Origin of the sequence: Nocardiopsis sediminis, assembly GCF_042650565.1 — a bacterium.
GTDB lineage: Bacteria > Actinomycetota > Actinomycetes > Streptosporangiales > Streptosporangiaceae > Nocardiopsis_B > Nocardiopsis_B sediminis.
This window is the reverse complement of the sequence record NZ_JBHSBH010000003.1, coordinates 566,473-622,300: the sequence shown is the minus strand read 5'-3', so window position 1 is coordinate 622,300 and position 55,828 is coordinate 566,473. Positions and strand designations below refer to the sequence as shown.

Here is a 55,828-nt window from a genome sequence, read left to right as displayed (position 1 = left end):
GCCTTGGTCTGGGCGGCGCCGCCGACACGCGACACCGACACGCCGACGCTGATGGCCGGGCGCTGACCCTGGTTGAACAGGTCGGCCTCCAAGAACACCTGGCCGTCGGTGATGGAGATGACGTTGGTCGGGATGTAGGCCGAGACGTCGCCCGCCTTGGTCTCGATGATCGGCAGGCCGGTCATCGAGCCCGCGCCCAGCTCGTCGGAGAGCTTCGCGCAGCGCTCCAGCAGCCGGGAGTGCAGGTAGAAGACGTCGCCCGGGTAGGCCTCGCGGCCCGGCGGGCGGCGCAGCAGCAGCGACACGGCGCGGTAGGCCTCGGCCTGCTTGGTGAGGTCGTCGAAGACGATCAGCACGTGCTTGCCCTGGTACATCCAGTGCTGGCCGAGGGCCGAACCGGTGTAGGGGGCGAGGTACTTGTAGCCCGCGGGGTCGGAGGCCGGGGCGGCGACGATGGTGGTGTACTCCATCGCGCCGGCCTCTTCGAGCGCCCCGCGCACGCTGGCGATCGTCGAGCCCTTCTGGCCGACCGCCACGTAGATGCAGCGCACCTGCTTGGTGGGGTCGCCGGACTCCCAGTTCGACTTCTGGTTGATGATGGTGTCGATGCAGATCGCGGTCTTGCCGGTCTGCCGGTCACCGATGATCAGCTGGCGCTGGCCGCGACCGATGGGGGTCATCGAGTCGATGGCCTTGATGCCGGTCTGCATCGGCTCGCCGACCGGCTGGCGCTGCATGACCGTGGGGGCCTGGAGCTCCAGCTCGCGGCGCTCGGTGGTCTCGATGTCGCCCTGGCCGTCGATGGGGCGGCCCATGGGGTCGACCACGCGGCCGAGGAAGTTGTCGCCGACCGGCACCGAGAGGACCTGGCCGGTGCGGCGCACCGTCTGGCCCTCTTCGATGCCGTTGAAGTCGCCCAGGACAACGGCGCCGATCTCGCCGATCTCCAGGTTCTGGGCCAGGCCCATGGTTCCGTCTTCGAATTCCAGCAGCTCGTTCGCCATCGCAGAGGGAAGGCCACCGACGCGGGCGATGCCGTCACCGGAGTAGGTGACGGTTCCGATCTCCTCGCGTGCGGCGGCTTCGGGCTCGTACGATTGGACGAAGCGCTCCAGCGCGTTCCGGATTTCCTCCGGCCGGATCGTCAGCTCCGCCATCTCACGTATGTCCTTGCTCTCGTATGGCGCCGCGTTGTCCGGGCGCCGTGCGTGCGTTGCGTTGGCCGAATTCGTCGCGTCAGCCGGCCAGCCGACGCCGGACCTCGGCGAGGCGCCCGGCGACGGTACCGTCGATGACCTCATCGCCCACGCGGATGGAGAGCCCACCCACGATCTCCGGGACGACTTCGATGTTGAGGTGGATGGGGCGTCCGTACACCCGGGCCAGCGTGGCCTGGAGCCGCGCCTGCCGGTCCTCGCTCAGCGGCACGGCGGTGCGCACCACGGCGATGTAGCGCTTGGCGCGCTCGGCGACGATCTGCCCGTAGTGGTCCAGGGCCTGTTCCAGGGTGCGGCCCCGGGGACGGGTGACCGCCTCGGTGATCAGCACGAGCGTGGCGGCGTCGGCCTTGCCCGAGAGCAGGTCCGCCACCAGGGCGCGCTTGTGCTCGGCCGCGACGCCCTCGGTGGTCAGCGCCGCGCGCAGGCCGTGCTCGGCGACGACGATCCGGCCGAACCGGAACAGCTCGTCCTCGATGTCGCCGAGCCGCTGCTCGTCCACCGCGGCGACCGTCGCGTAGACGGCCAGCCGCTCTGCGGCGTCGACGAGGTCGCGCGGTTTGGACCACGCGGCCCCGGCGATGTCGCCGGCCACCATGACGGTGGCCGGGGAGACCTTGGCCTCCAGCAGCGAGCCCACCAGGCCGGACTTGGCCTCGGCCGGGTTGGCGGGGTCGGCCAGCCAGCGGCGCAGGGAGTGCTCCCGTTGCAGGAGCGCGACGACCTCGAAGAGCTCGCCGCCCAGCGTCGCGGGGTCGGCGGACGCGAGGACCCCGTCGAACCGCTCGGTGGCCCCGGCCAGGGAGGTGCGGCTGATACCACGCATCAGCGCACCTCGGCCTGGGCCGGGTTGTCGGTCTGCTCCAGCTCCTCCAGGAACCGGTCGATGACGCGGTTCTGGGCGGCGCTGTCGCTCAGGGTCTCACCGACGATGCGGGTGGCGAGGTCCGTGGAGAGCACGCCGATCTCCGACCGCAGCTGCGCCAGGGCGTGCTGGCGGTCGGCCTCGATCTGCGCGTGGGCGGCCTCGATGATGCGCCGCCCCTCGGCCTGGGCCTCTTCGCGCGCCTCCGCGATGATGGCGGCGCGCTGCTCCCGGGCCTTCTCCAGCTCCTGGGCGTACTGGCGGTGCGCCTCTTCGAGCTTCTCGCGGTACTGCTGGCGGGTCTCCTCCGCCTCGGCCTCCGCCTTCTTCGCACGCTCGATGCCACCCTCGATCTGGTTGGCACGCTCGTCCAGCGCGGAGGTCAACCGCGGCCACATCTTGACGACGACGCCGAAGATGACGATGAACGCGATGAGGCCGAAGGTGAATTCATCCCAGTGAATGCGCAGGATGTTCTCCTGCTCGGCAGCCAAGATCACGGCTGGCATCCCTTCGTGCTCGATCTACTCTTCGCCGATCGGGGATCAGGCCTGGATGAACGCGAGCACGAAGCCGAGGATGGCGAGCGCCTCGATGACGGCCATGCCGAGGATCATCTGACCCTGGAGCACACCACGGGCCTCGGGCTGGCGGGCGATGGCCTGCACGCCGTTGCCGAAGATGAGTCCGACACCGATGCCGGGGCCGATGCAGGCGAGGCCGTAACCGACAGTGGCGAGGGTACCGATTCCGGTCATTGTGGAGATTCCTTTTCTTCTTCTTTGGAGAACACGCCGACGAGCATGGTGTGCCGTCGAACTGACGTGGGTGTACCGGGCTGGGGTCAGGGAGGGCGGCCCGTGCCTTAGTGGCCGCCCTCGATGGCCTCACCGATGTAGAAGGAGGCCAGTAGGACGAACACATAGGCCTGGAGGCCCATGATGAACAGCTCGAAAGCGGTGAACACGAGGAATCCGAACAGCGCCATGCCGGAGTAGCCGATCGACACCGCGCTGAGAATGCCCCCCGCGTCGGGGTTGAAGAGGTAGAACCCGGCGGCGGCGAACACGGCGAGCAGCATGTGGCCCGCGAACATGGTCGCGAAGAGTCGTACCGCGTGGGTGAGCGGACGGAAGACGAAGTTCGAGATGAACTCGATGGGGATCAGCACCGGCATGATCCACATGGGGGCGCCGCTGGGGACCAGCTTGGCCTTCAGGTGGCCGCCGAACCCGTGCTCGCGGATGCCGACGACGTTCCACAGCACGTAGACCAGGAGCGACAGCACCGCCGGGAAGGCGAGGTTGCTGGTGACCGGGAGCTGGAGCCCCGGGATGATGCCCATGACGTTCATGAACAGGATGAACGTGAACAGCGTGAGCATCAGCGGCATGTAGCGGTCGCCGGCCTTGCCCATGCCCGGGCGGACCATCTGGTCGCGCACGAAGCCGACGGTCAGCTCGGCGACGCTCTGCCAGCGCCCGGGCACGACCTTGGCGTTGCGCGAGGTGAAGAACCAGAAAGCGCTGACCAGCACCACCACAACGGCGAGCACCAGGGCGTACTTGGTGATGCCCGAGGTGTAGGGAAGGTCGTAGGTGAACCACGGGGTCGGGAAGAAGATCCCGGTGGTCGGAGCCTCGAACCCGCAGCCGGTGGGTTGGCTGCTGAAGATGTGGGGGTCCGAGCATTCGCCGGTCGTCCCGCTCGCGGCCAAAGCGCGCACGTCAGCACTCACGGCGAACCCTTTCGTCGTGACGCAACTCAATCCTCGATGTATAGGGCGGTCGCGCGCAGCATGGGGTGTGCGGCACGCCACCGGGCGTGTCGGTCAGAACCGGACGTACTGGGTGATGATCAGATAGATCGCGCCGACCAGCCCCAGGACCAGGCCGATGGGCAGGAACAGAGCCTCGAAGCCGAGAGCCCGGTCCGCCAACCAGCCCGCACCGCCCCAGACGGCCAAGCCTCCCAGCAGGTACGAGACGACGGTCATTCCATCGGCGCTCGGCTTCTCGCCGCTTTCGGCCGGACGACCGTTCATCTCGCTCCGGAAGATAGCAGTAGGTGAACAGTGCACGCACACCACCCCGTGGCCGCCCGGTCACGGTTGGGCCTCGGCATGCTCACCGGCTCCCGCCCCCTCGGCGGACCCGGGGTCCGCGGGGCTCTCGGGGGTCTCGACCGGTTCGACGTAGAGGCGCCGCACCTTGATGCTGGCGACGGAGTGCCCGGTGAGCCAGACCACCACGCACACCCCGGCCGTCACGGCGAACGCGTTGAGGTCGAACACCTCCGCGCCGCCGAAAAGGAGCAGAACGATCGCGAGCGCGACCGCTTTGATGGTGTACGTGGCGAGGGCGGCCATCAGGACCAGCTGGGGCTGCCTCTTGGCCACAACGGCGATGATGACCGCCGAGATCGCGAAGAAGGCGAGGATCAGCACGGTGCCGACGAGCGCCCCCACAAGCCCGTGCACGCCCGCCACGAAGTAGGCGATGACCATGGCGATCACGCCCGCGGCGGCGGTGGGAATCGCGGCGCCCGCCAGAATCCGGGCGTCGTGTTCCTGCATGAAGGAGCTCCGTGGCTGTTCAGTGGGGTGCTTGCTCGTGAAAGCTATCACAAGGATTTCGGCCCCCGACCCGGGGTGGCCTTTACGCACACCTTACCTGGGCCCGGGATGTCCCGAACACGGAAATCTCCCGCTATGTGTGATGTCGGCTACGGCATGGCGCCGCCGAAAGCCGCAGGTCAGTGTCCTTTCAGGCCATGAGGCAACCGAAGAGCCGGGTAGCCGGATCCTCACCCCCCGGACGGGGTCGCGGGCGGATCTGTGACCTTTTCATCAGCGTCACGGAGCCGGACGGCCGTGCGCCGGCGCCGCAGCCGCGGAAGCGTGATCAGGCCGACCGCGCACATCGCGACCAGAACGGTCACGGCCAGCACCATGAACGGGGAGTTGAACACCGAGAGCGACACCGACGCGAACGCGATGATCGCCGCCCACAGGTACATCAGCAGCACGGCCCGCGCATGGGAGTGGCCCAGTTCGAGCAGCCGGTGGTGCAGGTGCTTCTTGTCCGGCGCGAACGGCGACTTCCCCGCCAGCGTCCGGCGCACGACGGCCAGCACCAGGTCGGCCAGCGGCAGCGCCAGCACCAGCAGCGGCAGCAGGACCGGCAGGAACAGCGCCAGCCCGTGCACGCTGGTGCGGCCGTCGGGGTAGAACTGCCCGGTCACCGTGATGGTGATGGAGGTCAGCAGCAGCCCGAGGAGCATCGACCCGGTATCGCCCATGAACACGCGCGCGGGGTTGAAGTTGTGCAGCAGGAACCCGATGCACACCCCCGCCAGGATGATCGCGATCATCGCCGGGTAGGACTGGCGCTCGAACCCCTGGTCGACGGCTGCGACGTAGTAGTAGGCGAAGAACGCGAACGCCGAGATCGCCACGATCCCGGCCGCGAGGCCGTCGAGGCCGTCGGCGAAGTTCACGGCGTTGATGGTGACCACGATCAGCAGGATCGACACCACCGCGCCCAGCCACGGCCCCAGGGAGAGCTGGGTGCCCGGCAGCGGCAGCCAGAGCATCTGCACGCCCGAGGCCACCAGGATCCCGGCCGCGACGGTCTGGCCGGCGAGCTTGGGCACCGCGGCCATGCCCCACCGGTCGTCGACGATGCCGATGAGCGTGATCAGGCCGCCGGCCAGCAGCAGCCCCCGCCAGGTGTCGTAGACGAAGACCTCTTGCAGGTGGGGCAGCCGGTAGGAGATCAGCAGCGCCGCCGCGAACCCGCCGTAGATGGCGATACCGCCCAGCCGGGGGATCGGCTCGGTGTGCACGTCGCGATCGCGGACCGGTGGAACCGCGCCGAAGGTGATGGCGGCGCGCCGGACGAAGGGGGTCAGCAGATAGGTGACCGCCATGGCGATGACGAAGGTGAGCGCGTACTCACGCACGGAAAGTCCAGCAGCCTTTCATGGAGCCGACGCGTCGGCCGGACCCGGTGACGCGTGACCGTGGTCGGGTCTGCCAACGAACCTAGCACTCTTGGACGGCCGTTTCTCTCCGATCCTGCGCGCCGGAACCCCGTTCCGGCCGGGGCTCCGGGCGGCCCCGGCCCACGGGTGGCACGGGGCCGGGGTCAGGGGCGCCGGTCCTCGGTGCCCGGCTTCTGCGGGTCCGCGGTGTCTGCGGAGGGGACCTCGGTTCCCGGCGCGGACGACCCGTTGTCACTTCGGGCCTCGCCGGGTGCCGTTCCGGCCGCGCCGGGCGCCTGAGGGCCGTCGGCGGTGCCGGGTGCGGGACGGTCGTTGACGGCGCCCGTGTCCTCCGCGGCGGGCGGGGTCTCCGGGCTCTCGGGGGCCTCCTGGGCGGCGGCCTGGGTGTCCGGTGCGGCGGCCTCTTCGGCGGGGCCGTCCGGCTTGTCCTGCTCGGCGTTGCGGCCCTGCGGGCGGCGCCACGCCTTGGACTCGCCGATCACCGTGCCGCACACCGCGCGCAGCCGGTCGATCGGGATCGCCCCGCTGCGCAGCACGCGCGGCACCGCGTAGGTGAGGTCGACGATCGTGGAGGGCTCGGACTCGGCGCAGGCGCCGGCGTCGAGGTAGACGCCGACCCGGTCGCCGAGCTGCGCCTCGGCGTCCTCGGCGGTGCCGGCGGCCGGGCGCCCGGACAGGTTGGCGCTGCTGACCGCCATGGGGCCGACCTCCTTCAGCAGCTCCAGGGCGACGGGGTGCATGGGCATGCGCACCGCGACGGTCCCCTTGGTGTCGCCGAGGTCCCACGACAGGCTCTGGGTGGCCGTGCAGACGATCGTGAGGGGGCCGGGCCAGAACTCGTCGATGAGGTCCTGGCCGTGCGTGCCCAGGTCCTCGATGAGCGCGTGGGCGGCCCGCACGGAGCCCACCAAGACCGGCGGCGGCATGTCGCGCCCGCGGCCCTTGGCCTCGAGCAGCCCGGCGACGGCGGCCGGGCTGAAGGCGTCGGCGCCGATCCCGTAGACGGTGTCGGTGGGCAGCACCACCAGTTCGCCGCGGCGGACGGTGGATGCGGCATCGGCGATGCCCTCCGCGCGCGCCTTGTCGTCGGCGCAGTCGTAACTGCGGCTCACTGCGGTCACCTCTCTCGGTCGACGCCCGTCGGGCGCGGGCGTTGCATGTGCGGGGGCCCCGCTACGCGCCGTCGGACCGGCGCATCACCACGAAGCGGTCGCGGTGGGCGAGGTCCTTGCGGTTGCGGACGTCGCGCCAGCCCAGCTCCTCGGGGAACAGGCGCGGGATGTCGATGCCCTGGCCGTCGCCGTGTTCGAGCGCCATGGCGCCGCCGGGGCGCAGGAGCCGCCGGCCGACCGCTTCGAGCTCGCGGATCATGTCCAGGCCGTCGGGGCCGGACCACAGCGCGGGCGCGGGGTCGTAGTCGCGGACCTCGGGCGGGATCTGCGCGGCGTCGTCGGTGGGCACGTACGGCGGGTTGGTGATCAGCAGGTCGACGGCGCTGTCGAGCTCGGGCAGGGCCATGCGCATGTCGGCCAGGTGCGCGGTGATGCGGTCGCCGTGCCCGCTGGCGTCGATGTTGCGCTTGGCCCAGGCCAGCGCCCGGCCGTCGATCTCGACGGCGTGCACGCGGGAGCGGGGGACCTCCTGGGCGATGGAGATCGCGATGGCGCCGGAGCCGGTGCCGAGGTCGACCACGAGCGGGTCGGCGACGTCCATGGCCCGCAGGGTCTCGATGGCCCAGTCGACCATGATCTCGGTTTCGGGGCGCGGGACGAAGACACCGGGGCCGACCCGGAGTTCCAGGTACCGGAAGTAGGCCCGGCCGGTGATGTGCTGGAGCGGCTCGCGTGCGGCGCGGCGGGCGACGCACTCCCAGTACAGGGCGTCGAAGTCGGAGTCGGCGACCTCGTGCAGCCCTCCTCGACGAACGCCGTGCACGAACGCCGCGAGTTCCTCGGCGTCGGTGCGGGGCGACGGGACGCCCGCGTCGGCCAGCCTCAGCGTGGCGCGCGCGACCTCGTCGAGCAGGAAGTTCATGACTGGGCCTGCTCCAGCCTTTCCTTGGTGTCGGCGTCGATGAGGGACTGGAGTACACCGTCGAGGTCGCCGTCGAGGACCTGGTCGAGGTTGTACGCCTTGTAGCCGACGCGGTGGTCGGAGATCCGGTTCTCCGGGAAATTGTAGGTGCGGACCCGCTCGGAGCGGTCGACGGTGCGCACCTGGCTCTTGCGTTCGGCCGCGGCCTCGGCGTCGGCGCTGGCCTGGGCCTCGGCCAGCAGGCGGGCGCGCAGGATGCGCATGGCCTGCTCCTTGTTCTGGAGCTGGCTCTTCTCGTTCTGGCAGGAGACGACGATGCCGGAGGGCAGGTGGGTGATGCGCACCGCGGAGTCGGTGGTGTTGACGCTCTGGCCGCCGGGTCCGGAGGAGCGGAACACGTCGATGCGCAGGTCGTTGTCGTTGACCTCGATCTCGACGTCCTCGGCCTCGGGGACCACCAGCACGCCGGCGGCGGAGGTGTGGATGCGCCCCTGGGACTCGGTGACGGGCACGCGCTGCACGCGGTGCACGCCGCCCTCGAACTTCAGCCGGGGCCACACGCCCTGGCCGGGCTCGGGGGTGCCGCGGTTCTTGAACGCGATCGTGATGTCCTTGTAGCCGCCGAGGTCGGAGTGGGTGGAGTCGATGACCTCGGTCTTCCACCCCTGGGATTCGGCGTAGCGCAGGTACATGCGCACCAGGTCGCCGGCGAACAGCGCGGACTCCTCGCCGCCCTCGCCCGCTTTGACCTCGAGGATGACGTTCTTGTCGTCGGCGGGGTCGCGCGGCAGCAGCAGCTGGCGCAGGCGCTCGGTGAGGCGCTCCTTGTCGGCGGTGAGCCGGCGGGCCTCCTCGGCGAAGGAGGCGTCCTCCGCGGCGAGCTCGTCGGCGGCCTCGATGTCGCTCTCGACGGCGTTCAGCTCGCGGTAGGTGGCGATGATGGGGGTGAGCTGGGAATAGCGCTTCCCGAGGCTGCGCGCCCTCCCCTGGTCGGCGTGCACAGCGGGGTCGGCGAGCTGCTGTTCGAGCTCGTAGTACTCCCCGAGAAGGTCGTCCAGCTTCACGTCGTGCTCTTTCGTCGATGGCGTTGTCGCAATGGCCCTGCCCCGGGCCGGGGCGGCCGCCGGATCCACGAATGGCGGCGCCGGGCGCGTGCACCCGTGGTGGGCACACGCGCGCCGGCGCCGCCGGGCAGACGCGCTACTGGCGCTTGCCGAAGCGCTTCTCGAAGCGGGCGACCCGGCCGCCGGTGTCCATGATCTTCTGCTTGCCCGTGTAGAACGGGTGGCAGGCGGAGCAGATGTCCGCACGGATGACACCGCTCGCCTGGGTGCTGCGGGTGGTGAACGTGTTCCCGCAGGTGCACGTCACATTGGTGACGACGTACTCGGGGTGGATGTCGGCCTTCACGTGGATCTCCTCGCTGGTGGCGGTTGCCGGACGCAGGCGGCGGGCTGTACGGGGCGCAGTGGCACCCGGGAGCCCGGACGTGTGCGCGAACCGGTCCCGCGGCGGTCGATATACCAGTTTGCCAGACCTTCAACCCGGAACCGACCAGCGTCTATTCCCGCAGGCCGTTTCGGGGCCGGGCGCAACGGTCCCGGGTCAGCCGTCGGCGCCGCGCCCGGTGTCGGTGACGTCCTCGCTCGGGAAGTCGGTGGGGGTCGGGGCGGGCTCTTCGGGGGCGTCGGCCGCGGCCGGGCACATCGCGGTCTCGATCGCCGCCCACGCGGGCGGGTCGGGGTTGGCCTGGTAGCGCGCCTGGAAGAGGGTGAAGTGGCGGTCCTCGCTGTGCACGGTCCAGTTGCGGTAGCCGGGGATGTTGCCCGAGTGGGTCCACACCTCCACGCCGCAGCTGAGCGTGTAGGAGCGCGGGCCCAGGGCGAAGCCGTAGCCGTCGTCGCTGGTGGCCTGGACGGAGAGCATCTCGTCGAGCATGGGCGCCTCGAGGACCTCGCCGCCGAGCAGCGCCTGCCAGAAGCGGTTGATGTCGCTGACGGTCGAGACCACCTGGGCGGTGCCGTACCAGCGGGAGGGGTCGAACTCGGTGATGTCGCTGGGCTGGGCCTCGGCGCCGGCGTAGGGGCTCAGCGCGAGGTAGGCGTGCATGACCGGCTCGGGCATGGCGGAGCCGGCGGGGATGGAGGTTCCGGTCAGCTCCAGCGGCTCGATGATGCGCTCGGTGACGGCCTCGGCGTAGGGGCGGCCGGTGATCTCCTCGATCACCATGGCCGCCACCACGTAGTTGGTGTTGGAGTAGGCGACGTCGGTGCCCGGGGCGAAAACGGGGCCGTGGGTGTTGGCGACCGCGACCAGCTCCTCGGGACGCCAGATGCGGTCGGGGTCGTCGACCACGGCGGGCATGTCCCGGTTGTAGCTGAATAAGCCGCTGGTGTGGCTGAGGAGCATCCGCAGCGTGATCTCCTCGCCGCCATCGACCACGCCCGGCAGCAGGTCCTCCAGGGTGTCGTCGAGGTCCGCGCGCCCTTCGCCGACGAGCTGGAGCAGGGTGGCGGCGACAAAGGGCTTGGACAGGCTCGCGATGCGGAAGTGCGCGCCGGGGTCGACGGGCGCGCCCGTGGTGCGGTCGGCCACGCCGGCCACGCCGTTCCAGGTGTCGGAGCCGCCGGGGCCGGTGACGATCAGTTCGGCCACCGCCCCGCTGGAGCCCTCCTCGATCACCTCGTTCAGCGACCGCTGGAGCGTGACGCGTTCCACAGAGGTGATGCGCGGTGGCTCCTCTGTCGGAGTGGCCGCGATACTCACGGGCCGGGTGTCGCCGCCTGCGTCGTCGAGGCCCGATGACCTGGTGGCCTGCACCGCGACCAGGGTCGCGGTGGCGGCCACCGCGATCCCGGCGAGAGCGGCCCATCGCTTCTTTTCCATCGGCTCAGCATCGAAGCATGGAATGGCGGTTTTGGCGAATACGCCCGTGTTTTCTGATCTTGTGTCGGGGGAATACCAAGTGGTCCGTTCGCGGCCCCGGCGGCGCGCTCAGAAGCGCCCACGGCCGCCGGAACCCCGGTCCGTCCCGAGAACACGAAAGCGGCCCCTCCCGGTCGGGAGAGGCCGCTTCAGCGACCGCCTGGGGCGGCCGGCGCCGGGCGCCGTCCGCAGGGGGCGTCAGTGCTCGTTCGGGCCGACGGTGGTCTTCTGCACCTGGAGCAGGAACTCGGCGTTGCTCTTGGACTCCTTCATGCGGTCCAGGAGCAGCTCCAGCGCCTGCTGGGTGTCGAGGGCGTGCAGCACGCGGCGGAGCTTCCAGACGATGTTCAGCTCCTCGCCGGACATCAGGATCTCCTCCTTGCGGGTGCTGGAGGAGTCGACGTCGACGGCGGGGAAGATCCGCTTGTCGGCGAGGGACCGGTTGAGCTTCAGCTCCATGTTGCCGGTGCCCTTGAACTCCTCGAAGATGACCTCGTCCATCCGCGACCCGGTCTCGACCAGGGCCGTGGCCAGGATGGTCAGCGAACCGCCGTGCTCGATGTTGCGCGCCGCACCGAAGAACCGCTTCGGCGGGTAGAGCGCCGTGGAGTCGACACCACCGGAGAGGATGCGCCCGCTCGCCGGAGCGGCGAGGTTGTAGGCGCGGCCCAGCCGGGTGATGGAGTCGAGCAGCACCACGACGTCCAGGCCCATCTCGACCAGCCGCTTGGCGCGCTCGATGGCGAGCTCGGCGACCGTGGTGTGGTCCTCGGCGGGACGGTCGAAGGTCGAGTGGATGACCTCGCCCTTGACCGTGCGCTGCATGTCGGTGACCTCTTCGGGCCGCTCGTCGACGAGGACGACCATGAGGTGGCACTCGGGGTTGTTCTCGGTGATCGCGTTGGCGATCGACTGGAGCACCATCGTCTTGCCCGCCTTGGGCGGCGACACGATCAGCCCGCGCTGGCCCTTGCCGATGGGCGCGACCAGATCGATGATGCGGGTCGTCATGATGTTGGGCTCGGTCTCCAGGCGGAGCCGGTCCTGCGGGTAGAGCGGGACCAGCTTGTTGAACTCCGCGCGGTTGCGGGCCTGGTCGGGCGCCATGCCGTTGATGGTGTCGAGCCGGACGAGCGCGTTGAACTTCTCGCGGCGCTCGCCGTCGCGCGGCTGGCGCACGGCACCGGTGATGGCGTCGCCCTTGCGCAGGCCGTTCTTGCGGACCTGGGCCAGCGACACGTAGACGTCGTTGGCGCCCGGCAGGTAGCCGGTGGTGCGCACGAACGCGTAGTTGTCGAGGATGTCCAGGATTCCGGCGACGGGCAGCAGGACGTCGTCGTCGCTGATCACCGGCTCGGGGTCCTGGCGGTCGCGGCCGCGGCGGTCACGGCGGTCGCGCCGCCGCCCGCGGCGCCGGCCGCCGAAGTCGTCCTCGGTGGTCGCGGTGCCGCCCCGGCCCTGGCCGCCGCCCTGCTGGCCGCCGTCCTGGGACTGCTGCTCTGCGGGGGCGTCGTCGCGGTTGCCGCGGTTGCGTCGGTTGCGCTGCCGATCCCGGCCGGACTGGCCGCCCTGGGAGTCGGCGCCGCTCTTCTGGGGGGTGCTGGATGTCTTGGTCACGCTGCTCGCGGTGGTAGAGGTGTCGGGACCGTCCGACTGGCGGCCCTGGTCGGCGGGCTCGTCGCGCTTGGCGCGGGACGACCGGCGGCTGCGGGTGGCGGTCTTCTCGGACCGGTCCGCCTGTTCCGGCTCACCGACGCGCGCGCCCGGTTCGGACTGCGCCGCCGAGGTCTCGCCGGGGGCGAGGTCGGCGACCGCGCCCGTGCGTGGCGCGGAACGCCGTCCGGAGGCCGCTCCGTCGGTCGCATCGACCTTATCGGCTGCGGGCCTGCTGTCGGGGGTCTTCGCCGATTTCGCGGCCTGTGGCGCGGAAACGGGCCCGCCCTGCTTGGTCTCGATCGCGGCGATGATGTCGTTCTTGCGCATCCGCCCCGTGCCCGTGATACCGAGACTCGACGCCAGCCGCTGAAGCTCGGTGAGCTTGAGCGCCGACAACCCGGTACCGCCGGCCTGGCGCCGGGAGCGCGTCGGCGCGCTCTTGGCGGCAGGTGCCGCGGAGTCGCCGGATTCCGCACCGGGCGCGGTGGTGTTCTGCTGCGTGCTGACCGCCGCGTCCGTGTGGAGTTCGGTGGTGTCGCTCACTAAGGGTCCTTCCCAAGGAGCGGGCTAGGCCGTCATTGTGTGGTGAACGGCCGGCCCGGTGGTGCGAACCGGCGGGGGCCGGGTCGGGCTTGCCCCACGTGGATGTCGGGATCCGTCGAACGGGGCCCTTACCCAATCGCGGCGGGCTCTGGGTACAGCCAGACATTGGGGCGATGAGCTCGGTCGTGCTGCCCGTGGACCATTCTGTCGCTCTCGCCGGACGAGTGATCGACTTCGGTGGGGTAGGCAGAGCCACGGATGCGCCGCGAACTCGACACAGTGGCCACGCAATGCACTCGCGGATGAGAGACCACGCGCGCGGACGCGGAAGACACTGTGGCGGATGAGCACACGCCCCGCATCGGGGCATCTGGTGCTTCACCTAGCCTAACATCACCGGAGCCCACAGCTATTCCTCGACACAGGTTCATGAACGGGGAGAACTGACCCACACCCCTGCCGCATCGATTCTTAAGGGGTGTATGTGCCATGCAGTACCCGTTCGTTCCCGTATTGAATCAACCCTCGCCTCACAGATTTGCGTGACGTCACCCTGGTCGGTGGATTCCCCGCCGCTCACGGACGCCTCATCGGCGTGGCCGAGGACGAGCACGGTGGGGCCCGCGCCCGAGACGACGGCGGCAAGGCCGTCGCGCTCACGCAGTTCCCGGATCAACGCCGCGCCGGCGGGCATGGCCGGCGCGCGGTACCCCTCATGCAACCGGTCCTCGGTCGCCTCCAGCAACAGTTCGGGATGGCCGGAAACGGCCGCGACGAGCAGCGCCGCGCGACCGGCCGAAAATGCGGCGTCGGCGTGCGGGACCCGGTCGGGCAGCAGGCCGCGCGCCTTCTCCGTCGACAGCCGCTCCCCCGGCACGCACACGACCGGCCGCAGCGCCGGGGAGGTCGGCAGGCGCAGCGCGCCCCACCCGTCCCTGCCGCTCCAGGCGACGGTGAACCCGCCGTGGACGCAGGGGGCCACGTTGTCGGGGTGGCCCTCCAGGTCGGCGGCGATCCGGAACAGCCGGTCGCGGTCGACCGCATCGGCGCCGTGGATGAACGCCAGCGCGACCGCGGTACCGGCCACGATCGCCGACGCCGAGGAGCCCAGCCCGCGCCCGTGCGGGATGGCGTTGCGGCAGCGCAGGTCCACCCCGGGGAACTCCGCTCCCTCGGCCTCGTAGGCGTGGCGCATGGCCCGCACCACGAGGTGGGAGCCGTCGAGGGGCACCTCGCCCGCGCCCTCCCCTTCGACGGTGACGGTCACCTCTCCGTCCTCGCGCGGGCGGGCCTCGACCTCGTCGTGGAGGTCCAGCGCCAGGCCGAGGGCGTCGAAACCGGGCCCGAGGTTGGCGCTGGTGGCGGGCGTTCTCACGTGCACGCGCGTGGGGCGCGTCTGGGACATGCGGGGTCTCCGGGCGGGGTGGGGAAAAAGGGGTGGGGGCCTAGCCGAGGCCGAGGGCGGAGGCGGCCGCACCGGCGTCGACGGGGACGGTCGTGGCCGAGGACGCGCCGGCCAGCGCCCAGTCGGGGTCCTTGAGGCCGTTTCCGGTCACCGTGCACACCACGCGGCTGCCGCGTTCGATGTGCCCGGCGCCGACCGACTGGAGCAGCCCGGCGACGCTGGCCGCAGAGGCGAGTTCGACGAACACGCCCTCCTCGGCGGCGAGCATCCGGTAGGCGGCCAGGATCTGGCGGTCGGTCACGGCGTCGATGCGCCCGCCGGACTCGTCGCGCGCGTTCTCGGCGAAGGTCCAGGAGGCGGGGTTGCCGATGCGGATCGCGGTGGCGATGGTGCGCGGCTGCTGCACCGGGGCGCCGTTGACGATCGGCGCCGACCCGCTGGCCTGGAAACCGAACATGCGCGGCCGGCGCGTGGCGAGCCCGTCGTCGGAGTACTCCTTGTAGCCCATCCAGTAGGCGCTGATGTTGCCGGCGTTGCCGACCGGCAGGCAGTGGATGTCGGGCGCGTCGCCGAGCGCGTCGACGATCTCGAAGGAGGCGGTCTTCTGGCCCTGGAGGCGGTAGGGGTTGACCGAGTTGACCAGCGCGACGGGGTAGTCCACCGAGAGCTTGCGGGCGAGCTCCAGGCAGTCGTCGAAGTTGCCGTCGACCTGGAGCAGCTTCGCGCCGTGCACGAGCGCCTGGGCGAGCTTGCCCATGGCGATCTTGCCCTGGGGGACGAGGACCGCGCACGTCATCCCGGCGCGCACCGCGTAGGCGGCGGCGCTGGCGCTGGTGTTGCCGGTGGAGGCGCAGATGACGGCCTTCGCACCGTCCTCGGCGGCCTTCGTGATGGCCATGGTCATCCCGCGGTCCTTGAAGGACCCGGTGGGGTTGAGGCCTTCGACCTTGAGGAAGACCTCGCATCCCGTCAGCTGCGACACCCGGTTGGCGGGTACCAGCGGGGTCCCGCCCTCAAGGAGTGTGACGACCGGGGTCTTGTCCGTGACGGGAAGGCGGTCGCGGTACTCCTCGACGACGCCTCGCCACGCCCGTGCCATGCTCACGACGGGGCCCTTTCGCAATGGGTGGAACCTGGAAGACAGTGGAAATCGGTGATCCGCGCCCGTGCGGCGCGGATCGCGGCCGGCGCACGCGGCGCCCGGCGGCGGGTCGGCCATCGGGGGTACCCGTGCGGCCTCGCGGTGGGAACGAGTCTAGGCCCCCGGGAGCACCGCACACGCATCCGGCCTGGCCGGTCTCACCAGCTGGGACGCGGGGTCAGTTCCCCTCGGCAAAGGCCTCCACCCGCATCACCGACGCCACCGACCGCACCTCGTCCAGCGCGCGCAGCCGCTCCACGGTGGCGGCCAGGGCGGCGTCGGGCGCCTGGTGGCTGACCAGCACGAGCTGGGCGTCGTCGCCGAACCCCTCCTGGCGGACGTTCTTGATGGAGACCCCGTTGTCGGCGAAGACCTCGGCCACGCGCGCCAGGACGCCCGGGCGGTCGGCGACGTCGAGGGCCACGTGGTAGCGGGTCACGGTCTGGCCCATGGGGTGCACCGGCAGCCCGGTGTCGTGGGCGCCCTCGGACACAGAGGTGGCGGCGAGCCGGTTGCGGGCGACCGCCACCAGGTCGCCGAGGACCGCGCTCGCGGTGGGGGCGCCGCCGGCGCCCGCGCCGTAGAACATCAGCCGGCCGGCGGACTCCGCCTCGACGAACACCGCGTTGTAGGCCTCCGTGACGGTGGCGAGCGGGTGCTCGCGCGGCAGCATCACCGGGTGGACGCGCACGCCCACCGACGCGCCGTCGGTGGAGCGCTGGCAGATGGCGAGGAGTTTGACCACGCAGCCCATGGCCTTCGCGCTGGCGATGTCGCCCGCGGTGACCTCGGTGATGCCCTCGCGGTGCACGTCGGCGGCGGTGACCTGCTGGGTGTGGAAGGCCAGGCGGGCCAGGATGGCGGCCTTGGCCGCGGCGTCGAAGCCCTCGACGTCGGCGGTGGGGTCGGCCTCGGCGTAGCCGAGCGACTGGGCCTCCTCCAGCGACTCCGTGAACCCGGCGCCGAGGGCGTCCATGCGGTCCAGGATGAAGTTGGTGGTCCCGTTGACGATGCCCATGACGCGGTGCACGCGGTCGCCGGCCAGCGAGTCGCGCAGCGGGCGCACCAGGGGGATCGCGCCGGCGACGGCCGCCTCGTAGTAGACGTCGACCCCGGCTTCACGGGCGGCGGTGTGGATGGCCACGCCGTCCTCGGCGAGCAGCGCCTTGTTCGCGGTGACGACCGACTTGCCGGCCTTGACAGCGGCGAGGATGAGCGAGCGCGCGGGCTCGATGCCGCCGATCACCTCAACGACCAGGTCGATGTCGTCGCGTGTGACCAGGCCCATGGCGTCGGTGGTGAACAGCGCCGGGTCGATGCCCGTGCCCCGGTCGCGCCCGAGGCGGCGGACGGCAATGCCGCCGATCTCCAGGGGCGCGCCGACGCGCGCGGCGAGCTCGGCCGCCTGCTCGTCGAGCAGCCGCACCACTTCGGCACCAACAACGCCGCATCCGAGCAGCGCCACCTTCATCGCCATAAGAGGGGAACTCCCACTTCTCTCACGTCGTTCGATCGGGTCCCGGCCCCTGCCGGGCCCGTCATGGCCGGTCCGGCTCCGTCAGCCTACGTCCAGGCGGAGCAGGTCCTCCTCGGTCTCCCTGCGCACCAGTGTGCGGGAGCGGCCGTCGCCGACCGCGACCAGGGCCGGGCGCGGGATGTGGTTGTAGTTGCTCGCCATGGAGTGGCAGTAGGCGCCGGTGGCCGCGACCGCCACCAGGTCGCCGGGGCGCAGGTCCGCGGGCAGGTACAGGTCGTGCACGATGATGTCGCCGCTCTCGCAGTGCTTGCCGACCAGCCGCGACAGCATCGGCGGGGCGTCGCTCTCTCGGGACGCGAGGACGCAGGTGTACTCCGACCCGTAGAGGGCGGTGCGGATGTTGTCGCTCATGCCGCCGTCGACGCTGACGTAGGTGCGGATGCCCTCGACGTCCTTGACGGTGCCCACCCGGTACAGGGTGACGCCGGCGGGGCCGGCCACGGCGCGGCCGGGTTCCACGGCGATCCGCGGCATGGGCAGGCCGTGGGTCTCGCATTCGCGGCGGACGATGTCGAGCAGGCTCTTGGCGATGGTGCGGGGGCCGAGCGGGGTGTCGCCGGGCACGTAGGCGATGCCGAGGCCGCCGCCGAGGTCGAGTTCGGGCAGGGAGACGCCCATCTCGGCGTGGATACGGGTCAGGAAGGCGGCCACCCGGCGCGCGGCGACCTCGAACCCGGCGGTGTCGAAGATCTGCGAGCCGATGTGGGAGTGCAGGCCCACCAGCGAGATGTGGCCGGCGGCGAGCACGCGGCGCACGGCCTCCTCGGCGGCGCCGGTGCTGAGCGCGAAGCCGAACTTCTGGTCGTCGTGGGCGGTGGCCACGAACTCGTGTGTGTGGGCCTCGACGCCGGTGGTGACGCGGATCAGCACGTCGGGGACGCGGTCGCGTTCGGCGGCCAGGCGCTCCAGGCGGTCGATCTCGTCGAAGGAGTCGACGATGATGCGGCCGACCCCGGCGTCGACGGCGCGGGCCAGCTCGGCTTCGGACTTGTTGTTGCCGTGCATGCCGATCCGGTCGGCGGGGAACCCGGCGGCCAGAGCGACGGCCAGCTCGCCGCCCGTGCACACGTCGAGCTTCAGGCCCTCCTCCAGCACCCAGCGGGCGACGGCCTTGGTGAGCAGGGCCTTGCCGGCGTAGTAGACGTCGGCCTCGGCCTCGTTGAAGGCGGCGCGGTAGTCGCGGGCGCGGGCGCGGAAGTCCTGCTCGTCGAGCACGTAGAGCGCGGTGCCGTGCTCGGCGGCGAGGGCGGAGACCGGCACGCCGCCGATCGCCAGTTCACCGGCGACGCGGGTGGCGGTGGCGGGCCACACCCGGGGGTCGAGTTCGGAGAGGTCCTGCGGCGGGCTCGGCGGGTTCTCCTCGGGCAGCACGTCGGCGTGGCGCGGACCGGCGGGGTGGGCGTAGCGGCTCATGGGCGTGGACTCTCGGCGTTGCGTCGGGTGATCGGATGGATGGTCGCTCCGGCGGGTGTCCGGGGCGGCCGTCCGGGGTGGAGCCGGTGCGGCGGCCGCGACGACGGGGGCCCTGCCGGCGCGCGTCCTCGGCGGGAGGGTGCCGTCGTGTCGGGTGGGGGACCTGGGCAGGCACGGCGCGGTGGGTTCAGAGCCTTGTGGGCGCGGACACACCGAGCAGGGAGAGGCCCGTTGCCAGGGCCCCGGCGGTTGCGGCGCACAGAGCGAGCCGCGCGGCCACGGCCTCCCCGCCCTCGTCACACGCGGCGGGACGACCTGCGACCGGACGGGCGTCCTCCCCCGGGACACCGCCGCAGGACTCCCACCACCCATGGTAGGCATCCGCGAGACCTTCGAGGTATCTGACCAGGATATGAGGTTCCCCCCGCCGCGCGGCGGTGAGCACCACCCCGGGCCCGTCGAACAGCTCCCCCACCAGTTCCGCCGCCGCGCCCTCCCCCCAGACCCGGACGGCGACCGCACCGGCCCCGGCCACCGGCGCCACCCGGGCGGCGGAACGCGCCGGGCCGTGACCTGCACCCGCGGGCGATGGCTGCGATGAGGGCGGTGTCTCCTCTCCCGGCCGGCCGAACGGCGACGGGGCATCGGACGGTGGCTCCTCGGCCGGAGGACGCGCGGACGATGGGACGGCCGGCACAGGCCCGGCTGAGGACTCCGGATCGCCGGTCGCGCGGTCGTGGGCCCAGGCGATGCTGCGCACCGCGTGGGCATGGGCGTAGCGGACGGCGAAGGCGGGGTTCGCCGCCACCAGGCGGGCCCACTCCCCCGGCTCCTCCGCGGTCGGCACGGCCGGCAGGCCGGAGCCGGTGGCCTCCCCGGGCTTCGGGCGGTCGGGGACCGACCGGCAGAACGCGATCCGCGCGGACGCCTCCCCGATCACGCCGAGCAGCCGGGCGGCCGCGCCCGCGCCGGGCGGCGCGTCGAGGTAGGGGTCCCGCCACGTCACTTCGGCGGGCGCGCCGTCCCCGGGCACCGGGAACGGGGGGCCGCCCGTGGCGGCGGACGCGTCACCGGTCGCCCGAAGCGGGAAGCCGGCGGGACGCAGGTCCGGGTCCGCGGCGTCCGCCGCGGATGTGTCCCCTCCCGTGGTACCCGCTCCCCCGGCGGCGAGCCGGTCGGCCGCGCGGGTGATGCGGCCGGCAGCGGCGGCGATACGCCTGCGGGCGTCGTCGCGGGCGAGGTCGCGGGCTTCGGCGACCGACCCTGCGAGGTGCAAGGGCGACAGCGCCGCGGGCGAGGCCGCGTCCTCGCGGCCGTCGGCGCCGCCCGCCGAAGGCGCCGGAAGCGGGCGTCCGGAACCGGGCCGTCCTTCGCGGGGCCGCATCTCATGGGGCCGTGCCCCAGGGGGCCCACTGTGGAGGGGGCCACCGCCGAAGGGGCCGAGGTGAAGGTGCTCGCCGTGCAGGGGACCTCCGCCGGTCAGGTAGGCGGGGTCGTCGGCCGCCGCGCGGACCACCGACAGCCGGACTTCGGGCGGCAGTGTGACGGCGACGAATCCGCGGCCTTCGGCGTCCGCGTCGGCCACCTGCGGGTGGTCGCGCAGCACGGCCGCGATATCGGCGGCCACCTCCGCCGCCGGGCGCCCGGCCGGGCCGGCCAGGCGCAGCGGCAGGGCGCTGGCGTAGTCGCCGCTCTCGCCTGCGGGCACGCGACGCGGCTGTGCCGACGGGACCTTCACGCCGCCGCCCACGACCTCGGCCGCGGCCCGGCGGAACAGCGCGTCGACCCACCACGGCGTCGCCGCCTCCAGCGCCGTCCCGCCGTCCGTCCGCTCCCCCACTGCCACCCCGCTGTCCGCCGCTCCCGGTCCTTGTTCGATCGTGCCCGTAACTCAGGGCAGGCCGGCGAGGTCGCGGACGGTGACGATGAGCTCGTTGGGGTCGAACGGCTTGGTCAGGTAGGCGTCGACGCCGATCTCGCGGCCGCGCCGCACGTCGTCCTCCTGGGCGCGGGCGGTGATGAGGACGACCTTCATCCCGCGGGTCTCCTCGTTCTCGCGCAGGCGCAGGGCCGTGACCCAGCCGTCCAAGCGCGGCATCATGACATCAAGGGTGATGACGTCGGGCCGCACGTCGCCCACGCGGTCGAGGCAGTCCTGACCGTCGACCGCCGTGTGGACCTCGAAGCCCTCAAGTTGCAGGTTGACGGTGATGAGCTGCCTGATCACCTCGTTGTCATCGACCACCAGTACCCGTGCCAGTGCTTCACCCACGGCCGCGAGACTAGCGCCCGGGGCCCCGCCCCCGCTGGCGTATGCCTGAACGCACGGAAAACTGCGCGATCCACCCCCGGCCCCCTGCTAGGGTTGGTCCCGCAGCTGGCCCCCTTAGCTCAGGGGATAGAGCAACGGCCTCCGGAGCCGTGTGCGCAGGTTCGAATCCTGCAGGGGGCACCGCACAAAAGGGAACACTCATAGGAGTGTTCCCTTTCGCTTTCTTCATCGCACCCGGGTGGTCGAAAGGCCTGGTCCGATACCTGTCGGAGTTCCCGGACGGTTTCCACCGCCGGCGAGCGACCCACGTCACAACGTCCACGGCTTGAGTATGCCGTGGCGGCATGGGCTTTCCTTTTTTGTGCATACGTACGAGCAAGGGAACGCCATGGCGAAGCAGAATGCACGGCCTGCGGACAGCAGGGACATGTATGCCGTCCACACCATGTTCCGGCGTGAGTTTCGCGCGCTGCCGGCGCTGATCCGGGGAGTCGCGGCGCATGACCGGGCGCGGACGCAGATCGTCGCCGATCACGTCGCCCTGCTGGTCGAGCTGCTGCATGTGCACCACCGCAGCGAGGACGACCACTGCTGGCCCAAGCTGGCGAGCCGGGGACCGGAGGACGTGGCGGCCATCGTCGACCTGATGCAATCGCAGCACAAGGTCGTCGACGCGGCACTCCAGGACACGGAGGTGCAGGCGTCCCGGTGGCGGGATTCGGCGACGGCGGAGGACCGCGACATGCTCGCCGGCGCGATCGACCGGCTTCTTCCGCCGCTGTGCGAGCATCTCGACGCCGAGGAGGAGAAGATGCTCCCGCTCATCGACCGGTACCTGACCGCCGACGAGTGGGCCGAAGTCGGCAGTAAGGGCCTAGGAAACATCTCCGCCGGAAAGGTTCCGGTGCTGTTCGGAATGCTGCTCCAGGATGCCTCCACCGAGCAGCGTGCTCTTTTCAAGGAAGCCGTCGGCGCTCCGGCGTTCGCGGTGATGTCCAAGGTCGGCCCGATCGCCGTGAAGCGCTACCGGAATACGGTGTTCTCCCCTTAGCTGCATATTCTTCTCCCAGGATGATCCGCGGCCTCGGTGTCGCGCCGTGCGAGACGAGCCTCCCCGGCCTCGGCCCACAGGTCCCGCGTACGGCGACGCCGTAGGCTTCTTCCGGTTTCTCACACGCTCACGGACGCCATACTTGCGTCGCCTTCCGGGTATACCTCCGGGACTCACCGATGCATTGAGGGCGTGCCTGCGCGGGGATAGCGTGGGAGATCCACGCGGCGCACCCCTATGCCCCGGATCCCGGGGCGTTCGCGGGACCGTTGATTCCCCTTCTGGACGGTCGGCCATGGCTGATCAATCGGCGTCGAATACGCGTCTCATCCGCCTCCAGCGCGAGGCGGGCCTGAGCGGCGAGGAACTCGCGCGGAAGGTGAATGCCGCCGGCCGGGAAATGGGGGTTTCCCTGCGGTACAGCCGCGCGTCGGTGAGCCAGTGGCGGTCGGGCACCCGGCCGCGGCCGCCGGTGCCGGGTCTCATCGCGGAGGTGCTGTCGCGGAGCCTCGGCCGGTCGATCACCGCCGCGGACGCCGGGTTCCCCCAGGGCGGCGGGGCCGTCTCCTCCGGAGACGATCCCCTCGATTCCCTCGACGCGCTCGCCCGCCTCGACCGGACGGGCGGCGCCTCTCCGGAGGACCACGGGCACTCCGAACACGTCTTCACCCTCCACGGTCTGGTCGCCCCCGCGTGGCACCCGCGCACCGTGTCCCCGGCACCGCACGGACGCGGCCCGCACCCGATGCGGATCGGCCAGAGCGAGATCGACGCCGCCGATGAGATGCTCGCCGTCTTCTCCAAAGCCGAGGCCCTGCACGGCGCCAGCCGGGTCGCGCCGCTGCTCCGCGACTACCTCCAGCGCACCATGGCCTTCTGGCTGCGCTGCCCGGCCGGCGCGGATACGCGGCGCCGGCTCCTCCGGACGGCCGCGCACCTCGCCTACCTGTGCGGATTCGCCTACTTCGACCTGGAGGAGCACGGTCTCGCGCAGCGCTTCTACCGCATCTCCCTGCTCCTCGCCGCCGAGGGCGACGACGCTTGGGGGTACGCGGTGGCCCTGCGCGCCATGAGCGTGCAGGCGTTCCACCTCGGCCACCACGGCCACGCCCTCGACCTGTCGTCGGCCGCCGTCCACACCGCGCCGCGCGAAACCGACCGCGTATCGAAGGCCTTCTTCCACGGCCAGGTCGCCGTCACCCAGGCGCAGCAGGGAGGCAGGGAAGCGGCGCTCCGGTCCCTGCGCTCGGCCGAGCGGCATCTGGAGGCCGCGACGAGCCGCCCTGGGCCGCTGGCCTACCACTGGGCGGCACTCGCCCACCAGCGCGCGGTCGTGCGCGGCCTCCTGGGCGACCGCCGCGGCGCGACGTCGGATTTCGTGAACGCCGTGCGATGGCGCCCCGCCTCCGAACGGCGTTCAACGGCGCTGCTCTACGCACGGCTGGCCGAGCACCAGCTGAGCGGGGGCGAACTCGAACAGGCGGCGGTCAACTGGCACCGCTTCCTCGATATCTATCCCTCGATCCGCAGCGGACGCGCGCGCTCTGCTCTCGCGGTCCTGCGCGCCCGGGTCCGCCCCCACGCCGCTCACACCTCCGGGCAGTACCTGCTGGCGCGGGCCACCGAACTGTGGCGGCTGCCCGCCAGGGACCTGTGAGCCGCGGTGCGCGCCACCCTGCCGAACGGCGTGCCCGGCGTTTTCGCGCCGATGCTCCGGGAGCGGCGATCCTCGACGGTCAGCGGCCCTACTCCGGCGAGGGTCGTGATCAGCTCCTCGGTGAGCCCGGCGTGCGCGTGCTCGCCGAGCGCCATCCCGATGCGGGTGCGGCCGGCGAGCCATTCCGGGCGGACCACCATGCGCTCATCGACGGTGTGCACTTCGGCCTGCGGCGTCTCCGCGTGACCGGCACCGGAGGGGGCGCCGGACTCCCCGCCCACCACGAGGACGACATCGGACTCCTCGAACCGCCCGCGGCAACGGCGCGGGGCGCCGTCGAAGAGCGTCAGCCGCCGCGTGCGCATCACGGCCATCCATGACTCCGTGACGTCCCGGGCGATCGCGATCCCCCGGTCGTCATCCGACCGCGCACCGATCGCGATGCCGACGGGCAGGCCCGACTCGGGGTCGAGGTAGCTGGCGGCACAGACGGTCGCCTCCCCGGTCTCGCGATCGGGGTGCATGTCGAGCCCGCCCACGCGCACGTCGCGGCCGCGGCCACGGGCGTGGGCGGCGACGAGCGGCGCGGCCGGGCTCGGCACCCGCCCCCGTCGCGGGTCGCGGAAGGACTCCACGACCACCACCTCGCCCTCGCACACACCCGATGCGGCGATCCACGCCAATATCCGCGTTCTGCCCACAGTCGCCCTCGTGCCTTCGTATCACTGGAAATGAACCGAAGGATGAGAATCCCCGGCAACACCCATTCTGGCCAGCCTAAGGAACAGATAAACCGAGAGCTCAAACCTTTGAGTGATTGATCACCATCGCATCACGGATATTCTCCACCTTTCTCCATATTCGGATTTACGCGATCAAACATGACGCGCGCGGGAAATGTGTTAAATCCGTTTCGCCTGTTGACGGACGATTTCCGGCTACTTCTTCCCTCGGCGGGCTCCGGGAGGTCTACTGGACTCTTCCCCGCCATAACGGCGGAACCGCGGTCGGCGCGAGGGGCGATCCCGCGCACTCAAGACCGCTCACGAAAACCCCAAACCGAACCACCGGACCGGACCGCTTGCGCGCCCATGACCCGAGCGGACGACGGCGATACGCCCCCTGTCCGCACCATCGCACGACCGGCGACCCAGGAAAGGCATCGGCAATGCCCGACGTATTCGCAGAGATCTCCCGCGCACTGACCGAAGAATTCGACGTCCCCGCCGATGAGATCGGCCCCGAGAACACCCTCCAGGACCTCGGCGTCGACTCCGTCGCCGCGGTCGAGCTCGCCGACATCCTCCAGGAACGGCTCGGCATCACGATCGGCGACGACGACCTGACCACCCAGAACACCGTCGCCGAGGTCATCGGCGTCGTCGCCGAAAGAGCGGGGGCGTAGCACCGTGACCGCCCACGCCCCCGCCGCGATCACCGGGATCGGGCTCGTCAGCGCCGCCGGCATCGGGCGCGCCGCCAACTGGAAGGCCGTCTGCTCCGGAGTCCCCACGGCAGATGCCGTCGACGCGCTCGCGGATGCGCCCGTGGCCTTCGCCAGCACCGTGCCCGCGACCTTCGACGCCGACCGCCTGACCGGCCACCGCGCCTCCCGCAACTACGACCGCAGTACCCAGTTCGCGCTCGTCGCCGGGCGGGAAGCCCTCGACGACGCCGGCCTCACACCGTCCGTTCTCGAAGACGCCCGCGTCGCGGTCGTCGTGGGGACCGCCTTCGGCGGGGTCCGCACCTTCGAGGAGGACCACGCACGGCTCATCGCCGACGGCCCCGGCGCCGTCACCGCCCGCTTCCTGCCCAAGGCCCTGGCGAACATGGCATCGGGCATCCCGTCGATCGAGTTCGGCGCCACCGGCCCGGCCATGGTCGTCTCGACCGCCTGCGCCTCCGGTGCGACCGCGATCGGCATCGGGCTGGGCCTGCTGCGCTCGGGCGCGGCCGACGTCGTCCTCGCCGGCGGCACCGACGCCAGCGTGACCCCGTTGCACGTGGCCGGGTTCCACAAGCTGCGCGCCCTGTCCCGGGCCCGCCGGTTCCCGCCCGCCCGCGCCTCGCGGCCCTTCGACGTCGGGCATGACGGGTTCGTCATGGGCGAGGGCGCAGGGATCGTCGTCCTCGAACGCCTCTCCGATGCGGCCGCCCGCGGCGCCCGGGCCTACGCCCGTCTCGCGGGCTACGGGGCCACGAGCGACGCCCACCACATCACCGCGCCCCACCCCGACGGCCGCGGGGCCAAGGAGGCGATCCGCGAGGCGTGCGACGACGCCGGGCTGGTCCCCGCCGACGTCGGCCACATCAACGCCCACGCCACGTCCACCCCGATAGGCGACGCGATCGAGGCCGGAGTCGTCGCCGAGATCGCCCCGAACGCGGTGCTGACCTCGACCAAGGGCGTCACCGGCCACCCCATGGGCGCGGCCGGGGCGATCGAGGCCGCCTACACCGCCCTCGCGCTGCACACCGGGACCGTTCCGCCCGTGGCCAACCTCGACCGGCCCTGCGAACGGGCCAAGGACCTCGACCTCGTCATGGGCGGTCCCCGGTCCCAGCGCGTGGACACCGCCCTGTCGAACAGCTTCGGATTCGGCGGCCACAACGCCGTCCTCGCCTTCACTTCCACCTAACACCAGGAGGTTCCGCCCCATGGGCCAGGTCGCAGTCATCACGGGGGGCACCGCGGGCATCGGGCTCGCCTGCGCGCGCAGGCTCCTCGACGACGGGGGCAGCGTCGTCCTCGCCGGCCGCTCCGCCGAACGCGGACGCGCCGCCACCACCGAACTCGCCCGCGGCGACCGGGTCCGCTTCATCGCCTGCGACGTGACGGACCCCGGGCAGGTCACGAAGCTGATCGAGGGGGCCGTGGACGAGTACCGGCGCATCGACGTGCTGGTCAACAACGCAGGCGGCGTCACGGACGACGGGCGGCCCGCTGTCGAGCTGGACGACGACGCCCTGGGCCGCGCCTTCCGGCTGAACGTCGACTCGGCGTTCTGGGCCAGCCGGGCCGCCCTGAAGCACATGCTGCCGAGGGGCTATGGCCGGATCATCAACATGTCCTCGATCGCGGGCAAGACCGGCGCGGCCGGGCTCCTCGGCTACACCACGTCCAAGCACGCGCTCATCGGCCTGACCAAGAGCCTCGCCAAGGAGGTCACGACCCGCGGCGTCAGCGTCACCGCCGTCTGCCCCGGCATCACCGACACCGAGATGATCCCCCGGGAGCTCCAGGGCGCGATCGAGACCTCCGGCGCCGACTTCGCCGCCGCCGCGCGGCACTACACCGGCGACCTCGGGCGCATGGTCGAGCCGGCCGAGGTCGCCGCGGTCGTCGCCCTCCTCGCCTCCCCCGGCGGCGCCGCCGTCTCCGGCAGCGCCATCAGCGTCGATGGCGGGTTCACGCAGTTCTAGCCGTGCTCCGGCCCGTGCTCCCGCTCCCGCCAGTGTTCCAGCCGCCAGCTCCGAGAGGACCCGGCCGTGTCGCCGACCCCCTGGCTCGCCCACGCCCCCGACCCCGCCGCCGATGTGCACCTGCTCTGCTTCCCCCACTCGGGGGCACCGGCATCGTTGTTCCAGGGGTGGCGCATCCCCGGAGTGGACGTGCTGCCGGTGCTGCTCCCCGGCCGCGGCCCCCGGCGGCACGAGCCGCTCGTCCGATCCCTGGACGCCCTCGCCGAGGCCGTCGCCGACGACGTCGTCCCCCGGCTGACCGGCCGCTACTGCCTGCTCGGCCATTCGATGGGCGCGTGGCTCGCCCACGCCGTGGCCGCTCTGCTGGACCAGCGGCACGGCACCGGCCCCGAGCGGCTGTTCGTCCTCTCCGCCCCGCCGCCGCACCTGCCGCCCAGCCCGTTCTCGTCCCAGTCCGGGCTCTCCGACGACGCCATGCTCGACGAACTCGTGCGGGTCGGCGGCGCCCCGGAGTCCGCCCGCGAGGCGGTGCGCGCCAATCTCGGCGCCATCCGCGCCGACGTCACCGCCGTGGGCGGCTACCGTCCGGACGCGCACCCGCTGTCGTGCCCCATCACCGCCATCGGCGGCAGCCGCGACCTGCTCTTCGACACCGGCACCCTCGTGGAGTGGCGCGCGGCCACACGCAGCGGCTGCTCCGTCCACTTCGTCGACGCGGGCCACTTCACGGTCACCGAGCAGCCCGACGCCGTCCTGCGCATCACCGCCCGCGACCTCGGCCGCACCGCGCCCCCCGCCGACCCCGTCGCCGTGATCGGCATGGCCTGCCGGCTGCCCGGCGCCGGCCACCCCGCGGCGTTCTGGGCGCTGCTGCGCAGCGGGCGCAGCGCGGTCGGGCCCGTCCCGCCCGATCGCATCGGCGGCAACGGCCACCGGATCATGCACGCGGGCGGGTTCCTCGACGCCGTCGACGCGTTCGACGCCGGGCACTTCGGGTTCAGCACGCGCGAGGCGCACCGCGCCGACCCGCGCCTGCGCCTGCTGCTCATGACCGTGCAGGAGGCGATCGACGACGCCGGGCTCACAGCTGACGGCGTCGCCGGCCCGCGCACCGGCATCTGGGTCGGCGAGTCCCACTCCGACTACTGGGACCTCTCGACCGCCGCCGTCCCGCCGAACATGTACACGCTCTCGGGCGGCGGGCTGAAGAGCTTCCTGTCCGGGCGGGTATCGCACTTCTTCGACCTCCAGGGGCCGAGCATCACGCTCGACACGTCCTGCTCGGCGTCGCTGACCGCGATCCACGCGGCCTGCCGCGCGCTGCGCGGCGGCGAGGTCGACACCGCGTTCGCCGCCGGGGCGCACCTGATCCTCAACCCCGACGGCGGCCCGTCGCACGGGCTCGCGAAGGCCCTTTCCCCCAACGGGCGCTCCGCGTTCGCCGATGCCGGCGCCGACGGCTACGCCCGCGCCGAGGGTGTGGCCGTCGTGCTCCTGCGGCGGCTGGCCGACGCGCTGCGCGACGGCGACCCGGTCCACGCCGTCATCGAGGGCAGCGCGGTCAACGCCAACGGGCGTTCCGGCCGCAACATCGTCAGCACCAGCGGCCCCGGCCAGGTGCGCATGATGCGCGAAGCGCTCGCCGACGCGGGGCGGCTCCCCGCCGACATCGCCTACGTCGAGGCCCACGGCCCCGGGACGCGGGTGGGCGACGACATCGAGCTCGCCGCCCTCCACGAGGTCTACGGGGGCAATCCGGGCCCCTGCCTGGTCGGCTCCGTCAAGACCAACATCGGGCACCTGGAGCCGGTCGCCGGTATCGCGGGGTTCCTCAAGACCGTCCTGGCCCTCGAACACGGCCGTGTTCCGGCGTCGCTGCACCACAGGGATCCCGCCCCGGCCATCGACTGGGACCGCTCGGCGCTGCGTGTGCCCACCGCATGCGAGCCGTGGCCGGTCGACGGCCCCCGCTGCGCCGCCGTCTCCTCGTTCGGGCTCTCCGGGGCCAACGCCCACGCGGTCGTCGCCGCGCCGCCCGGGCAGACCGCGCAGCGGCGGCGCCTGCCCCGGCGGACGTGGAACACCCGCCGCTACTGGTACACGGCGCTGGTGGACGGGGACAGGGACAGGGACGGGGACGGCAACGGCGCCCGGCCGGACCGAGACGCCCCGCCCGGACCGCCCGCCGCGCCCACGCGGCCCGCACCCCTACCCGCACCCCGAGGTGGTGACCCGGTGACCCCCCACCCGTTCTTCCGCGACCGCATGCCCGTGTGGGCCGAGCTCGACGAGCTCCTCGGCGCCCCCGATTTCGCCCAGGACCTCGCCGGGGTCGGCGCCACCTACCGGCGCCTCCAGGCCTTCGGCCGCAGGCTCGGCCCGGCGCGGGACCTGCACGGCGACCCCCTGCGCCTGCTCGCCGGCATGGAGTGGGCCGGGATGGTGGACCCCGCGATGATGCACGCCGCCATGGTGCACTATGGCGTCGCCGCGACCTCCCTTGTGGAGTGCGGCCACCCCGGCGACGACCTCGACGCCCTCGCGGCCGGCCTCGACACGATGGACGCACCGGGCACGATCGTCGTCACCGAGCTGGGACGCGGGGGATCCCAGATCAACGTCCGCACCGAGGCCCGTTACGACCGCGACCGCCGCACCTTCACGCTCTGCACCCCCGATGACGCCGCCGTGAAGATCATGCCCAACGTCGGCTGGCCCGGGCTCGCGCGCACCGCCGTCGTCATCGCGCGCCTGGTCGTCGACGGCGCCGACAACGGGGTGCACGCGTTCGCATTCCGCTTCCCGCACCCACGGGCCGAGGTGATGTCGCTCCCCGGCGGCGCGCCGGTGGCGCTCGACTACTCGGCGATCCGCTTCAACGACGCCGAGATCCCCCATGGCCACTGGCTGTCCGGTACCGCCGCCATCACCGGCAACGGGGTCGCCGACCCCCTCGGCCCGCAGCAGCGGCTCGCCCGGTCCCTGGGCGGGGTCCAGTCGGCCGCCGTCTTCGCCGCCGTCGCGCTCGCCTCGGCCGCCCGGGCCACGGTCGCGGTCGCCTTCCGCTACACCTCCCAGCGCGTCGTCGGCGGCCCGGGGACGCCGGTCCTCGATTTCGCGACCCACCGCGACGACCTCGCCCCGGCGGTCGCGCGCGTCTACGCGACGGGCGCCTACGTCGAGAAGGTCCGGCGCGACTTCGCCGATGAGCGCCTGGGCCGCGGTGCCCCGCGCACGGGCCCGGCGGTCGAGGGCGCGGCCTACGCGCCGTGGCTGGCCGCCGACCGCGACCGCACCCTCGCCAAGACGGCGGCGGCCACGGCGCTCGAATCCGTCGCCGCCACGTGCCGGCGGCTCTGCGGGTTCCAGGGCGTCCTGCGCACCAACCGCATCACGGTCTATGAGGACATGGCGAAGTCCTTCCACTCGGCCGGCGGCGACACGCGCCTGCTCCTGCTCGAAGCCGGCAAGCAGCTCCTCAGCGGCGGGGACGCCCCCGCCGTCCCCGGGGCCGTCGGCCCGGGCACGGGCGACGCGTCCTCGACGCTGCGCCTCGTGGCGCTGCACGAGCACGTCCTGACCGGCACGCTCCGCGACCTCGTCGGCGCCGGCGATCCCGGCCCGCACCTGCGCCGGATCGAGGACCTCGCCCGCGTCCACCTGACGCGGCGCATCCTGGAGGAGTTCGACGAGGCGGTCGCCGCCGCGAGCGGCCCGTGGCGCGACATGCTCGGCGCCGCGCGGCGCCTCTACGGACTCGACGCCGTCCTGGACACCGCCGCCTGGCACTTCGACCACGGCTCGCTGCGCCCCGGTGACGGCGACATCCTCCGGTCCGCCCGCGCCGACGCGGTCGACGAGGTCGTCCGGCGGCTCGGCGGACTGGTCGACGGCCTCGCGGTGCCACCGGGCCGCGTCGGCGGGTTCATCGGCCGCGAGGACTACATCGGACGCTTCGCGGCCCTCGTCCCCGGGAACGACCGCTGAACGGGGTCGCGCCACCGCCGTCGCCGCCGGGAGCCGGTACCGCGTGGCGGTTCGGCCGGGGATCGAGCGAATACCCCTGTGCGTACCCTTTTGGATAACATTCTTTCCATGGGGGGTGCGATAACGGCGCGGCGGTCCGGGGCGCGGATCGCGGTACTCGCGCTGCTGTTCGCCGCCGGCCTCCTCTGCGCCCTCTGCTCGGGCCCGTCCGCCGCCGCCGGCACCGGCGGTGGCGCGCAGGGGTCCGTGTCGGAGTCGTCCGCGGCGGTGGGGCCGGCCCCGGCCGGCATTGCGCACACCGATGACGACCGGCACGGCCATGACTGCCAGGCGGCCGCCGGTCTCGGCGCCGGGACCGAGCAGCGCACCGCCATGGTGAAACTCTTCGCGCTCACCGCACTCGGCGCCGCCGCCCCGGTCCTGCTCTGGAGCGCGGCCCCGGCGCTGCGCGTGTGGATCGCCCGCGGCCGGCGGGGCCCGCTGCGCCCGGGATCGCGATTGCTGCTGTCCCTGTGCGTCCAGCGCGTCTAGCAGCCCCGTGAACCGCCGACCTGGATCCACCCACCCCCCTTCACCCCTCACGGAGTCATCCGATGGCCACCGTTCTGCGCCCCGCCTCCACCGGCCCCGCGGCCGTGCTGTGTCTCACCGTCCTGCTCGCCACCGCCTGTTCCTCCTCCGATGCCGACCCCTCCGGAGCCGATTCCGCGTCCGGCGAGTCCGGGGCGGAAGTGAGCATCACCCCCGAGGACGGCACCGATGAGGTCTCCCCGGACGTCCCCGTCGAGGTCCGGGCCGAGGGCGGCACGATCACCGACGTCACCGTCGCGGTCGACGGCGATGAGGCGACCGGCGCCGACGAGATCACGGGCACCCTCAACGACGACGAAACCGCCTGGACCAGCGACTGGACCCTCACCCCGGGCGCCGCGGTGACCGTCACCGCCACGACCGAGGACGCCGACGGCGAGACCGCCGAGGCCGTCAGCGAGTTCACCACCCAGGAGGCGGTCGAGGGACAGCGCCTGGAGCTGGAGTCCAACTTCCCCACGAGCGGCGAGACCGTCGGCGTGGGCATGCCGGTCATCGTCAACTTCGACCTCCCGGTGGAGAACAAGGCGGCCGTGGAATCGGCCATGGAGGTCGTCTCCGAGGAGCCCGCCCAGGGCGCATGGAACTGGTTCGGCGACCAGACGGCGGTGTTCCGCCCGGAGGAGTACTGGACGCCCAATCAGCAGATCACCGTCAACATGCGCCTGGCGGGCGTGCAGGCCGCCGACGGCGTCTTCGGGATCGAGAACCACCAGCTCAACTTCGATGTGGGCCGGTCCCAGATCACCACGATCGACAGCGACACCAAGCGCATGCTGGTCGAACGCGACGGCGAGCAGATCCAGGACTTCCCCACCAGCCTGGGCCGGGCGGACACCCGCGCCTACACCACCACCAGCGGCGTCCATCTGACCATGGAGAAGTACGACCAGCTGGTGATGGACTCCGCCACCGTCGGCATCGATGAGGACGACCCCGAGTACTACAAGCTCGACGTCGAGTACGCGGTCCGCTTCTCCAACAGCGGTGAGTTCACCCACGCGGCACCGTGGAACAACCAGCTCGGCGAGGCCAACCTCAGCCACGGCTGCCCCAACCTCGCCACCGAGGACGCCAAGTGGTTCTACGAGAACTCCTACATGGGCGACCCGCTGATCGTCACCGGGACCGACCGCCAGCTGGAGGTCGACAACGGGTGGGGCTACTGGCAGCGCTCCTGGGAGGAGTGGGTCCAGGAGAGCGCCACCGGCGAGCCCGACGCCACCGACGAGCCCGGCACCCCGGGCAGCCCGCACGGCGACGCCGAATAGCACCTGCGGTCCGCCCGTCCGCCCCCGCCCCTCCGGGCCGCCCCGGATCGGCGGGGGCGGGCGGCGTCCTGGTAATCTCCCAAGACATCGTTGCGCGACCGTGTGCAACCGAACCAAAGGCGGACTGAACACAAAGTGTTACCGATGCGTCCCGATGACAGGGACGTCATGGAATCGGCAAGAAAAGCACATCGACGCCACCGGCTCGACGGAATCGCCGTCGTGGTCTGGGCCATTGTGGGGGTGCTGGCGCTGTTCTCGTACTTCGTCGTCGGCGCCGCAGGCATGTAGCACGCACGCACAACGGGTGATGGCACCCGTGTCTCGGGGCGGTCGCGCAAGCGGGCGCCCTTTCGCCTTTCCCGGACACGCCCGGCGGGGGCTCCCGGCCGCTCGGCGGGGCCCCCGCACCGGGGTCAGGCGTCCCAGCGGACGTCGAGGCGCTCCAGGGACCGGAAGTACCACTCGGCCGACCACTCGGGCCGGTGATCGGCGGGCAGCCGCAGGCCGGGGAGCCCGGCGAGGGCCTCGATGGCGATCCGCATCTCCAGGCGCGCCAGCGCCCGGCCAAGGCAGAGGTGGATGCCCGCGCCGAAGGCGACGTGCTCGCGCACGTCGGGGCGGCCCGGGGTGAACGCGTCGGGGTCGCCGAAGACGCGCGCGTCGCGGTTGGCGGAGCCGAAGAGGAGCAGGACCAGCGACCCGGCCGCCATCGGCACCCCGCCCAGCGTGGTGTCGCGCTTGACGACCCGCATCATCCCGCGGTGCGGGGACTCGTGGCGCAGCGACTCCTCGACCAGGGCGGTGATGGTGCGCGGGTCCTCGACGGTGCCGGCCCACAGGCCGTGGGAGAGGGCCGACATCACCGCGGTGGCGATGGTGTCGCGCGTGGTGTGGATGCCGCCCGCGTACAGGCCGCGGACGAACATCACGGCGTCGGGCAGGTCCATGGCCACATCGGGGTCGTCGACCATCCGGGCGAGCTCGGTGAGGATGTCGTCCCGCGGCGCGGTCCGCCGCCTGCCGAGGGCGTCGATGATGTGGGCGTCGTAATCGCGCAGCGCGCGGGCGGCCGCGGTCTTGGCCTCGATGCCGCCGACCGGGGCCGCGAGCGTCAAGAAAGCCCCGTTCCAGCCGTCCAGCCGCTCGTCGTCGGCGGCGTCGAAGCCGGTCAGGTGGCCCAGGGCTCGCCGCACGAACGGGTGGGCGAAGTCGGCCACGAGGTCGGCGCGGCCGCGCGGGGCGAGGCCGGCGACCAGGTCGTCGGCGATACTGCGCAGGGCCGGGGCCCCGGCGCGGATCCGCCGTCCGTGCAGTACGCGTTCGCCCAGGGCACGCAGCGGGGCGTGGCCGGGCGGGTCCGCCTGGACCATGTGCGGGGGCAGCGGAAGGTGGTCGAGGATCCGCAGCACTTCGGGCGGGCCAGCGTCCAGGGGCCGGAACGCCTCGGCGGAGGAGAAGACGTCCGGCGTGGTGAGGACCTGCGTGACCAGGCCGTGGTCGGCGACCATCCAGGCGCTGATCGGGTCGGCCCACGTGACGGGCTCGTTCTCGCGCGCCCACCGGTAGAAGGGGTGGGGGTCGAGGCGGTGGGCGCTGGTGGGGTCGTAGGCGACGTGTGGGCATCCGCCGGAGGCGGATTCCGCCGATGCGGTCATCCTGCTCCGTTCCTTCGCGTCGATTCGGGGGGTCAGTGCGGTGAACGCAGCCGTTACGCGAGGCCCTTCGGGCCCGGCGCATCGGATACGGCCCCGCTCCTTGCGGTGCAGTCAACCACGAGCGCGGGCGCGGCGCATCCGCCGTGGAGAGCGGCGCACGCCGCGGTGCACGCGGCCGTTCGCGCGAGAGCGGGAGGGGTGGAGGGGCGGCGTGCACGCCGAAGACCCCGCCGACCGCCGGGGCGGCGGATCGCCGGGGTGCGCGCGGGCGGGGAGTCGCCCGCTCAGGTCCGAGGCGGGTCAGCCGACGGCGTGCGACAGCCGTTCCGCCAGCAGCCGCTGACCCTGCTCGCCGCACTTCCGGTTGTTCTCCTGGATCCGGCGGAACCACCGGGCCAGCTCCTCGTCGCCCTGGGCCTCGGCATCGGCGATGTAGTGCTCCAGCCGGTAGACGTTCTCCAGCGACTGGTGCAGCGCCCAGGTGAGGTTGTAGTTGTCGTCCTTGACCGGGGTGGTCGGTGCTGTCGCCATTGCTCGTCCTCGCCTTCCATTCGGGTGCAAGAACCGGCAGTAGGCCCGCTGCCCGGCATCGCCCCCGAACATGCACATCGATTCGCCTTAGGCCGCCGCCGGGGCCGGAAGCCCTGCGAGACCCCCGCTGTGCCGGTAGGGCCAGGACCACCCGAAGCGTGGGCCCATGCCCATTCACCGCAGCGTGTGCGCTCCGTAGGTTCTGATGCGCCGCCCGGTGCCCGGCCGGGGGCGTAGCGAAAGGCGAGCACAGTGACCGGCTCATCCGACCCCGCCCCGCGTACGTGGCCGGGCCCTGGACCGACCTCCCTCGGCCGGCGGGCCCTCGCCCCCGATCTCGCCCGCGGGTTCATGCTGCTGTTCATCGCCCTGGTGAACGCCCAGTTCTTCCTGACCGTCCCCGACATCGTGTCCTCGGTGGCCGACCAGGTCGTGGTGGTGGTCCAGTCGACCGTCGTCAACGCCAGGGCGATCCCGCTGTTCTCCCTGCTGTTCGGCTACGGCATGGTGCAGCTGCTGCGCCGGCTCGACGCGGGCGGCGGGCGCCCCCTCGGCGTCCTACGCCGGCGCGGCGTGTGGATGGCGGCGATCGGCCTCGCCCACGGGGCGCTGCTGCTGCCCGTGGACATCATCGGCGCCTATGGCCTGGCGGTCCTGCTCTTCGCCGGGCTGCTGCGCGCCCGGGACGCGACGCTGCTGTGGGTGTCGGCGGCCTTCGCCGCGGCCTCGATCGGGCTGCACACGGCGCTCATGATGCTCTTCACCGCATCGGGGAACGACGCTTCCGTCGCCGCCGGCTCCCTCGTGCAGGGCGACCCCGTCGCCGCCACGGCCGAGCGCTTCCAGGAGTGGATCCTCTACACGCCCGTCACGCTCCTCACCGTCGTCGTTCCCCCTCTGTTGTGGGGGGTGTGGGCGGCCCGCCGCCGGATCCTGGACGACCCGGCGCGCCACCGCCGGCTCCTCGGATGGGCGGCCGCGGCCGGCCTGGGCATCGCGGTCCTCGGCGGGCTCCCGGACGCACTCGTCCGGGCGGAGCTGTGGACGGGCGTGCCCCTCCAGACGGCGGGCCTGCTGGCGGTCCTCCACGACACCACCGGGTGGGCCAGCGGTGTCGGCTGGGCGGCGCTGATCGGGCTGGTCGCGATCCGGGCGGCGGAGCGGCGGGGTCCCGTCGTGCGCGCGGTGGAGGCCGTGGGGCAGCGGTCGATGACGTGCTACCTGCTCCAGTCGGTGGCGTTCACGGCGGCCTTCGCGCCCTATGGCGCGGGTCTGGGAGCGACGCAGGGCGCCGCGGTGGCCGCCGCCATCGGGGTCGCCACCTGGGGTGCGACCGTGCTCGTGGCCGAGGCGATGCGCCGCCGCGGCCACCGCGGCCCGGCCGAGATCCTGCTGCGCCGGCTCACCTACGGCCGCCCCTCCCCCGCCGCCTGACGGGCGTCGTCCCACATCCGGTGCGGGCCGGGTACGACCGGCCTCACGGCTCGCCCGCCTCCGGCGGCCCCGCGGCGCGCTCGAGGCGGGCCGCAAGGGCCCGGATCTCCGCCACCAGTTCGGGGGGCTCGCGGACGTCGAAGTCGAAGCCGAAAGTCGCGACCCACACCGCCAGGTGGTCGAGCCGGTCGGAGCCGATGCGCAGGGTGCACGTGGCGTCGTCAACGGGCTCGACCACGCCGATGCCGGGCGGGACCTCGTCGGCCACGCGCTCGGCCGGGGCGTGCATGGTCAGGACCGCCTGGTGGCGGTGGCGGTCGACGGCCATCTCCCGGGCGAAGCGCTCCACAAGATCCTCGGGCAGCGGCCGCGGCGTGAACCGGGGCCCGTTGGGGGTGCGCAGCGCACACCGGTCGACGCGGAACCGCCGCCACCCCGACTTCGCGATGTCCCAGGCGAACAGGTACCACCGGCCCGCGTACTGGATCAGCCGGTAGGGCTCGGCCTCGCGCGCGGTGCGCGCGCCGTCGTAGGCGGTGTAGTCGAACCGCAGCCGCACCTGGTCGCGGACCGCCGCGGCGATCGCGGTCAGCGCCGCCGGGTCGACGGTGGCTCCGGGCGCGGGCAGGGCCACCATCGCCGACCCGAGCGCGTCGGCCTGGCGGCGCAGCCGGGAGGGGAGCAACCGGTCGAGCTTGGCCAGCGCGCGCACGGAGGTCTCCGCGATACCCGTGACCGCGCCGCCGGCCGCGGTGCGCAGGCCCACCGCCACGGCCACGGCCTCCTCGTCGTCGAGCAGGAGCGGGGGCAGCACGGCGCCCGGTGCGAGCGTGTAGCCGCCGCCCACGCCGCCGGCCGCCTCGATGGGGTAGCCCAGGGTCCGCAGCTTGTCGATGTCACGGCGCACGGTCCGCCGGCTCACCCCGAGGCGCTCGGCCAGCTCGGGTCCCGTCCAGTCGCGGTGGGCCTGCATCAGGCCGAGCAGGCGCAGCAGCCGGGCCGAGGTCTCCAACATGGGGGAAGTCTCGCAGCGATCGCGGACGGGAACCGGCCGCGAACCGCCCTAGCGTCGCCTCCCATGACACAGAACACGATGACGATCCTGGTCACCGGCGCGACCGGAAAGGTGGGCCGCCCCCTGGTCGCGCGGCTACTGACCGACGGGCACCGGGTCCGCGCCCTCACCCGCGACCCCGCGCGGGCCGGCCTGCCGGCGGGCGCCGACGTGGTCGCCGGGGACCTGGCGAACACCGGGAGCCTGGCCGCCGCCTTCACAGGGGTCGACGCCGTGCACCTGATCGGCTTCAACGGGGCGGAGTACGCGCCGCTGACCAACGTGGACGGGATCGCCGGCCTGGCGCGGGAGTCGGGCGTGCGCCGGGTGACGGTGCTGAAGGGCGAGATGGAGAAGACGCCGTTGGAGGAGGCCCTGGAGTCCGCCGGGCTGGTGCCGACCCGGCTGGCCCCGGTGGAGTTCATGTCCAACGCCCTCGAATGGGCGGAGGCCGTCCGCGGCGACGGCGTCGTCCGCGAGGCGTTCCCCGAGGCCAGGAGCGCGATGGTGCACGAGGCGGACATCGCGGCGGTGGCCGCCGCCGCGCTGACGGGGGGGACGGCCACGCCGGCCGCGAGTACTGGCTGACCGGGCCCGAGGCGCTGACCCACCCCGACAAGGTGCGCATCATCGGCGAGGTCCTGGGCCGGGAGGTGCGCTACGCCGAACTCACCCGCGACGAGGTGGTCGGCGAGTGGAAGCGGGCGGGCTTCTCAGCGGAGGACATCGCGTTCTTCCTCGCCATGCGGGTCGATCCGCCCGAGACCGCGTACACCGTGCTGCCCACGGTCGAGGAGGTCACCGGGGTTCCGGCGCGGACCTTCGCCCAGTGGGTGCGCGAGAACGCCCGCGCGTTCGGCGCCTGACCGGTTTCCGCAATGGGCCCTCAGGCGTTGAACGCGGTCAGGACGTCGACGAGGGTCGTCTCTCCGCCGACGTTGCCGGGGACGACGACGTAGGGGACCGTCGCGCCCGAGGGCGTGGGCAGGTCCCAGACGCTGATCCCCGGCAGCACCTGGCCGCGCACGCGCGCCACCCGCGCGCCCAGCCCCGTTCGGGCAACCTCGGCCGAGGTGATGCCGCCCTTGGCGACCACGGCGGCGACCTCGCCGGACAGCTCGTGCACGGCCGCGGTGAGTGCGGCCATGACGCGTTCGCCGTGGCCGAGCGTGTTGTCGGCGGCGCGGCGATGCCGTTCGCTGGCGATGACGGCGGCGCCGTTGTCGCGCAGGGCTGCGCGGGCGCGCTCCACCAGGTCGGCCCCTGCCGCGGCGGGGTCCGCCAGCGCGGCGTCGGTGTCGAGGACCACCGGGCGCAGCCCCCGATCGTGTTCCAGGGCGGCGAGCTGGGCGGTCGCACCGGAGGTGTGCGAGCCGCAGACCACCAGCACCGGGCCGGGCGCCCGGTCCAGCGGCTTGGGCAGGGGCCCCGTGCTGGCCGCGTCCGCGCAGCGGGCGGCGAGCGGCGCGGCGCAGCGGACCACGACGTCGCGGCCCGCGGCCCAGGCCCGGACCAGGGCGTGGTGGACGAGGTCGATGTCGGCGTCGGTGACCGCATCGGGCGCCACGACGGTGCCGGGGGCTGCCGAGGTGAGCGCGTCGGCCAGCGCGCCGCCGCCGGTGGCGCGGAGGTCGTCGAGCGCGACGGTGAGAGCGGGGCGCCCGCCGCCCTGCTCGGCGACGTAGCCGCGCATGTCGCTGGAGCCGAACCCGAACACGGGGTCGTCGGCGTACTCGGTCTCGGCGGCCGGGACGTCCGCCTCCCCCACGCGCACGTAGTGCACCCCGTCGCGGGTGGTGCGGCCCCCGGCGGGGAACGCGGGGACGAACAGCATGACGGAGGCGTCGGTGGCGAACGCGTCGCTTTCGGCGAAGACGTGCCCGCGCAGGGTGGAGTCGCCGCGCAGGATGAAGCGGACCCCGGTGCCCAGGCGGGCCACGGCCTCCAGCGCGGCCGTGCGGATCCGCCGGGCGAGCGCCACGGCCTCATCGGTGCCGAGGGCGCGGCTGTTGGTGAGGACGTAGAGGGCGTCGTCGGCGCGCAGGGCGTCCTCGATGTCGCGGGAGAGCGTGGCGTCGCCGGTCTCAAGGAGGACCGGGACGCCGGTGGCGGACTGGGTCCCTGTGGGGTCGTCGTCGAGGACGAGGATCTTCATCGGGGCCCTCCATGGGGAGTCGGGGAGCGGTTGGCGGGACCGGCGCGGTCGGCGGCGGCGTCCGTGCGGGCCGTGAGCGGTGTGGCGAGGCCGAGGCCGCGGTGCTCGGGGACGGCGGTGGAGAGCGTAGCGAAGACGCGCTCGCGGATCTCGATGTGGATGCCCACTTCGCACCGGCGTTGGCGCGACCCCGACAGCGACCGCGGAAATGTCAACGGTGGCCGGAGCCCCGGAACGTCAAGAATCCGGGCGCGCTCGACACGACCGGATACAGGAGCATGACCAGCGCTGCATGCGCGGCGCCGCCGGGCCTCTGCCTCCGCGAGGGGCCCGGCGGCGCGCCCGGGATCAGCCCTCCTCGCGCAACGAGGGGAAGAAGCGCAGCGGGTCGTGGCCGGTGTGGACCCACACCGCCTTGGGCTGGGTGTACTCGTTGAGCACATCGGGGCCCGACGAGCGGCCGTACCCCGAGGCGCCGAAGCCCCCGAACGGCGCGGCGACGTGGATCGCCTTGTAGCCGTTGATCCAGAACGTCCCCGCCCGGACGGCGGCCGCCACCCGGTGGGCGCGGCCGACGTCGCGCGTCCACACCGCACCGGCGAGCCCGAACTCCGTGCCGTTGGCGCGGGCCACCGCGTCGGCCTCGTCGCGGAACCGGCCGACCGCCAGGACCGGGCCGAACACCTCCGTCTGTTCTAGGCCGTCGCCCGGCTCCACGCCCGCGATGATCGTGGGCGGCACCCAGTAGCCGCCCGGGTCGACCCCCTCGGGCAGCAGGCCCACCGGGGTGGCGGCCTCGGCGCCCCCGGCCACGGCCTCCCCCACCAGCCGGGTGACCTTCTCGTACTGCGCCCGGTTGTTGATCGGGCCGATCTCGGTGTCCTCGGCCAGCGGGGCGCCCACACGCAGCCGCCGGGCGCCGTCGGCCACCCGCGCCAGCAGCTCGTCGTGGACCTCGTCCTGCACCAGGAGCCGGGAGCCGGCCACGCACGACTGGCCGGCGGCGGAGAAGATCGCGGCGAGCGCGCCCTCGGCCGCGGCGTCCAGGTCGGCGTCGGCGAACACGACGTTGGCGCTCTTGCCGCCGAGCTCCAGCAGCGACGGCGCGCCCCGCTGCGCCGCCGCGGCGGCGACCGCCCGGCCCGCGGGTACGGAGCCGACGAACGCCACCTTGCCCACGCGCGGGTCGGCGACCAGCGCCGCGCCCGTGGTGGCGCCGAGGCCGGCGGCCACCGTGAGCGTGCCGGGCGGCAGCCCGGCCTCCTCGGCGAGCCGGGCCAGCCGCAGCGTCGTGAACGGGGTCAGTTCACTGGGCTTGACGACGACGGTGTTCCCGGCCGCCAGAGCGGGGGCGGAGTTCCAGCCGGCGGTGAACAGCGGGGCGTTCCAGGGGGTGATGGCGGCGACGACGCCGTAGGGCTCGCGCCGGGTGTAGGCCAGCCAGTCGCCGGGGACGGGGATGGTCTGGCCGAGGGTCTTGTCGGCCCATCCCGCGTAGTAGGCGAACATCTCGGCGACCTTGGCGACCTCCACCCGGGCATCGCGGATCGGCTTGCCCGATGTCACCGATTCCAGCCGCGCGAGGTTCGCGGTGTCGCGGGTGACGGCGGCGGACAGGGCGCGCAGCGCTTCGGCGCGGCCGAACGCACCGAGGGCCTGCCAGGCGGGGGCCGCCGCCGCGGCCGCATCGACGGCCGCACGGGCGCCGTTCGCGCCGGTGTCGGCCCAGGTGAGGAGTTCCGCGCCGGTCGCGGGGTCGTGGGCGGCGATGGGGTCACCCGCGCCGATGTGCACAGCGCCCGCTGCGTGGGTGCCGATGCCCTGGGGCAGCAGTTCGGTGATGAGCGATGTCATGGGGTCGTACCGCCTTCATCGGTGGATCGGTGGATCGGTGGTGGGGTCGGTGGGGACTGGGGCACACCGCTTCAGTTGGGCCGGGCACCTTCGCGGGAGAGCTCACCGGCGAGGACGGCGACACGGTTGAAGTCGGCTGCCGGGTCGAGCCGTTCGGCGGCCTGCGCCCACAGGTTCCCGGCGGCGTTGAGCAGCCCGGGCTCGGCGCCCGAGCGGCCGATCACGTCCAGGCAGAGGGCGACGTCGCGGGACATCAGGCGCACCGGGAACCCGGAGTCGAAGGTGCCGGGCAGGATCCACTTCGGGTAGTTCACCTCGGTGACGGCGCTGCGGCCGGAGGCGGCCCCCAGCGCGGCGATGAGCCGGTCCGGGTCGAGCCCGTACCCGGCGCCGGCGGCGACCGCCTCGCCCACGAGGCCCAGCTGCGCCGCGCACAGCGCGTTGTTCAGCAGCTTGGCGACGTTGCCCGCGCCGGGGCCGCCGACGTGCACCGCGCGACCCCCGGTCAGCGCGTCGAGCACGGATGCGGCGGCGTGGACGGCGTCGTCGGAGCCGCCGACGAACGCGCCCAGGGTGCCGGTCTCGGCGCCGGTGCGCCCGCCCGAGACGGGGGCGTCGATGTAGCCGGTCCCGGCTCCGGCGGCGAGGGACGCCATGGCGCGGGTGGTGTCGGGATCGGACGTGGTGGTGTCGACGATGAGCCCGGGCGCACCGCCGGCGAGCAGGGCGGGGACCGTCTCGGCGACCTCGGCGGCGCCCGGCAGGGAGAGCACCACCCGGTCGGCGCGCCCGGCGAGTTCGGCGGGCGCGGAAACGGGGGTGACCCCGTTCCCGGCGGCCACCGCCGACCGCCCCGGATCGGGGTCGAGCCCGAGCACCTCGAACCCGGCGCGGACGAGCGTCGCGGCCATGCCGCCGCCCATGACGCCGAGCCCGATCACGCCGACGGTCGTCGTCGATTCGGTCATGGATTGCCTCCTGATTCGGCCTGGTGGCCGGCCCCGCTGTGCGGGGCCGGCCTCAGGGGTGGTGCCGCACCGGTTGCGGTGCGGGCGTAGCGGTGTCGATGGCCGGTCAGCCCATCGGCCCGCCGGTCGGCGGGTCAGCAGGCCGACGGCTCACATCAGCGCCTGCGCCATGAGTGCGGCGAAGATGAAGGTCGCGCCGAACGAGACCAGCGCCACCAGCACCACGCGCCAGCTCAGCCGCTTGAGGACCGCGCTGTCCTTGCCGATGGACAGCCCCACGAGCACGAGAACGGGGGTGGCGGTGGCGAGGAACTGGATGTCGGCGACGAGGCCGAGGACGGCGTCGCGGGCCGGGTTGAGGGGGCTGGCCAGCAGGATGCCCAGCAACGAGGCCAGCACCATGGCGGGCGTCTTGGGGATGAGCCGCTTCACAGCGAACGCCACGAACGTCACGCCGGCCATGAGCGCGAACCCGGCCAGTTCGGTGGCGTGGAAGCCCCGGATGTTGATGGTGTTGGCGACCAGCATGACCGCGGCGATGAGCACCAGGTAGAGGGCGACCCGCCACAGCGGCGGGGGCGCGGGCGCAGCGGGAGCGACCGGGGCCGGTGCGGCGGCGGCCTCGGCAGCGGCGCCGGTGGTGCCGGTGGCGCCGGTGGCGCCGGTGGCGCCGGTGGCGCCGGTGGCGCCGGTGGCGCCGGCCGTGGCCGTGGCCACGGCCACGGCGTCGGAGCGGCGGAAGACGCGCGACCAGAACCGGTACAGCCGCTGGGTCAGCGGCAGGGCGACGAAGATCGCGAGGTAGACGCCGGCGATCTCCGACACCAGGTTGGCGGCCGCCGCGTAGGCGAGGATCTGCTCCTCCATGTGCGGGTAGCTGTGCGCGATCGCCGCCGCGGACGCCGCCATCATCGAGCCCGATCCGACACCGGTGCCCATCGCGAGCGCCAGCGGGCTGATCCAGCCGGTCGAGGCGAGGAAGCCGGCCAGGACCGACAGGTAGAGGGCGCCGAAGACCGAGCCGAACACGTAGATGCCCAGCGCGCCGTGGTACTCCGGGGAGTCGGCGCCGAAGCGCTCGGCGGTGTAGGCCATGTTCGGCTCGCGGTCGATGGAGTAGGTGGCGCCGACGGCGGAGCGCCCCATGCCCAGCGCGACCGCGACCGGCAGGGCGAGGATCACCGAGCCGAACAGGTGGCCGACCTCCTGGAGGGCCAGAGCGAGGGAGACGTCGGCGAGCGTGTCGAGCTTCTCGCCGACCAGGAACGCCAGGCGCACGATGAACAGGATGATGCCGACCTCGACCAGGCCGACCGCGGTGCGCTGGGCGGCCAACGGGAGCCGGGCCACGCGCTGGAGGCTCACCGCGGAGCCGAGCAGGATCGCCCAGATGATCGGGAACAGGATGACCTTGCCGGGGCCGATCGTGAACTCGTAGGTGCCGATCAGCTCGGCGAGGGCGGCCAGGACGACCGCCAGCAGCAGGACGAGCGGCAGGCGCGGCGGCAGGGTGCGCAGGAACGGCGTGCGCGGTGTGGCGGTGGAGGACATGGGCCGATCTCCTGGAGATCTCCGGCCGCGCGGGCGGCGGGGTGGATGTGGAACCTGTGCGGGTCGGGCGGGCGGGTGGACGGCCGGGGCCGGGGCCGGGGCCGGTGCGCAGGGCGCGGCTGACGGCGGGCACGACCGACGGCGGCACGGCGTGCGGGCCGGCCCCGGGCGGTCGCCCGGGTATGCGGTTGAGCGGCCGGTCCGGACGGTCCGGACGGTCCAGACGGCCGGGCCGTGCGGGCGCCGGGGCGTCCGGGACCGGGGTGGGCGGGTGCTACCGGCCGCGCGGGTCGGCAGGACCGAGCGCGCCCAGCGTGTCCCAGAGGTCCTGGGTGCGGCGCAGGGCGGCATCCGCGCGGTCACCGCGCCGGGCGGAGAGGCCGGCCAGCAGGCCGTAGGCCACGGAGACGGCGGCGGTGGTGGACTGGAAGAACGAGACGCCCTCGGTGGGCACCTTCAGGACGTGGTGGGCCGACTCGGCGATGCCGGTGTCGGTGTCGGTGAGCGCGATGACCGTCGCCCCGGCGTCCGCCGCGACCCGGGCGGCGATCCGGGTATCGCGGTTCTGCCGCCAGAAGCTGATCGCCACCAGGCAGTCGCCCGCGCCCAGCGGCGACAGCGCGGTGGCGAGGTGCACGCCGCCGCGGTTCTCCAGGGTGATGGGCAGGCCCATGGTGGGGCCGAGGTGGGCGAGCAGGGACGCCGGCGCCGTGTAGGAGCCGGACGCCACGACGAGGGTGCGCGGTGCGGCGTCGATCGCCTCGACGGCGGCTTCGGCGGCGCCGTCGTCGATGGTGTCCATGGCGGCTCGCAGGTTGGCGAGGTCGCGCCGCAGGGCGGTCCGCACGGTGCCGATGGGTTCGCCATCGGCGTGCCGGCGGAGGGTTTCGGTCGCATTGATTCCGGCGAGGTACTGGGCCCGCAACTCCAGTTGCAGCGCCGGCCAGCCGGGGTAGCCGAGGGCCTGCGCGTAGCGGACCACGCTGCTGGGGTTCACGCCGGCTTCGCGGGCGACATCGCCGACCTGGCCGTATGAGCCGAGTTCGGGGTTCGCGGACAGGGTGTCCGCGACCCTGGCGAGGGCGGGTGACAACGCGCGCCCGCCCGGTTCCACCGACGCCGCCATCGCAACTCCATTTGCCGTCGTGAGTGTTCAGCAACTCTGATTGCAGGAACATACGTGACGACCGAAGAGATGATCAAGAGAGGCGGAGATCGTTTTACTCGAACGCAACAAGCGCACAAGGAGCCACGAGGCCATCGCCGGGCGGGGCGGCGGCGCCTCCGATTGCGGGGCAATGACGATTCGGCAACGGGCGCACACGCATAGTCGCCGACTCGTGCGCCGACACCAGTGACCGGATAACGCGCGAGCAGGGGAAAGCGGTTCCCCAAACCGGCGGCCGGAGGCGGCCTGGCCGCCTCCGGTCCAGGCCATGACACTTGGTGATCACTGAGTTACCTTCAAAGCGAGTGACACCCTCTACTCTGGAGGCTGGTATGCGCGCACTCTGGACTCGCCTGAGCCCTGTCCTTCGATCGTGGACCTGCGAATGCGGGCAGTCCAACGCCAACGAGCTGATCAACTGCACGCGGTGCGGCAAGTGGAAGTGATGGAGCTGATCATGGAGCGCAAGACTCTGGAGGAACACGCACGAGGCGTGATGGTGGCCGAGGCCAAGCGCCGCGGCGTCACCATCACCTTTCCGGAGCCTGTGCCCGATCACATCCCCGAGGACACCCGCCAGTGGCTCGCCCACGTCGAGGGCAAGGGCTGGTGCTATTTCGCCGCACCGGGGTTCGGCCACGAGGTCGCCCTGCCGGCCGAGCACGACTTCCTCCCCGTCAACGACGTGCTCGCCACCAACTACTCGCTGTTCTACGGAACCGTCGTCGTAAAACACTGGCCCAAGGTCGCCGCCGCACCGCGCCGAGCCTGAGCGCCGGCAAAGGCCACCACGCCCGTGATCGGCGATGGTGGCCTTCGCTGTGGGGGTCAGAGTTCGTCGGCCTTGATCCCCTGGATGAACCGGCCCCACTCTGCGGCGGCGAACTCCAGTGTCCCGCGGTCCCGGTGCTGGGTGTCCCGGACAGCGGTCACCGCCCCCTCGGAAACCTCGACACACTGGCCTCCGTTCTGGGAGTAGCTGGACTTGTGCCACCTATTCATCGCTGATCTCCTTCAACCTTCGGAGGGTGTCGTCGACAGGGAGGGCGCTGCCGAGGGCGGCGTGCGCCAAGTCCTGCAAACGCTGAATACCCGGTGCCTCGCGCACGAGGATAGTGCCGTTGGTGTGTTCGGATGTTGCGACCCGTGAGCCGTCCTGGAGCCGGTAGATCTGGAACGGGGAGGTCACCCCGGCGAGGATGCTGCCGACCGGAACCATGTGTACCCGGACGCGATCGGACTCTATGCGCTGTAACAGGTGAGCCGATTGCTCCTTCCGCGCGGCACGGGGTACGCCCGTCAGCGCCGTCTCCGGAAAGGTCGCGAACACCCTGACATCCTTTCCCAGCTGATCAAGCTGGGAGCACCTGACGCGGACGAGTTCATCGATGACCCCCATAGGGTCGGACGGCCGACCTTCCGCCAGCACGTACCTCGCATATAGCGGAGATTCCAGCAGCGCGGGCACCAACACAGGCGTGACGACTTCAATCGAAACGGCGCGCGCCGAGAGCTGCTGATCATCACGCAACCATGGGGGGACTCCGTTCACCTGTGTAGTTTCATCCCATATGCGAATAAGACCGCCGCGCGCCCCAAAGAAGTCATCTAGCTTCTCTGCCGTCGCACGATCAGGGGTGGTTCGTCCGGTTTCCCAGTTGGAAGCCGCGGATGGGACGTATCCGACGGCCGCGGCCACCTGCGCCTGTGTGAGGCCGCGCTGTTTCCTGAGGCGACGCAACTCCCTTTGCAATTCATTCACATATCACAGGATCTCACGCAGGCTTCACGATCGCAGAGTATCGATCCAGAAATAATCGCCTGGCCTAGCGGAACCGGAAACGACATCCGCAGACTGAGCTCACCGCGCACGACAGACCTCCGCGACGGTGGTGGCCGTCCGGAGGCGCGGACTCCACCTATTGCTCAGGAAGGTGAAGACAATGCGTGAAGATACACGGCGCTCTGACTCGGCGGTCAGGTCGCCCCGCGCGATCCGCAGGGGGCGCATTCGCCCCTACCTGTTCCGGTCTGCGCGACCGACCGTTATCGAGGGGCGGTGATGGCAATGTCCTACGAACAGCGGTTCCCGGGATGGTCCGACCAGATCCGCAAGGCGCGGGTGTGGACCGACGAGATCCTCTCCACCCATGAGGGGTTCGACATCCCCTCCGACACCATTGCCTCGGCCGTCCTCCTCGTCTCAGAGGCCGCGACGAACGCCTGTCGCTACACGGCCAGTGGCCGCGGCGGGATCTTCAAGATCACGCTAAAGATCGACACCCGCCGCATCATCATCGAGGTCGACGACGAAGGCCGTCCCGCCGGCGGGACACTCCCCTTCATCCGCCCCCTCACGCCCATGGCGCAGCATGGCCGCGGCCTCACCCTGATCGACTACATCGCCGACTCCTGGGCCCCGCTCCCCCGCCCTCGGACCGGCGTCACCTTCACGCTCACCTGGCACCCGGCGCGCACCCCCGCCGCCTGATCAGCCAGGACCCAAGACACGCTGCTCCCGCCTCCGGAGGGGGAGGCGGGAGCAGCGCCCCTCCGGGCCACCCCAGACGACAAACTCAGAGCACGCGGCGCTTCACCGCGTGGAGGAACGCCGCCCATTCCCTCTCCGGCACCTCCATGTACCCCGCCCCCGGATACGCGGAGTCCCGCAACGCCACACCCGCCCCTGGCGCCCCGCCCGCTCCTGCGCGCACCGCGCGCCCAGCGTCCCACCGCGCGATGGCCACGCAGTTCTCCGAGAGACTGTGGCTGCTGGTGCGGAACTCCCATTCGTCCATGCGGGCACATGTACCCCACCCCCACCCCCCGGACGCCCGCCGACCGTCGGCTTCCCCTGGCCGGGTTCCGGCGCCCGGGCGTCGGTCAGGTCGTCGGGGCGGCCTCCAAGGTCCAAAAGCCCGTGCCGGCCGGGAGTGGGAAAGCTGAGATGAGGGTGAAACCGGCGTTGTGGAAGAGCCGGGCGAAGTCGTCGCGGGTGCGTTCGAGGCCGCCCACGTTGACCAGCATGTTGAGGTCGCTGAGGTAGATCCGCGACGAGATCGTGGAGTCGACGACGTCCGGCAGCACCGGCTCGATGGCCAGCAGCCGACCGTGGTCGGGGAGCGCCCAGCGGCAGTGCCGCAGAATCTGCGCTGAACGGCGGTCGTCCCAGTCATGCAGGACGCTCTTGACCACGTGGAGGTCGGCGCCTTCGGGCACGGACTCGAAGAAGTCGCCGGTCGCGACCGTGCAGCGGTCGGCGATCCCCGCCGCGGCAAAGGTGTCTCCCGCCTGCGCCGCCCCCGCTTCGCTGTCGAAGACGATCCCACGCAGCCCGGAATGCCGCCGGAGGATCTCCCTGAGCAGCGTGCCGTCGCCGCCGCCGATATCCATGACCGTGTGGAAGCGGCCGAAGTCGTAGGCGTCGGGCAGGACAGCGGCCGCGCGGCGGGTGGCCTGGCTCATCGCCGCGTTGAAGAGCGCAGACAGCTCGGGCTCGCCCTTGAGGTGGTCGAAGAAGTCGGTGCCGAACACCTCATCGAAGGCGGTGCGGCCGGTCTCCACGCTGTGGTCGAGCCGCTCCCACGCCCGCAGCATCACGGGGTCGGTGAATGCGCGTGTCAGCGCGTACACCGAGTCGGCGGAGTCGGAGCGCAGCAGCGTGCCGGCCGGCGCAAGTGAGAAGCGTCCCGGGCTGTTCTCGGTCAGCACCTCAAGGGCCGCGAGTGCGCGCAGGACGCGGTGCACCGTGGCCGGCGGAAGGCCGTACTCGGCGGCGAGGTCATCGGCCGAGCGCTCCCGGTCCCCGATGGCGTCGGCCAGGCGAAGGCGCGTGGCGAGCCCGACGACGTGCGCGGCCATGGCACCGAACACCAGGTCTGAGAGCTTCTTGCGCGCGTCGGCGGCGCTCTCTCCGTCCGGCTCGCCCATGGGACACCTCCGTGATGTTCAGCGACTGGGTGATACCCCTACCGGGTATGCACGCGATGCGACTCACCCTAGTTGCGTTTCCCCGGCTGCGCCAGTCCGCCGATGCGCCGCCCCACGCCACTCAATGGACGGGCCCGGCCCACCCCGGTGCCGCCCGTGCCCGGCTCCGGCGCGGGGAGCGCTCCGCCGCCCGGCCGGGAACGGACAGCCGCCGCGTACCCCGCTGGAGGATCCTGCGGGGTACGCGGCGCGAACGGCCGGGGCCTGCCACATCGTCGTCAACACGGGGTTGCTGGAGTTCCTGCGCTATGACGAGGAGGCCGTGGCCGGGGTGGTCGCCCACGAGGTCGCGCACTGGCGCAACGGTGACGCGGTGACCATGGCCTGGGGCCAGGGCATCGCCCTGTCCCTGTCCCTGGCCTTCGGGTTGTCCGCCAGGGTCCAGGAGGGGGCACGGTGGCGCCCGATCCAGATCCTGGTGTGGATCGTCGTGTGGAGCGTCAACGCCACCATGCGCGGAATCGACGCCCCCGTCCATGTCCGGTATTGGCGCCGCTGCGAGTACGCCGCCGACACCGACGCCCGTGAAGCCGGCTACGGAGAGGGGCTCTACCGCGCGCTCGCGCAGCTGGGCCATACCTTCGACGGCGCCCGTTCGGGCTGGGAGGCGTCCATCCTCGCCACCCACCCCCCACCGAACTCCGCCTGGAGCGCCTTGAGGAGCCCGGCCGCACCTCGACCGGGTCACGGTCGGAGCCATCGACGTGCCCATTTGCCGATGTCGTAGAGGTGGCCGAGGAGATGCCGGCATTGCCCGGCACCTACACCGTCACCGCTCCCGATCCCGAGGACACCGCCTCCGAACCGTCACGAGGCCGGTCGGTCACCCGCCCGGACGACGACCGGGCAGACGGTGAGCACACGCGGCACCGCGAACCCTGAGGGTTCTCGGTCTGCCTGCGCAGGTCCGAGGACGTAGCGTGATGACCGCTTCGTGGCGGTACCCGGAAAACCCTCCGGCGCATACCCGGGTGTGCCAGGATCCCCCCATGACCGAAACCACGATCCGTAGCCGATTGACCGCATTGGGTTCGACTCTGGTGGTCTCGGCGGCGCTGCTCGCATCGGGCCTGCCCGTGGCCGGGGCTGCGAGTGCCGACATCTCCGGGGTGCGGCTGATCGGCGTCCATGACGTTCCCCGCGGGCTCGCCGTCGACGGTATGACCGTCGGGGGGCTCTCGGGGATCGACCGCGATCCGCGGACCGGCGAGTACCTGATGATCAGCGATGACCGCTCCACCGTCGGGCCCGCCCGTTACTACACCGCCGATATCGCGGTCGGCGCCGACGGCATCGAGTCCGTCGACTTCGTCTCCGCGACCGAGCTGACCAGAGCCGACGGCGGCGCCTACCCGCCCTACGCGGAGGCGCTGGAGACCCCGTGCACCGCCCCGCAGCCGGTCTGCAACCGCAACGGCTCCGTCGACCCCGAAGAGCTGCGCATCGATCCCCGGACCGGTTCGGTCTGGTGGACCACCGAGGGCGCGTTCCGGCCCCCCGGTCTGCGGCTCGACCCGGCGCTGCGGGTCTCCGTCGACGGGCGCACCGTCCGCGAGTTCCCGCTCCCGCGGGACTGGGCGTTCGACCCCGAGGGCGAACGCGGCCCGCGCCCCAACATCACCCTGGAGGCGTTCGCGTTCATCGACGGCGGCGCGCGCGTCATCACCGCGCTGGAGGGGCCGCTGATCCAGGACGGCACCCCACCGACCCCGGAGGCCGGCGCTCTGACCCGGATCACCGAGCATCCGCGCTGGGGCGGTGTGGCCGCGCAGTACGCCTATCCGCTGAGCCCGGTGTTCACCCCGCCCGTCGGATCGGACTTCTCCGACAACGGTGTCGTGGCGATCCTGCCGACCGGCGAGGACGGCCACTACCTCGTGATGGAGCGCGGCTACTCCGACGGGGTCGGCTACAACGTCCGGATCTACGAGATCGACACCACGGGCGCCCAGGACATCCGCGGTGTGCCCGCCCTGGACGGCCGCGAGGGGTCGCCCGACGTCGAGCCGCTGGCCAAGACGCTGGTGGCCGACCTCGCGGACCTGGGCGTCGACCCGCTCTTCAACGTCGAGGGCATGGTCTGGGGACCGGACCTGCCCGGCGGTGAGCGCAGCCTGGTGCTGGTCGTCGACGACAACTTCTCCGCCGAGGAGCGCACCCAGGTCATCGCGCTGGGCGTCGACGGCGCCGCCGCCGGCTGACCCCGTGCCCGGCTCGGCCGCGGGCGCCCTGCGCCGCGCGGCCGGGAACCGGCAAGACGCCGCGTACCCCGCTGGAGGATCCTGCGGGGTACGCGGCGCGGACGGCCGGGCCGGGCAAGGGAGTTCGGTACCGGAACGGCCGCCTTCAGGGCTGTGCGGTCAGTGCGCGGTGGCCTTCTCCGCACCCGCGCCGGTCAGGGACCGGACTTCCATCTCGGCCTGCTTGGCGCGGTCGCCCTTCTGGGACAGAACGGTACCGAGCCAGCCGAGCAGGAACGACAGCGGAATGGACACCAGGCCCGGGTTCTCCAGCGGGAACCAGTGGAAGTCCACCCCCTGGATCATCGATGTCTCCGCCCCCGAGACCGCAGGGGAGAAGACGATGAGGGTGACCGTGACGATGAGGCCGCCGTAGATGCTCCACAGGGCACCGGCGGTGTTGAACCTGCGCCAGAACAGCGAGTAGAGGATGGTCGGCAGGTTGGCCGACGCCGCCACCGCGAACGCCAGCGCCACCAGGAACGCCACGTTCTGCTCGCGGGCGAGGATGCCGCCGACGATGGAGACCGCGCCGATCACCAGGGCGGTGATCCGGGCGACCCTGACCTCGGCGTTCTTGTCCTCGACCTTGCCGCGCTTGAACACGTTGGCGTACACGTCGTGGGCGAACGACGCCGACGCCGTGATGGTCAGCCCCGCCACCACGGCGAGGATGGTCGCGAAGGCGACCGCCGCGATGAACCCGAGGAGGACCGGTCCGCCCAGGGCCAAGGCCAGCAGCGGGGCCGCCGAGTTCTGGCCCCCTGGCGCCGCTGTGATCGCCTCGGGCCCCACGAGCGCGCCCGCGCCGTAGCCCAGGACCAGCGTGAACAGGTAGAAGAGCCCGATCAGCGCGATGGCCCAGACCACCGAGCGCCGCGCCTCCTTGGCGGTGGGCACGGTGTAGAAGCGCATCAGCACGTGCGGCAGGCCGGCGGTGCCCAGCACCAGGGCGATGCCCAGGGACAGGAAGTTGAGCTTGCTCATCTCGCTGATGCCGTACTGCGCGCCGGGCGAGAGCAGGGCCTCGCCCTTGCTCCCTTCCTGCGCGACCGCGTCGGCGAGCAGGCCGGACAGGTTGAACCCGTACATGGCCAGCACCCAGAGGGTCATCGCGCCCGCGCCGGTGATCAGCAGCACGGCCTTGATGATCTGCACCCAGGTGGTGCCCTTCATGCCGCCGATCAGCACGTAGAGGATCATCACGACGCCGACGGCGGCGATGACCGCGGACTGCCCGGCCGCGCCCTGGATGCCCAGGAGGAGGTTGACCAGGCTGCCGCCGCCCGCCATCTGCGCGAGCAGGTAGAAGAACGACACCGCGAGGGTGGAGATCGCGGCGGCGGCGCGCACCGGGCGCTGGCGCATCCGGAAGGCGAGCACGTCGCCCATGGTGAACTTGCCGGTGTTGCGCAGCAGCTCGGCCACCAGCAGCAGCGCCACGAGCCAGGCGACCAGGAAGCCGATGGAGTAGAGGAAGCCGTCGTAGCCGTTGAGCGCGATGGCGCCGCAGATGCCGAGGAAGGACGCCGCCGACAGGTAGTCGCCCGCGATGGCGATGCCGTTCTGCGGGCCGCTGAACGCGCGGCCGGCCGCATAGTAGTCCGACGCGGTCTTCGTGTTCCGGCTTGCCCGGAACACGATCACCAGCGTGACCGCGACGAAGAGGCCGAAGATGCTCATGTTGAGCACCGGGTTGATGTTGCCTTCGATCCCCTGCGCCCCCTGGGCGAGGGTCAGTGCGCCGTTCATTCGGCCTTCCCCCCTTCGGCGCCCTCGATGCCGGTGCGGATGTCCTCGGCCAGCGGGTCGAGGCGGCGGTTGGCGTAGCGCACGTAGAGCCCGGTGATCACGAACGTCGAGACGAACTGGAGCAGCCCGAACACCAGGCCGATGTTGATGTTGCCGGCCAGCTTGATCGCCATGAACTCATGGGCGTAGTCGGCGACCAGCACGTAGAGCAGGTACCACCCGAGGAAGAAGACGGTCATCGGGAACACGAACACCCGCAGTCTCCTGCGCAGTTCCTGGAACTCCGGACTCGCCTGCACCTTCTCCCAGTCGGGGCCGGGGTCGCCCCCGACGTCCTTGTCGAATTCGGTATCCGTCACCACAGACCTCCGCACCGCGTCCTCGTGTGTCCGGCGACACATGTGTTCCGCGCCACGTTAAGGACGGCGGGGCACCCCGGGACACCTCCACCCGCCGGAAACGGCCGACGGCGCGACGAACGGTCGACGAACGGCGGCTGCGGCGCGCCGAACGGCGCTCAGGGCCGATCCGGGGCGCGCTCGCGGCGGGGCCGGGGACCCTCCTCATCCAGGTGCAATCGCAGCATCGCAGCCCGTGACCAGGGGGCGGGCCGGTCGCAGAGGGAGACCGCGACCGTGGTCGCGAACGCCAGCGGGACCGACCACAGCGCCGGCTGGGTGACGAGCAGCCCCGCCAGGCCCTCCAGGCGCGGGCCGAACAGGGCGATCGTGATGGCGCCCGAGGAGGACAGCAGCCCGGCGAGGACCCCACTGATCGCCCCGGTCGCGGTGAGGCGCGACCACCATATCCCCAGCACCAGCAGCGGGCAGAAGGTGGCCGCGGCGACCGTGAACCCCCAGGTCACCAGGGTTCCCGCGTCGATCTGCGCGGCGGGCAGCGCGAGCAGGACGGTGATGGCGGCGACCCCCACCACGGTGATCCGCAGCCGCCGCAGCCCGCCGGGCAGCAGGTCGTGGGCGATGGCCCCCGCCATCACCAGCAGCAGCCCCAGCGAGGTCGCGAGGAACGCCGCGAAGGCCCCCATGGTCAGCATCGACGCCATGAAGGTGCCCGCCCAGCCGGTGTCGACCCGGGTGGGCAGCGACACCACGGCGGTGTCGGTGGCGCCCGTCAGGTACAGCTCGGGCACCAGCACCCGGCCGAGGACCCCGTAGACACCCGGGAAGACGTAGAACACCCCCAGCAGCGCGACGGTGATGGCGGCGGTGCGCCGCGCCGACCGGCCGTCGGGGCTGGTGTGGAAGCGCATGAGGACGTGCGGCAGCCCCATGGTGCCCAGCGCGGTGGCCAGCAGCACCCCCCAGGTGCCCAGCACCGGGTGGCCGGAGTCGTCGGGGTCGAGCAGCGGGCGCTGCCAGCCCTCGGCGCCGGGCGGCGGCCCGCTGTCGGTCCGAGGCACCTCCGCGCCCTCGGGGAAGACGAGGGTGGTCCCCGAGGTGATCGGGTGCCGCCCGGGCGGGAGCACCTCGACGGCGCCGCCGGAGACCTGCACGGCGGTGGCCTCGTCGACCGTGAGCACCGCGTCGACCTGGAACGACACCGTGGTGTCGCGTTCGAACCGGGAGAACTCCACCGGGTGCACCGCCTCGTGGCGCACCTCGGGCCCCGCCTGGGCCACCAGCCAGATCGCCGGGACGATGAACAGCAGCAGCTTCAGGCAGAACTGGAACGCCTGGACGTAGGTGGCGGCGCGCATGCCGCCCAGGGCCAGGGTGACGCTCACCGCCGTCCCCGCGATCACCACCCCCGCCCAGTAGGGCCAGGTGGTGACCGAGCTGAGCACCAGCCCCGCCACGCTGAACTGCGGGACCGCGTACAGGCCCCCGATCACCAGCACGACCAGCGCGCTCACCCGCCGCAGAGCGGGCGAGGCGAGCCGCGCCTCGGCGAAGTCGGGCACGGTCAGCGCCCCGGTGCGGCGCATGGGCGCGGCCACCAGCACGAGCATGGCGACGTAGCCCGCGGTGAACCCCACGGGGTACCACAGCGCCCCCACCCCGTCCTTGACCACCAGCCCGGCGACCCCGAGGAACGACGCGGCCGACAGGTACTCCCCCGACACCGCCGCGGAGTTCAGCAGCGGGGACACCCGCCGCGAGGCCACCAGGAAGTCGGAGGTGGTGCGCAGCGCCGCCACCCCGCGCACGCCGATCAGCAGCGTCACCAGGACCAGCACCGCGACCGCGAGCAGGGACGCCATCAGGGCCGCTCCTCGGCGCGCTCGGCGGCGCGCAGCTGGCGGCGGGCCAGCAGGGCCAGGAACGGGTAGGGCAGCACCGCCAGCACCGCCCATGACAGCGGGACGCCCCACAGCCGCACGTCGTCCAGCTGCGGCCAGGCCGCGAACACCAGCGGCAGGCCCAGCAGCAGCGCCGCCAGCAACAGGAGCACGGGCAGCCCCTGCACCCGCTGGCGCCGGTAGAGGACGGCGGCGCGCTCGGCGTCGGCGGGGTCGA

54 protein-coding genes and 1 tRNA gene (2 of these 55 running past the window's edge) are annotated in these 55,828 nt (G+C 72.4%); 18 read left to right on the top strand and 37 right to left on the bottom strand.

Going from position 1 to position 55,828, the window contains the following annotated elements; all coding sequences use genetic code 11:
• From atpA to ACFOVU_RS04030, 20 genes are all read right to left on the bottom strand, one after another.
• Positions 1–1,157, bottom strand: partial view of a F0F1 ATP synthase subunit alpha gene (gene atpA, locus ACFOVU_RS04125; protein WP_378529921.1) — the 5' portion only. Its footprint begins 484 nt before the window's first position; 1,157 of the gene's 1,641 nt are visible here — the first part of the coding sequence; the start codon lies at positions 1,155–1,157; its stop codon lies off the left edge, out of view.
• Between the two features lie 79 nt (positions 1,158–1,236).
• Positions 1,237–2,043 carry a F0F1 ATP synthase subunit delta gene (locus ACFOVU_RS04120; protein WP_378529920.1) on the bottom strand — a complete coding sequence of 269 codons (807 nt, stop codon included), beginning with the start codon at positions 2,041–2,043 and terminating at the stop codon, positions 1,237–1,239.
• Positions 2,043–2,591 (bottom strand): F0F1 ATP synthase subunit B, encoded by a 549-nt coding sequence (gene atpF, locus ACFOVU_RS04115; protein WP_378529919.1) that lies wholly within the window; start codon positions 2,589–2,591, stop codon positions 2,043–2,045. The genes ACFOVU_RS04120 and atpF overlap by 1 nt, the downstream gene beginning before the upstream one ends.
• A gap of 36 nt (positions 2,592–2,627) precedes the next feature.
• A complete protein-coding gene (gene atpE, locus ACFOVU_RS04110; RefSeq protein WP_378529918.1) occupies positions 2,628–2,840 on the bottom strand; it encodes an ATP synthase F0 subunit C in 213 nt (70 codons plus the stop codon).
• A 107-nt stretch (positions 2,841–2,947) separates the two neighbouring features.
• A complete protein-coding gene (gene atpB / locus ACFOVU_RS04105) occupies positions 2,948–3,820 on the bottom strand; it encodes a F0F1 ATP synthase subunit A (RefSeq protein WP_378529917.1) in 873 nt (290 codons plus the stop codon).
• A gap of 93 nt (positions 3,821–3,913) precedes the next feature.
• Positions 3,914–4,126, bottom strand: a complete 213-nt coding sequence (locus ACFOVU_RS04100) for an AtpZ/AtpI family protein (RefSeq protein WP_378529916.1) — start codon at positions 4,124–4,126, stop codon at positions 3,914–3,916.
• A gap of 60 nt (positions 4,127–4,186) precedes the next feature.
• Entirely contained in the window at positions 4,187–4,657 is a 471-nt protein-coding gene (locus ACFOVU_RS04095; RefSeq protein WP_378529915.1) for a hypothetical protein, read from the bottom strand.
• A 230-nt stretch (positions 4,658–4,887) separates the two neighbouring features.
• The gene (locus tag ACFOVU_RS04090) at positions 4,888–6,045 is read right to left on the bottom strand and encodes a glycosyltransferase family 4 protein (protein WP_378529914.1); all 1,158 of its coding nucleotides are present in this window, start codon (positions 6,043–6,045) and stop codon (positions 4,888–4,890) included.
• 185 nt (positions 6,046–6,230) lie between these two features.
• The gene (locus ACFOVU_RS04085) at positions 6,231–7,199 is read right to left on the bottom strand and encodes an L-threonylcarbamoyladenylate synthase (RefSeq protein ID WP_378529913.1); all 969 of its coding nucleotides are present in this window, start codon (positions 7,197–7,199) and stop codon (positions 6,231–6,233) included.
• A gap of 61 nt (positions 7,200–7,260) precedes the next feature.
• On the bottom strand, positions 7,261–8,121 hold the full coding sequence (gene prmC / locus ACFOVU_RS04080) for a peptide chain release factor N(5)-glutamine methyltransferase (protein WP_378529912.1): 861 nt from the start codon (positions 8,119–8,121) through the stop codon (positions 7,261–7,263).
• The gene (gene prfA / locus ACFOVU_RS04075) at positions 8,118–9,185 is read right to left on the bottom strand and encodes a peptide chain release factor 1 (protein WP_378529911.1); all 1,068 of its coding nucleotides are present in this window, start codon (positions 9,183–9,185) and stop codon (positions 8,118–8,120) included. Before prfA ends, prmC begins: the two co-directional genes overlap by 4 nt.
• A 136-nt stretch (positions 9,186–9,321) precedes the next feature.
• A complete protein-coding gene (gene rpmE / locus ACFOVU_RS04070) occupies positions 9,322–9,531 on the bottom strand; it encodes a 50S ribosomal protein L31 (protein ID WP_378529910.1) in 210 nt (69 codons plus the stop codon).
• Between the two features lie 195 nt (positions 9,532–9,726).
• Entirely contained in the window at positions 9,727–11,007 is a 1,281-nt protein-coding gene (locus ACFOVU_RS04065) for a serine hydrolase domain-containing protein (RefSeq protein ID WP_378529909.1), read from the bottom strand.
• Between the two features lie 237 nt (positions 11,008–11,244).
• Positions 11,245–13,245 (bottom strand): transcription termination factor Rho, encoded by a 2,001-nt coding sequence (gene rho / locus ACFOVU_RS04060; RefSeq protein WP_378529908.1) that lies wholly within the window; start codon positions 13,243–13,245, stop codon positions 11,245–11,247.
• 427 nt (positions 13,246–13,672) lie between these two features.
• A complete protein-coding gene (gene thrB, locus ACFOVU_RS04055) occupies positions 13,673–14,650 on the bottom strand; it encodes a homoserine kinase (protein WP_378529907.1) in 978 nt (325 codons plus the stop codon).
• A gap of 40 nt (positions 14,651–14,690) precedes the next feature.
• Positions 14,691–15,749: a threonine synthase gene (gene thrC / locus ACFOVU_RS04050; RefSeq protein WP_378529971.1), complete on the bottom strand. Its 1,059-nt coding sequence runs from the start codon at positions 15,747–15,749 to the stop codon at positions 14,691–14,693.
• A 220-nt stretch (positions 15,750–15,969) separates the two neighbouring features.
• Positions 15,970–17,268 (bottom strand): homoserine dehydrogenase, encoded by a 1,299-nt coding sequence (locus ACFOVU_RS04045; protein ID WP_378529906.1) that lies wholly within the window; start codon positions 17,266–17,268, stop codon positions 15,970–15,972.
• Positions 17,269–17,349: 81 nt separating this feature from the next.
• Entirely contained in the window at positions 17,350–18,741 is a 1,392-nt protein-coding gene (lysA, locus tag ACFOVU_RS04040) for a diaminopimelate decarboxylase (RefSeq protein WP_378529905.1), read from the bottom strand.
• Positions 18,742–18,928: 187 nt separating this feature from the next.
• Positions 18,929–20,581: a DALR anticodon-binding domain-containing protein gene (locus ACFOVU_RS04035; RefSeq protein ID WP_378529904.1), complete on the bottom strand. Its 1,653-nt coding sequence runs from the start codon at positions 20,579–20,581 to the stop codon at positions 18,929–18,931.
• A 51-nt stretch (positions 20,582–20,632) separates the two neighbouring features.
• Positions 20,633–21,013 (bottom strand): response regulator, encoded by a 381-nt coding sequence (locus ACFOVU_RS04030; protein WP_378529903.1) that lies wholly within the window; start codon positions 21,011–21,013, stop codon positions 20,633–20,635.
• 108 nt (positions 21,014–21,121) lie between these two features.
• Here ACFOVU_RS04030 and ACFOVU_RS04025 point away from each other — a divergent pair.
• The 3 genes from ACFOVU_RS04025 to ACFOVU_RS04015 all read left to right on the top strand — a co-directional run bounded on the left by ACFOVU_RS04025 (position 21,122) and on the right by ACFOVU_RS04015 (position 23,721).
• Positions 21,122–21,193: transfer RNA gene (locus tag ACFOVU_RS04025), tRNA-Arg, on the top strand.
• Between the two features lie 208 nt (positions 21,194–21,401).
• Positions 21,402–22,064, top strand: a complete 663-nt coding sequence (locus tag ACFOVU_RS04020) for a hemerythrin domain-containing protein (protein WP_378529902.1) — start codon at positions 21,402–21,404, stop codon at positions 22,062–22,064.
• Positions 22,065–22,359: 295 nt separating this feature from the next.
• A complete protein-coding gene (locus ACFOVU_RS04015; RefSeq protein ID WP_378529901.1) occupies positions 22,360–23,721 on the top strand; it encodes a tetratricopeptide repeat protein in 1,362 nt (453 codons plus the stop codon).
• Here the strand turns inward: ACFOVU_RS04015 and ACFOVU_RS04010 are convergent.
• On the bottom strand, positions 23,652–24,404 hold the full coding sequence (locus ACFOVU_RS04010) for a hypothetical protein (RefSeq protein WP_378529900.1): 753 nt from the start codon (positions 24,402–24,404) through the stop codon (positions 23,652–23,654). The two genes, ACFOVU_RS04015 and ACFOVU_RS04010, sit on opposite strands and share 70 nt — an antisense overlap.
• A 485-nt stretch (positions 24,405–24,889) precedes the next feature.
• Between ACFOVU_RS04010 and ACFOVU_RS04005 the strand changes: the two genes are divergently transcribed.
• The 7 genes from ACFOVU_RS04005 (at position 24,890) to ACFOVU_RS03975 (ending at position 33,287) form a co-directional block, all read left to right on the top strand.
• A complete protein-coding gene (locus tag ACFOVU_RS04005; RefSeq protein ID WP_378529899.1) occupies positions 24,890–25,126 on the top strand; it encodes an acyl carrier protein in 237 nt (78 codons plus the stop codon).
• A gap of 4 nt (positions 25,127–25,130) precedes the next feature.
• On the top strand, positions 25,131–26,363 hold the full coding sequence (locus ACFOVU_RS04000) for a beta-ketoacyl-[acyl-carrier-protein] synthase family protein (protein WP_378529898.1): 1,233 nt from the start codon (positions 25,131–25,133) through the stop codon (positions 26,361–26,363).
• Between the two features lie 19 nt (positions 26,364–26,382).
• A complete protein-coding gene (locus tag ACFOVU_RS03995) occupies positions 26,383–27,147 on the top strand; it encodes an SDR family NAD(P)-dependent oxidoreductase (protein ID WP_378529897.1) in 765 nt (254 codons plus the stop codon).
• Between the two features lie 66 nt (positions 27,148–27,213).
• Positions 27,214–31,134 (top strand): beta-ketoacyl synthase N-terminal-like domain-containing protein, encoded by a 3,921-nt coding sequence (locus ACFOVU_RS03990; protein WP_378529896.1) that lies wholly within the window; start codon positions 27,214–27,216, stop codon positions 31,132–31,134.
• A gap of 108 nt (positions 31,135–31,242) precedes the next feature.
• Positions 31,243–31,665 (top strand): hypothetical protein, encoded by a 423-nt coding sequence (locus ACFOVU_RS03985; protein WP_378529895.1) that lies wholly within the window; start codon positions 31,243–31,245, stop codon positions 31,663–31,665.
• A gap of 62 nt (positions 31,666–31,727) precedes the next feature.
• Positions 31,728–32,996, top strand: a complete 1,269-nt coding sequence (locus ACFOVU_RS03980; RefSeq protein ID WP_378529894.1) for a L,D-transpeptidase — start codon at positions 31,728–31,730, stop codon at positions 32,994–32,996.
• Positions 32,997–33,164: 168 nt separating this feature from the next.
• Positions 33,165–33,287, top strand: coding sequence for a hypothetical protein (locus ACFOVU_RS03975; protein ID WP_378529893.1), 123 nt, complete (start codon positions 33,165–33,167; stop codon positions 33,285–33,287).
• 125 nt (positions 33,288–33,412) lie between these two features.
• On the opposite strand, the gene ACFOVU_RS03970 is transcribed toward ACFOVU_RS03975, so the two are convergent.
• Both ACFOVU_RS03970 and ACFOVU_RS03965 read right to left on the bottom strand, forming a co-directional pair.
• Positions 33,413–34,654 (bottom strand): cytochrome P450, encoded by a 1,242-nt coding sequence (locus ACFOVU_RS03970; RefSeq protein WP_378529892.1) that lies wholly within the window; start codon positions 34,652–34,654, stop codon positions 33,413–33,415.
• A 300-nt stretch (positions 34,655–34,954) separates the two neighbouring features.
• Positions 34,955–35,185, bottom strand: a complete 231-nt coding sequence (locus ACFOVU_RS03965; protein ID WP_378529891.1) for a hypothetical protein — start codon at positions 35,183–35,185, stop codon at positions 34,955–34,957.
• 252 nt (positions 35,186–35,437) lie between these two features.
• Here ACFOVU_RS03965 and ACFOVU_RS03960 point away from each other — a divergent pair, with 252 nt between their 5' ends.
• Entirely contained in the window at positions 35,438–36,619 is a 1,182-nt protein-coding gene (locus ACFOVU_RS03960; RefSeq protein WP_378529890.1) for a DUF418 domain-containing protein, read from the top strand.
• 43 nt (positions 36,620–36,662) lie between these two features.
• Here ACFOVU_RS03960 and ACFOVU_RS03955 read toward each other — a convergent pair whose 3' ends face one another.
• Positions 36,663–37,634 carry a helix-turn-helix transcriptional regulator gene (locus tag ACFOVU_RS03955; protein ID WP_378529889.1) on the bottom strand — a complete coding sequence of 324 codons (972 nt, stop codon included), beginning with the start codon at positions 37,632–37,634 and terminating at the stop codon, positions 36,663–36,665.
• A gap of 63 nt (positions 37,635–37,697) precedes the next feature.
• Between ACFOVU_RS03955 and ACFOVU_RS03950 the strand changes: the two genes are divergently transcribed.
• Both ACFOVU_RS03950 and ACFOVU_RS03945 read left to right on the top strand, forming a co-directional pair.
• Complete coding sequence (locus tag ACFOVU_RS03950; protein ID WP_378529888.1) at positions 37,698–38,261, top strand: SDR family oxidoreductase; 564 nt, start codon at positions 37,698–37,700, stop codon at positions 38,259–38,261.
• A gap of 32 nt (positions 38,262–38,293) precedes the next feature.
• Entirely contained in the window at positions 38,294–38,539 is a 246-nt protein-coding gene (locus tag ACFOVU_RS03945) for a hypothetical protein (RefSeq protein WP_378529887.1), read from the top strand.
• A gap of 20 nt (positions 38,540–38,559) precedes the next feature.
• Here ACFOVU_RS03945 and ACFOVU_RS03940 read toward each other — a convergent pair whose 3' ends face one another.
• From ACFOVU_RS03940 to ACFOVU_RS03920, 5 genes are all read right to left on the bottom strand, one after another.
• The gene (locus ACFOVU_RS03940) at positions 38,560–39,828 is read right to left on the bottom strand and encodes a four-carbon acid sugar kinase family protein (RefSeq protein ID WP_378529886.1); all 1,269 of its coding nucleotides are present in this window, start codon (positions 39,826–39,828) and stop codon (positions 38,560–38,562) included.
• Between the two features lie 348 nt (positions 39,829–40,176).
• A complete protein-coding gene (locus ACFOVU_RS03935) occupies positions 40,177–41,682 on the bottom strand; it encodes an aldehyde dehydrogenase family protein (RefSeq protein WP_378529885.1) in 1,506 nt (501 codons plus the stop codon).
• Positions 41,683–41,753: 71 nt separating this feature from the next.
• Entirely contained in the window at positions 41,754–42,650 is an 897-nt protein-coding gene (locus tag ACFOVU_RS03930; RefSeq protein WP_378529884.1) for an NAD(P)-dependent oxidoreductase, read from the bottom strand.
• A 150-nt stretch (positions 42,651–42,800) separates the two neighbouring features.
• Positions 42,801–44,201, bottom strand: coding sequence for a DUF3100 domain-containing protein (locus ACFOVU_RS03925; RefSeq protein ID WP_378529883.1), 1,401 nt, complete (start codon positions 44,199–44,201; stop codon positions 42,801–42,803).
• Positions 44,202–44,475: 274 nt separating this feature from the next.
• Positions 44,476–45,327 carry a MurR/RpiR family transcriptional regulator gene (locus tag ACFOVU_RS03920; RefSeq protein WP_378529882.1) on the bottom strand — a complete coding sequence of 284 codons (852 nt, stop codon included), beginning with the start codon at positions 45,325–45,327 and terminating at the stop codon, positions 44,476–44,478.
• A gap of 499 nt (positions 45,328–45,826) precedes the next feature.
• Here ACFOVU_RS03920 and ACFOVU_RS03915 point away from each other — a divergent pair, with 499 nt between their 5' ends.
• Positions 45,827–46,141, top strand: coding sequence for a hypothetical protein (locus tag ACFOVU_RS03915; protein WP_378529881.1), 315 nt, complete (start codon positions 45,827–45,829; stop codon positions 46,139–46,141).
• Between the two features lie 56 nt (positions 46,142–46,197).
• Here ACFOVU_RS03915 and ACFOVU_RS03910 read toward each other — a convergent pair whose 3' ends face one another.
• Positions 46,198–46,371: a DUF397 domain-containing protein gene (locus ACFOVU_RS03910; protein ID WP_378529880.1), complete on the bottom strand. Its 174-nt coding sequence runs from the start codon at positions 46,369–46,371 to the stop codon at positions 46,198–46,200.
• A complete protein-coding gene (locus tag ACFOVU_RS03905; RefSeq protein WP_378529879.1) occupies positions 46,364–47,131 on the bottom strand; it encodes a Scr1 family TA system antitoxin-like transcriptional regulator in 768 nt (255 codons plus the stop codon). The genes ACFOVU_RS03910 and ACFOVU_RS03905 overlap by 8 nt, the downstream gene beginning before the upstream one ends.
• A 300-nt stretch (positions 47,132–47,431) precedes the next feature.
• On the opposite strand from ACFOVU_RS03905, the gene ACFOVU_RS03900 reads away from it, so the two are divergent.
• Positions 47,432–47,860, top strand: a complete 429-nt coding sequence (locus tag ACFOVU_RS03900; protein WP_378529878.1) for an ATP-binding protein — start codon at positions 47,432–47,434, stop codon at positions 47,858–47,860.
• An 85-nt stretch (positions 47,861–47,945) separates the two neighbouring features.
• Here ACFOVU_RS03900 and ACFOVU_RS03895 read toward each other — a convergent pair whose 3' ends face one another.
• Together ACFOVU_RS03895 and ACFOVU_RS03890 are read right to left on the bottom strand one after the other, a co-directional pair.
• Positions 47,946–48,167 carry a DUF397 domain-containing protein gene (locus ACFOVU_RS03895; protein WP_378529877.1) on the bottom strand — a complete coding sequence of 74 codons (222 nt, stop codon included), beginning with the start codon at positions 48,165–48,167 and terminating at the stop codon, positions 47,946–47,948.
• An 85-nt stretch (positions 48,168–48,252) separates the two neighbouring features.
• Positions 48,253–49,299: an ArsR family transcriptional regulator gene (locus tag ACFOVU_RS03890; RefSeq protein WP_378529876.1), complete on the bottom strand. Its 1,047-nt coding sequence runs from the start codon at positions 49,297–49,299 to the stop codon at positions 48,253–48,255.
• 289 nt (positions 49,300–49,588) lie between these two features.
• On the opposite strand from ACFOVU_RS03890, the gene ACFOVU_RS03885 reads away from it, so the two are divergent.
• The 3 genes from ACFOVU_RS03885 to ACFOVU_RS03875 all read left to right on the top strand — a co-directional run bounded on the left by ACFOVU_RS03885 (position 49,589) and on the right by ACFOVU_RS03875 (position 51,560).
• The gene (locus ACFOVU_RS03885; RefSeq protein WP_378529875.1) at positions 49,589–50,086 is read left to right on the top strand and encodes a M48 family metalloprotease; all 498 of its coding nucleotides are present in this window, start codon (positions 49,589–49,591) and stop codon (positions 50,084–50,086) included.
• 14 nt (positions 50,087–50,100) lie between these two features.
• Complete coding sequence (locus ACFOVU_RS03880) at positions 50,101–50,241, top strand: hypothetical protein (RefSeq protein ID WP_378529874.1); 141 nt, start codon at positions 50,101–50,103, stop codon at positions 50,239–50,241.
• A gap of 107 nt (positions 50,242–50,348) precedes the next feature.
• Positions 50,349–51,560, top strand: coding sequence for an esterase-like activity of phytase family protein (locus tag ACFOVU_RS03875; protein WP_378529873.1), 1,212 nt, complete (start codon positions 50,349–50,351; stop codon positions 51,558–51,560).
• Between the two features lie 159 nt (positions 51,561–51,719).
• Here the strand turns inward: ACFOVU_RS03875 and ACFOVU_RS03870 are convergent, their stop codons facing one another.
• The 4 genes from ACFOVU_RS03870 to ACFOVU_RS03855 all read right to left on the bottom strand — a co-directional run.
• Positions 51,720–53,351: a solute symporter family protein gene (locus ACFOVU_RS03870; protein ID WP_378529872.1), complete on the bottom strand. Its 1,632-nt coding sequence runs from the start codon at positions 53,349–53,351 to the stop codon at positions 51,720–51,722.
• Positions 53,348–53,710 carry a DUF485 domain-containing protein gene (locus tag ACFOVU_RS03865; protein ID WP_378529871.1) on the bottom strand — a complete coding sequence of 121 codons (363 nt, stop codon included), beginning with the start codon at positions 53,708–53,710 and terminating at the stop codon, positions 53,348–53,350. The genes ACFOVU_RS03870 and ACFOVU_RS03865 overlap by 4 nt, the downstream gene beginning before the upstream one ends.
• Positions 53,711–53,868: 158 nt before the next feature.
• Positions 53,869–55,572 (bottom strand): sodium/solute symporter, encoded by a 1,704-nt coding sequence (locus ACFOVU_RS03860; protein ID WP_378529870.1) that lies wholly within the window; start codon positions 55,570–55,572, stop codon positions 53,869–53,871.
• Positions 55,572–55,828, bottom strand: partial view of a hypothetical protein gene (locus ACFOVU_RS03855; RefSeq protein ID WP_378529869.1) — the 3' portion only. 70 nt of this gene lie beyond the right edge of the window; the window shows 257 of its 327 coding nt (coding positions 71–327); its start codon lies off the right edge, out of view; its stop codon occupies positions 55,572–55,574. The genes ACFOVU_RS03860 and ACFOVU_RS03855 overlap by 1 nt, the downstream gene beginning before the upstream one ends.

What these genes read in the sequence shown, in the direction of transcription:
- ACFOVU_RS03995 (WP_378529897.1), top strand. Translation starts at nt 26,383, where the DNA reads ATGGGCCAGGTCGCAGTCATCACGGGGGGCACCGCGGGCATCGGGCTC.
- ACFOVU_RS04015 (WP_378529901.1), top strand. Translation starts at nt 22,360, where the DNA reads ATGGCTGATCAATCGGCGTCGAATACGCGTCTCATCCGCCTCCAGCGC.
- ACFOVU_RS03920 (WP_378529882.1), bottom strand. Translation starts at nt 45,327, where the DNA reads ATGGCGGCGTCGGTGGAACCGGGCGGGCGCGCGTTGTCACCCGCCCTC.
- ACFOVU_RS03975 (WP_378529893.1), top strand. Translation starts at nt 33,165, where the DNA reads ATGGAATCGGCAAGAAAAGCACATCGACGCCACCGGCTCGACGGAATC.
- ACFOVU_RS04095 (WP_378529915.1), bottom strand. Translation starts at nt 4,657, where the DNA reads ATGCAGGAACACGACGCCCGGATTCTGGCGGGCGCCGCGATTCCCACC.
- atpF (WP_378529919.1), bottom strand. Translation starts at nt 2,591, where the DNA reads ATGCCAGCCGTGATCTTGGCTGCCGAGCAGGAGAACATCCTGCGCATT.
- ACFOVU_RS04065 (WP_378529909.1), bottom strand. Translation starts at nt 11,007, where the DNA reads ATGGAAAAGAAGCGATGGGCCGCTCTCGCCGGGATCGCGGTGGCCGCC.
- ACFOVU_RS03980 (WP_378529894.1), top strand. Translation starts at nt 31,728, where the DNA reads ATGGCCACCGTTCTGCGCCCCGCCTCCACCGGCCCCGCGGCCGTGCTG.
- prmC (WP_378529912.1), bottom strand. Translation starts at nt 8,121, where the DNA reads ATGAACTTCCTGCTCGACGAGGTCGCGCGCGCCACGCTGAGGCTGGCC.
- ACFOVU_RS03985 (WP_378529895.1), top strand. Translation starts at nt 31,243, where the DNA reads ATGGGGGGTGCGATAACGGCGCGGCGGTCCGGGGCGCGGATCGCGGTA.
- ACFOVU_RS04005 (WP_378529899.1), top strand. Translation starts at nt 24,890, where the DNA reads ATGCCCGACGTATTCGCAGAGATCTCCCGCGCACTGACCGAAGAATTC.
- ACFOVU_RS03970 (WP_378529892.1), bottom strand. Translation starts at nt 34,654, where the DNA reads ATGACCGCATCGGCGGAATCCGCCTCCGGCGGATGCCCACACGTCGCC.
- ACFOVU_RS03870 (WP_378529872.1), bottom strand. Translation starts at nt 53,351, where the DNA reads ATGAACGGCGCACTGACCCTCGCCCAGGGGGCGCAGGGGATCGAAGGC.
- ACFOVU_RS03910 (WP_378529880.1), bottom strand. Translation starts at nt 46,371, where the DNA reads ATGAATAGGTGGCACAAGTCCAGCTACTCCCAGAACGGAGGCCAGTGT.
- atpE (WP_378529918.1), bottom strand. Translation starts at nt 2,840, where the DNA reads ATGACCGGAATCGGTACCCTCGCCACTGTCGGTTACGGCCTCGCCTGC.
- ACFOVU_RS04020 (WP_378529902.1), top strand. Translation starts at nt 21,402, where the DNA reads ATGGCGAAGCAGAATGCACGGCCTGCGGACAGCAGGGACATGTATGCC.
- thrC (WP_378529971.1), bottom strand. Translation starts at nt 15,749, where the DNA reads ATGGCACGGGCGTGGCGAGGCGTCGTCGAGGAGTACCGCGACCGCCTT.
- ACFOVU_RS03890 (WP_378529876.1), bottom strand. Translation starts at nt 49,299, where the DNA reads ATGGGCGAGCCGGACGGAGAGAGCGCCGCCGACGCGCGCAAGAAGCTC.
- ACFOVU_RS04120 (WP_378529920.1), bottom strand. Translation starts at nt 2,043, where the DNA reads ATGCGTGGTATCAGCCGCACCTCCCTGGCCGGGGCCACCGAGCGGTTC.
- lysA (WP_378529905.1), bottom strand. Translation starts at nt 18,741, where the DNA reads ATGAGCCGCTACGCCCACCCCGCCGGTCCGCGCCACGCCGACGTGCTG.
- ACFOVU_RS04100 (WP_378529916.1), bottom strand. Translation starts at nt 4,126, where the DNA reads ATGAACGGTCGTCCGGCCGAAAGCGGCGAGAAGCCGAGCGCCGATGGA.
- ACFOVU_RS03860 (WP_378529870.1), bottom strand. Translation starts at nt 55,572, where the DNA reads ATGGCGTCCCTGCTCGCGGTCGCGGTGCTGGTCCTGGTGACGCTGCTG.
- thrB (WP_378529907.1), bottom strand. Translation starts at nt 14,650, where the DNA reads ATGTCCCAGACGCGCCCCACGCGCGTGCACGTGAGAACGCCCGCCACC.
- ACFOVU_RS03965 (WP_378529891.1), bottom strand. Translation starts at nt 35,185, where the DNA reads ATGGCGACAGCACCGACCACCCCGGTCAAGGACGACAACTACAACCTC.
- ACFOVU_RS03955 (WP_378529889.1), bottom strand. Translation starts at nt 37,634, where the DNA reads ATGTTGGAGACCTCGGCCCGGCTGCTGCGCCTGCTCGGCCTGATGCAG.
- ACFOVU_RS03900 (WP_378529878.1), top strand. Translation starts at nt 47,432, where the DNA reads ATGGCAATGTCCTACGAACAGCGGTTCCCGGGATGGTCCGACCAGATC.
- ACFOVU_RS03895 (WP_378529877.1), bottom strand. Translation starts at nt 48,167, where the DNA reads ATGGACGAATGGGAGTTCCGCACCAGCAGCCACAGTCTCTCGGAGAAC.
- ACFOVU_RS03915 (WP_378529881.1), top strand. Translation starts at nt 45,827, where the DNA reads ATGGAGCGCAAGACTCTGGAGGAACACGCACGAGGCGTGATGGTGGCC.
- ACFOVU_RS03940 (WP_378529886.1), bottom strand. Translation starts at nt 39,828, where the DNA reads ATGAAGATCCTCGTCCTCGACGACGACCCCACAGGGACCCAGTCCGCC.
- ACFOVU_RS03925 (WP_378529883.1), bottom strand. Translation starts at nt 44,201, where the DNA reads ATGTCCTCCACCGCCACACCGCGCACGCCGTTCCTGCGCACCCTGCCG.
- ACFOVU_RS03930 (WP_378529884.1), bottom strand. Translation starts at nt 42,650, where the DNA reads ATGACCGAATCGACGACGACCGTCGGCGTGATCGGGCTCGGCGTCATG.
- ACFOVU_RS03950 (WP_378529888.1), top strand. Translation starts at nt 37,698, where the DNA reads ATGACACAGAACACGATGACGATCCTGGTCACCGGCGCGACCGGAAAG.
- ACFOVU_RS04045 (WP_378529906.1), bottom strand. Translation starts at nt 17,268, where the DNA reads ATGGCGATGAAGGTGGCGCTGCTCGGATGCGGCGTTGTTGGTGCCGAA.
- ACFOVU_RS03935 (WP_378529885.1), bottom strand. Translation starts at nt 41,682, where the DNA reads ATGACATCGCTCATCACCGAACTGCTGCCCCAGGGCATCGGCACCCAC.
- ACFOVU_RS03875 (WP_378529873.1), top strand. Translation starts at nt 50,349, where the DNA reads ATGACCGAAACCACGATCCGTAGCCGATTGACCGCATTGGGTTCGACT.
- ACFOVU_RS03880 (WP_378529874.1), top strand. Translation starts at nt 50,101, where the DNA reads ATGCCGGCATTGCCCGGCACCTACACCGTCACCGCTCCCGATCCCGAG.